At 64.9% G+C, this 48,017-nt stretch carries 38 protein-coding genes (1 of these 38 cut by a window edge); 15 read left to right on the top strand and 23 right to left on the bottom strand.

Annotated features, from left to right (window positions below):
- A partial coding sequence (locus tag U4Y90_RS28510) for a benzoate/H(+) symporter BenE family transporter (RefSeq protein WP_321799668.1) occupies positions 1 to 1,049 on the top strand: 1,049 nt, incomplete at its 5' end.
- A 55-nt stretch (positions 1,050 to 1,104) separates the two neighbouring features.
- Here the strand turns inward: U4Y90_RS28510 and U4Y90_RS28505 are convergent.
- The 3 genes from U4Y90_RS28505 to U4Y90_RS28495 all read right to left on the bottom strand — a co-directional run bounded on the left by U4Y90_RS28505 (position 1,105) and on the right by U4Y90_RS28495 (position 5,343).
- Positions 1,105 to 2,685, bottom strand: coding sequence for a class I adenylate-forming enzyme family protein (locus tag U4Y90_RS28505; protein WP_321799667.1), 1,581 nt, complete (start codon positions 2,683 to 2,685; stop codon positions 1,105 to 1,107).
- 67 nt (positions 2,686 to 2,752) lie between these two features.
- Complete coding sequence (locus tag U4Y90_RS28500; protein ID WP_321799665.1) at positions 2,753 to 3,958, bottom strand: amino acid aminotransferase; 1,206 nt, start codon at positions 3,956 to 3,958, stop codon at positions 2,753 to 2,755.
- Positions 3,959 to 3,969: 11 nt separating this feature from the next.
- Positions 3,970 to 5,343 carry an amino acid permease gene (locus tag U4Y90_RS28495; RefSeq protein ID WP_321799663.1) on the bottom strand — a complete coding sequence of 458 codons (1,374 nt, stop codon included), beginning with the start codon at positions 5,341 to 5,343 and terminating at the stop codon, positions 3,970 to 3,972.
- A 178-nt stretch (positions 5,344 to 5,521) separates the two neighbouring features.
- On the opposite strand from U4Y90_RS28495, the gene U4Y90_RS28490 reads away from it, so the two are divergent.
- Positions 5,522 to 5,995, top strand: a complete 474-nt coding sequence (locus U4Y90_RS28490; RefSeq protein WP_321799674.1) for an Lrp/AsnC family transcriptional regulator — start codon at positions 5,522 to 5,524, stop codon at positions 5,993 to 5,995.
- Between the two features lie 27 nt (positions 5,996 to 6,022).
- Here U4Y90_RS28490 and U4Y90_RS28485 read toward each other — a convergent pair whose 3' ends face one another.
- The 5 genes from U4Y90_RS28485 to U4Y90_RS28465 all read right to left on the bottom strand — a co-directional run bounded on the left by U4Y90_RS28485 (position 6,023) and on the right by U4Y90_RS28465 (position 10,737).
- Complete coding sequence (locus U4Y90_RS28485; protein ID WP_321799662.1) at positions 6,023 to 6,781, bottom strand: SDR family NAD(P)-dependent oxidoreductase; 759 nt, start codon at positions 6,779 to 6,781, stop codon at positions 6,023 to 6,025.
- A gap of 116 nt (positions 6,782 to 6,897) precedes the next feature.
- The gene (locus tag U4Y90_RS28480; protein WP_321799661.1) at positions 6,898 to 7,689 is read right to left on the bottom strand and encodes an ATP-binding cassette domain-containing protein; all 792 of its coding nucleotides are present in this window, start codon (positions 7,687 to 7,689) and stop codon (positions 6,898 to 6,900) included.
- The gene (ssuC, locus tag U4Y90_RS28475) at positions 7,686 to 8,468 is read right to left on the bottom strand and encodes an aliphatic sulfonate ABC transporter permease SsuC (protein WP_321799659.1); all 783 of its coding nucleotides are present in this window, start codon (positions 8,466 to 8,468) and stop codon (positions 7,686 to 7,688) included. The genes U4Y90_RS28480 and ssuC overlap by 4 nt, the downstream gene beginning before the upstream one ends.
- A complete protein-coding gene (gene ssuD, locus U4Y90_RS28470; protein ID WP_321799657.1) occupies positions 8,465 to 9,613 on the bottom strand; it encodes an FMNH2-dependent alkanesulfonate monooxygenase in 1,149 nt (382 codons plus the stop codon). The genes ssuC and ssuD overlap by 4 nt, the downstream gene beginning before the upstream one ends.
- A gap of 137 nt (positions 9,614 to 9,750) precedes the next feature.
- A complete protein-coding gene (locus U4Y90_RS28465) occupies positions 9,751 to 10,737 on the bottom strand; it encodes a sulfonate ABC transporter substrate-binding protein (protein WP_321799656.1) in 987 nt (328 codons plus the stop codon).
- A 348-nt stretch (positions 10,738 to 11,085) separates the two neighbouring features.
- On the opposite strand from U4Y90_RS28465, the gene U4Y90_RS28460 reads away from it, so the two are divergent.
- Positions 11,086 to 12,960 (top strand): sulfatase-like hydrolase/transferase, encoded by a 1,875-nt coding sequence (locus U4Y90_RS28460; protein WP_321799654.1) that lies wholly within the window; start codon positions 11,086 to 11,088, stop codon positions 12,958 to 12,960.
- 78 nt (positions 12,961 to 13,038) lie between these two features.
- Here U4Y90_RS28460 and U4Y90_RS28455 read toward each other — a convergent pair whose 3' ends face one another.
- The 3 genes from U4Y90_RS28455 to U4Y90_RS28445 all read right to left on the bottom strand — a co-directional run bounded on the left by U4Y90_RS28455 (position 13,039) and on the right by U4Y90_RS28445 (position 15,214).
- Entirely contained in the window at positions 13,039 to 13,233 is a 195-nt protein-coding gene (locus U4Y90_RS28455; protein WP_321799652.1) for a hypothetical protein, read from the bottom strand.
- A 288-nt stretch (positions 13,234 to 13,521) separates the two neighbouring features.
- Complete coding sequence (locus U4Y90_RS28450) at positions 13,522 to 14,217, bottom strand: CBS domain-containing protein (RefSeq protein WP_321799672.1); 696 nt, start codon at positions 14,215 to 14,217, stop codon at positions 13,522 to 13,524.
- 157 nt (positions 14,218 to 14,374) lie between these two features.
- Complete coding sequence (locus U4Y90_RS28445) at positions 14,375 to 15,214, bottom strand: alpha/beta hydrolase (protein ID WP_321799650.1); 840 nt, start codon at positions 15,212 to 15,214, stop codon at positions 14,375 to 14,377.
- A 462-nt stretch (positions 15,215 to 15,676) separates the two neighbouring features.
- On the opposite strand from U4Y90_RS28445, the gene U4Y90_RS28440 reads away from it, so the two are divergent.
- The 5 genes from U4Y90_RS28440 to U4Y90_RS28420 all read left to right on the top strand — a co-directional run bounded on the left by U4Y90_RS28440 (position 15,677) and on the right by U4Y90_RS28420 (position 25,407).
- Positions 15,677 to 16,672: a UDP-glucuronic acid decarboxylase family protein gene (locus U4Y90_RS28440; RefSeq protein WP_321799648.1), complete on the top strand. Its 996-nt coding sequence runs from the start codon at positions 15,677 to 15,679 to the stop codon at positions 16,670 to 16,672.
- 2 nt (positions 16,673 to 16,674) lie between these two features.
- Positions 16,675 to 17,670 (top strand): UDP-glucose 4-epimerase GalE, encoded by a 996-nt coding sequence (galE, locus tag U4Y90_RS28435; protein ID WP_321799646.1) that lies wholly within the window; start codon positions 16,675 to 16,677, stop codon positions 17,668 to 17,670.
- Between the two features lie 72 nt (positions 17,671 to 17,742).
- A complete protein-coding gene (locus U4Y90_RS28430; RefSeq protein ID WP_321799645.1) occupies positions 17,743 to 19,209 on the top strand; it encodes a UDP-glucose/GDP-mannose dehydrogenase family protein in 1,467 nt (488 codons plus the stop codon).
- Positions 19,206 to 21,830: a glycosyltransferase family 2 protein gene (locus U4Y90_RS28425; protein ID WP_321799644.1), complete on the top strand. Its 2,625-nt coding sequence runs from the start codon at positions 19,206 to 19,208 to the stop codon at positions 21,828 to 21,830. Before U4Y90_RS28430 ends, U4Y90_RS28425 begins: the two co-directional genes overlap by 4 nt.
- A gap of 442 nt (positions 21,831 to 22,272) precedes the next feature.
- A complete protein-coding gene (locus U4Y90_RS28420) occupies positions 22,273 to 25,407 on the top strand; it encodes an acetoacetate--CoA ligase (protein ID WP_321799642.1) in 3,135 nt (1,044 codons plus the stop codon).
- A gap of 60 nt (positions 25,408 to 25,467) precedes the next feature.
- Here the strand turns inward: U4Y90_RS28420 and murJ are convergent, their stop codons facing one another.
- Entirely contained in the window at positions 25,468 to 26,841 is a 1,374-nt protein-coding gene (murJ, locus tag U4Y90_RS28415; RefSeq protein ID WP_321799641.1) for a murein biosynthesis integral membrane protein MurJ, read from the bottom strand.
- Between the two features lie 305 nt (positions 26,842 to 27,146).
- Here murJ and U4Y90_RS28410 point away from each other — a divergent pair, with 305 nt between their 5' ends.
- The 5 genes from U4Y90_RS28410 to U4Y90_RS28390 all read left to right on the top strand — a co-directional run bounded on the left by U4Y90_RS28410 (position 27,147) and on the right by U4Y90_RS28390 (position 31,390).
- Positions 27,147 to 28,154 carry a glycosyl hydrolase family 28-related protein gene (locus U4Y90_RS28410; RefSeq protein ID WP_321799639.1) on the top strand — a complete coding sequence of 336 codons (1,008 nt, stop codon included), beginning with the start codon at positions 27,147 to 27,149 and terminating at the stop codon, positions 28,152 to 28,154.
- Positions 28,155 to 28,256: 102 nt separating this feature from the next.
- Positions 28,257 to 28,550: a hypothetical protein gene (locus U4Y90_RS28405; protein WP_321799637.1), complete on the top strand. Its 294-nt coding sequence runs from the start codon at positions 28,257 to 28,259 to the stop codon at positions 28,548 to 28,550.
- A 170-nt stretch (positions 28,551 to 28,720) separates the two neighbouring features.
- Positions 28,721 to 29,755 carry an SGNH/GDSL hydrolase family protein gene (locus U4Y90_RS28400; RefSeq protein WP_321799636.1) on the top strand — a complete coding sequence of 345 codons (1,035 nt, stop codon included), beginning with the start codon at positions 28,721 to 28,723 and terminating at the stop codon, positions 29,753 to 29,755.
- A 164-nt stretch (positions 29,756 to 29,919) separates the two neighbouring features.
- Positions 29,920 to 30,537, top strand: a complete 618-nt coding sequence (locus U4Y90_RS28395; RefSeq protein ID WP_321799634.1) for a dihydrofolate reductase family protein — start codon at positions 29,920 to 29,922, stop codon at positions 30,535 to 30,537.
- A 70-nt stretch (positions 30,538 to 30,607) separates the two neighbouring features.
- Positions 30,608 to 31,390: a DUF4239 domain-containing protein gene (locus U4Y90_RS28390; protein WP_321799633.1), complete on the top strand. Its 783-nt coding sequence runs from the start codon at positions 30,608 to 30,610 to the stop codon at positions 31,388 to 31,390.
- A 34-nt stretch (positions 31,391 to 31,424) separates the two neighbouring features.
- Here U4Y90_RS28390 and bktB read toward each other — a convergent pair whose 3' ends face one another.
- The 4 genes from bktB to U4Y90_RS28370 form a co-directional block, all read right to left on the bottom strand.
- Positions 31,425 to 32,621, bottom strand: coding sequence for a beta-ketothiolase BktB (bktB, locus tag U4Y90_RS28385; protein WP_321799631.1), 1,197 nt, complete (start codon positions 32,619 to 32,621; stop codon positions 31,425 to 31,427).
- Positions 32,622 to 32,663: 42 nt separating this feature from the next.
- Complete coding sequence (locus U4Y90_RS28380) at positions 32,664 to 34,337, bottom strand: electron transfer flavoprotein-ubiquinone oxidoreductase (RefSeq protein WP_321799629.1); 1,674 nt, start codon at positions 34,335 to 34,337, stop codon at positions 32,664 to 32,666.
- A gap of 36 nt (positions 34,338 to 34,373) precedes the next feature.
- A complete protein-coding gene (locus tag U4Y90_RS28375; protein ID WP_321799628.1) occupies positions 34,374 to 36,176 on the bottom strand; it encodes an acyl-CoA dehydrogenase in 1,803 nt (600 codons plus the stop codon).
- Between the two features lie 163 nt (positions 36,177 to 36,339).
- Positions 36,340 to 37,344 (bottom strand): AraC family transcriptional regulator, encoded by a 1,005-nt coding sequence (locus U4Y90_RS28370; protein WP_321799626.1) that lies wholly within the window; start codon positions 37,342 to 37,344, stop codon positions 36,340 to 36,342.
- A 284-nt stretch (positions 37,345 to 37,628) separates the two neighbouring features.
- Between U4Y90_RS28370 and U4Y90_RS28365 the strand changes: the two genes are divergently transcribed.
- Positions 37,629 to 38,576: a lyase gene (locus tag U4Y90_RS28365; RefSeq protein WP_321799671.1), complete on the top strand. Its 948-nt coding sequence runs from the start codon at positions 37,629 to 37,631 to the stop codon at positions 38,574 to 38,576.
- 99 nt (positions 38,577 to 38,675) lie between these two features.
- Positions 38,676 to 39,293 (top strand): HAD family phosphatase, encoded by a 618-nt coding sequence (locus tag U4Y90_RS28360; RefSeq protein ID WP_321799624.1) that lies wholly within the window; start codon positions 38,676 to 38,678, stop codon positions 39,291 to 39,293.
- A 46-nt stretch (positions 39,294 to 39,339) separates the two neighbouring features.
- Here the strand turns inward: U4Y90_RS28360 and U4Y90_RS28355 are convergent, their stop codons facing one another.
- From U4Y90_RS28355 to U4Y90_RS28325, 7 genes are all read right to left on the bottom strand, one after another.
- Positions 39,340 to 39,663 carry a hypothetical protein gene (locus tag U4Y90_RS28355; protein ID WP_321799622.1) on the bottom strand — a complete coding sequence of 108 codons (324 nt, stop codon included), beginning with the start codon at positions 39,661 to 39,663 and terminating at the stop codon, positions 39,340 to 39,342.
- A gap of 109 nt (positions 39,664 to 39,772) precedes the next feature.
- Positions 39,773 to 41,131 carry an MFS transporter gene (locus tag U4Y90_RS28350; RefSeq protein ID WP_415749422.1) on the bottom strand — a complete coding sequence of 453 codons (1,359 nt, stop codon included), beginning with the start codon at positions 41,129 to 41,131 and terminating at the stop codon, positions 39,773 to 39,775.
- 90 nt (positions 41,132 to 41,221) lie between these two features.
- Positions 41,222 to 42,745 (bottom strand): AMP-binding protein, encoded by a 1,524-nt coding sequence (locus U4Y90_RS28345; RefSeq protein ID WP_321799620.1) that lies wholly within the window; start codon positions 42,743 to 42,745, stop codon positions 41,222 to 41,224.
- Positions 42,738 to 43,295, bottom strand: coding sequence for a (2Fe-2S)-binding protein (locus U4Y90_RS28340; protein ID WP_321799619.1), 558 nt, complete (start codon positions 43,293 to 43,295; stop codon positions 42,738 to 42,740). The genes U4Y90_RS28345 and U4Y90_RS28340 overlap by 8 nt, the downstream gene beginning before the upstream one ends.
- A gap of 2 nt (positions 43,296 to 43,297) precedes the next feature.
- Positions 43,298 to 44,113: an FAD binding domain-containing protein gene (locus tag U4Y90_RS28335; RefSeq protein WP_321799617.1), complete on the bottom strand. Its 816-nt coding sequence runs from the start codon at positions 44,111 to 44,113 to the stop codon at positions 43,298 to 43,300.
- The gene (locus U4Y90_RS28330; protein ID WP_321799616.1) at positions 44,110 to 47,160 is read right to left on the bottom strand and encodes a xanthine dehydrogenase family protein molybdopterin-binding subunit; all 3,051 of its coding nucleotides are present in this window, start codon (positions 47,158 to 47,160) and stop codon (positions 44,110 to 44,112) included. The genes U4Y90_RS28335 and U4Y90_RS28330 overlap by 4 nt, the downstream gene beginning before the upstream one ends.
- Before the next feature lie 225 nt (positions 47,161 to 47,385).
- A protein-coding gene (locus U4Y90_RS28325; RefSeq protein WP_321799615.1) for an AraC family transcriptional regulator crosses the window boundary here: on the bottom strand, positions 47,386 to 48,017 show its 3' portion. The gene runs 241 nt beyond the window's last position; 632 of the gene's 873 nt are visible here — the last part of the coding sequence; the start codon falls outside the window, past its right edge — the gene reads right to left on this strand; it ends in the stop codon at positions 47,386 to 47,388.

Here is a 48,017-nt window from a genome sequence, read left to right as displayed (position 1 = left end):
ACGTGGTCGCGTCGTGGGTCTGGTCGATCTCGATGGGCGCGGCCGTCTCGGGCATCGCACTGAGCTGGTGGCTCAGGCAGCCGATCATCACCGCGTGGTCCGCGCCCGGCACGGCCTTGCTCGTCACGCTGTTTCCCGCCATGCCGGTGAGCGAGGCGCTCGGCGCCTATATCGTCGCGGGCGTGTGCATCTTCGCGCTCGGCATGTCGGGATGGTTCGACCAGATCGTCAAGCGCATACCGAAAGGCATTGCCTGTGCGATGATGGCCGGCATCCTCTTTCAGTTCGGCACCAACGTATTCAAGTCGGTCGCCGTCACGCCGTGGCTCGCGTTGGGCATGCTCGCGAGCTTTCTCGTGTTCCGCCGATGGGCGCCGCGCTACTGTCTCATTCTGGTTCTGGCGTTCGGTTGCGCGCTCGCCGTGGGACTCGGCCTGACGCACTTCGACACGGTCAGCTTTCATCTCACGCGCCCCGTGTTCACGATGCCGACCTGGTCCTGGCAATCGACCGTGAGCCTCGCGGTGCCGCTCGTGATCGTCAGTCTGACGGGCCAGTTCCTGCCGGGCTTCGCGATCCTGCGGGCCTCCGGCTATGAGACGCCGACGCGTCCCGTTCTCGTGACGACGAGCCTCGCGTCGATGCTCGTCGCGTTCTCGGGCGGCATCACCATCGTCATCGCGGCGATCACGGCGGCGCTGTGCACCGGCCCCGACGCGCATCGCGACCCGGCGCGCCGCTATGTGGCGGGCATCGCGAACGGGCTCTTCTATCTGATCGGCGGATGCTTCGCCGGAACCGTCGTGATGCTGTTCGCGGCGCTGCCCAGCGGCTTCGTTGCCGTGCTCGCCGGTCTCGCGCTGCTCGGCGCGATCGCGGCGAACGTCGTCGGGCTGGTGCAGGATGAAGCGCATCGAGAAGCGTCGTTCATCACGTTCATCGCCACTGCGTCGAATATGAGTTTTCTCGGGCTCGGGTCGGCGTTCTGGGGCATCGTGCTCGGCACGCTCGCGCATCTGGTGCTCGGGCGCGCCAGGCACAAGGGCTGAGCGCGTTCACTCGCGGCCGCCCGGCCGGAATCATTGGCGACGAAACGCGGCCGCATCATGCCGGAGCCTCCGAAGGCGCGCACAGGCGCACGTTCCTGACCGCGCCTTCGACGCCGCGCCTCGATGCATCGCGACACCAGAACGCGATCGCGGCGCGATTCACCTTGCCCTGCTCGGTGAGCGGCACGCGTTGCACGGAGGCCATGCGAACGGCCTTCGCAACCGATGCGCCGCACGCCGATTCGAGCGCGCGCATGCATCGCGCGACATCGACACGCCTGCCCGTCCACGGCACGACGACGACATCCCACACATAGCCGCGCGCGGCATCGCCCGATGCGACGGCGCGCGCATAGCGGACATCGGGCAATGCGCACAGCGGCGTTTCGATATGCGCCGGACCGATGACGACGCCATCGATCTCGGCGACATCGCTGCCGCGTCCGAGCACATGCAGATAGCCCTTTGCGTCGATGAAGCCGATATCGCCCGTGAGACACCAGCCGTCGCGAAACTTCTGCGCCGCCTCGATCGGCTGCCGGTAGTAGCCTTGCGCGACCGCTTTCGATTTCACTTCGATCGCGCCTGGCTGTCCCCGCCGCGCGAACGTGCCGTCCTTGCGGCGCAGGCGCACGTCGACACCCGGCCGGATGCGCCCCGCGCTGTCGAGCAGGCTCGCATCGACGAGATAGTCCGACGGCGTCAGCACGCTCACGAGCCCCGCCTCGCTCGCGCCGTACATGTGCGTGAGCACCGGGCCGAGCCGCGCGATCGCGCGCCGCCGCAGGATCGCGGGCGCCGATCCGCCGATATGCGCGATCGAGCGCAACGAAGACAGATTGCGCCGATGAACGTCCGGATGATCCATCGTCTCGAAGAGTTGCGGCTCGACGAGCAGCACATCCGTGATGCGGTCGGCTTCGATCGTCGCGAGTGTGTCGGCGGGATCGTAGCCGGGCTTCAGCACGACCACGCCGCCGCCCGTCAACGTGTTGTCGACGAGCACCTGCGACAGATACGCCAGCGCGCCGTTGACGAGCTGACGGCGGTCCTCGGGGCTCGGCGCGCTCACGAGCGCCGAATACGCGGCGAAGCTGCGTCGGCTCGCTTTCGGCGCGCCGGTCGAGCCGCCCGACGAAACGATCACGGCGAGATCGTCGGGTCGCGCGCAACTTTGCACCGGCAGATCGTGCTGCACGCGCGCGCGGATATCCAGACGCAAGCGCGCCGGACCCGTGCCGACATAAGCGAGGCGCGCCCCGCTGTGCGCGGGCACGAGATGCTTCGTCTCTTCGAAGGCGACGAGCAGCGTCGGCTGCATGCGGATCACGAACGCCGCGCGATGCTCCGCCGATGCGATCGCGGGCAGGAACATCGTCGCCGCGCCGAGCAGATTCGTCGCGTAACGGATGGCGAGCGCGTCGGGGCAATTCGGCGCGAACATCGCGACGAGCGCGCCGCGCGTGACGCCGAACGACGCGAGCGCCCGCGCATAGCGATACACCGATGCGGCGAACGCGCCGCCCGTCACGTCCTCATCGAGATAGCGCAGCGCCGTGCGATCGGCGTGCGCGTCGAGACGATCGAGCAGGACATCGACATAAGACCGAAAGGCCGCTTTTTCACACGTTTCCATGACTGCATCCCTCCTTCATCAGCGATGGATGCAGTGTGCTCGCGCACAATGAGGCGAAAATGAGCGGCTATGCGAGCGCTTTCGACAGCACTTCGCCGATCGCGTTTGCGGTTGCCTCGACGTTGCGTTCGTTCAACGCCGCGACGCACATGCGGCCCGAGCGGATCAGATAGACGCCGTGCTTTTCGCGCAGCACATCGACCTGTGCGGCGGAAAGCCCCGTGTAGGTGAACATGCCGCGCTGCGCCAGATAACGCGCGAGCATCGCGTCGGGCACGTTGCCGGAAAGTCGCGCGTGAATCTCGCCGCGCATGCGTGCGATGCGCGTGCACATCGACGCCAATTCGTCTTCCCACGCTTGCCGCAGCGCCGGCGTCGCGAGCACGCGCGCGACGATCTTCGCGCCGTGCGTCGGCGGATTGCTGTAGTTCGCGCGCACCGCGCCCGTCAGTTGACCGAGCACGCGCGCCGCCGTATCCGCCGATTCGCAGAGCACCGAGAGCGCGCCGCAACGCTCGCCGTACAGCGAGAAGTTCTTCGAGAACGAATTGGCGACGAACGCGGGCACGTTCTGGCGAACCAGCTCGCGAATCGCGAACGCGTCCGCATCGAGGCCCGCGCCGAACCCCTGATACGCCATATCGATGAACGGCAGCAAGTCGCGCTGCTTGATCGCGCCGATCAGCTTCACCCATTGCGCATCGTTCAGATCGACGCCCGTCGGATTGTGACAGCACGCGTGCAGCAGCACGATGCTCTTCGCGGGCAGATCGCGGATGGCCGAGAGCATCGCGTCGAATTTCAGGCCGCCGGTCGCTTCGTCGTAGTACGGATACGTGCCGACAGTGAAACCCGCGCGCTCGAAGATGAAGCGATGGTTGTCCCACGTCGGATCGCTGACCCACACTTGCGAGCCGGGGAAATAGCGCTTGATGAAATCCGCGCCGACCTTGAGCGCGCCGGAGCCGCCGAGCGTCTGCACGGTCGCGATGCGGCCTTCGGCGCGCGCGGAGCAGTCGTCGCCGAACACGAGCGACTGCACGGCATCGCGATAAGCGGCGAAGCCCGCCATCGGCAGATACGGTTTTGCGGCGGGTTCCGCGAGCAGTTGTGCTTCGGCTTCGCGCACGGCGCGCATCACGGGCAGACGGCCTTCGTCGTCGTAGTAGATGCCGATGCTGAGATTGACCTTGTTCGTGCGCGGGTCCTTCGCGAAGTCTTCGTTCAGCGAGAGGATCGGATCGCCGGGATAGGCATCGATGTGTTCGAACATGACTGTCTCCTTCAGACGCGCGAGAGCGCCGCGCTCGCGCGACGACGGTTGCGAATGGCATAACCCACGCCGAGCACCGCGAGCCACACGGGAATCAGATAGACCGAGATGCGCAGATCGGGAATCAGGCACATCACCACCAGAATGCCGGCGAGGAACGCGAGGCACAGATAGTTGGTGAGCGGATAGCCGAGGCTCCTGAACACGGTCGTCTCGCCGGCGCGCGCTTTCACGCGGCGGAACTGCAGATGGATGAGGCTGATCATCGCCCAGTTGATGATGAGCGCCGACACGACGAGGCCCATCAGCAACTCGAACGCCTTGCCCGGCATCAGATAGTTGATGAGCACGCACGCGGCCGTCGCGAGCGCGGAGACGCCGAGCGCCATGAGCGGAATGCCGCGCTTGTTCACCTTGAGCAGCGCGCGCGGCGCGTTGCCCTGTTGCGCGAGACCGTAGAGCATGCGGCTGTTGCAGTACACGCCGCTGTTATAGACCGAGAGCGCCGCCGTGAGCACCACCGCGTTGAGGACATGCGCGACGAAGTTGCTGTTCATCGCGTGAAAGATCAGCACGAACGGGCTGCCGCCGGTGACGACCTTCTGCCACGGATACAGCGACAGCAGCACGCCGAGCGCGCCCACGTAGAAAATCAGAATGCGATAGATCACCTGATTGGTCGCGCGCGGAATCGTGTGCGAAGGATCGTCCGCTTCGGCGGCCGTGATGCCGACGAGCTCCAGCCCGCCGAACGAGAACATGATGACCGCCATCGCCATCACGAGACCGGAGATGCCGTTCGGAAAGAAGCCGCCGTGACGCCAGAGATTCGTCACGCTCGCTTCCGGCCCGGCGCTGCCCGAGAAGAGCAGCCAGCCGCCGAAGCCGATCATGCCGACGATCGCGACCACCTTCACGATCGCGAACCAGAACTCCAGCTCGCCGTACGACTTCACGCTGGTGAGGTTGATCGCGTTGATCACGCAGAAGCAGACGAGCGCGGAAATCCACGTCGGAACGTCCGGCCACCAGTACTGCACGTAGATGCCCACGGCCGACAGCTCGGCCATCGACACGAGAATGTAGAGCACCCAGTAGTTCCAGCCCGACAGGAAGCCCGCGTACTGCCCGCAGTACTTGTCTGCGAAGTGGCTGAACGAACCCGCGACCGGCTCGTCGACGACCATCTCGCCCAGTTGCCGCATGATGAAGAATGCGACGATGCCCGCGATCGCATAGCCGAGCAGCACCGACGGTCCCGCCGATTTGATCGTCTGTGCGATGCCGAGAAACAGCCCTGTGCCGATTGCGCCGCCGAGCGCGATCAGTTGAATGTGACGGTTCTTCAGGCCGCGCTTGAGCGTGCCCTGTCCCTCATGTGCCACGTGTCTCTCTCCTTGTGTAATGCGCTGGATTCCGGACGCTTCGGACCTCGGGCGTCCCCGCTCGATTTAGGGGAATCAGTGTAAATTTGTTACGGCACAATATGATTTCCTAACGCGCGCTGACAAACCCTAGTTTGCGCGTTCGGATTTCATCGATTGGCTCATGGGAGAAATAAAATTGCAGACTATCGAGATCGATCGTATCGACCTGCGTTTGCTCGGGATTCTGCAGTCCCGCGGACGCATCAGCAACCTCGAACTGGCGGAGGCCATCAATCTGTCGCCCGCGCAGACATTGCGGCGGCATCGGCGGCTGGAGGAGATGAGCGTGATCAGGGGCTACGAGACGCGGCTCGATGCGCAGATGCTCGGCTTCGGCGTGGTGGCTTTCATCCAGGTGACGATGGAGCGCGGCCACGTGCGCGACCTGGCGAAGTTCAAGGGCGTCGTCGGCAAGCTGGCGGAGATTCAGGAATGCTTCGCCGTGACCGGCGATATCGATTACATGCTGAAGGTGATCGCGCGGGATCTCAAAGGCCTGTCGGAGTTTTTGCTCGATACGCTGATGCGCATTCCCGGCGTGAGCGGCGTGAAATCGAGCGTGTGTCTCGACGAATTGAAGTGTGTGAGCGCGGTGCCGCTCGAATCGTAGCGTCGGCGGCGCTCGGGCGAAACGCCCTCAAATCGCCATTCCGCCCGACACCTCGATGCGCTGCGCATTGACCCAGCGATTGTCCTCGGACAGCAGCGACGCGATCATCGGTCCGATGTCATCGGGCAGTCCCGCGCGGCCGAGCGCGGTCATGTCGGCGATGCGTTTGTTCAGCTCCGGATTGTCGCGCACGATGCCGCCGCTGAAATCGGTCTGTATCGCGCCCGGCGCGACCACGTTGACGGCGATCCTGCGCGGCGCGAGTTCCTTCGCCAGATATTTCGTCAGCACTTCGACCGCGCCCTTCATCGAACCGTAAGGCGCGCTCTCCGGCACGATGATGCGTGTCAGCCCCGACGAAACATTCACGATCCGGCCGCCGTCGCGAATCAGCGGCAGCAGCTTTTGCGTGAGGAAGAACACGCCCTTGAAGTGGACGTTGTAGAGCGCGTCGAGCTCCGCTTCCGTCGTCTTCTCGATGCTGTTGTGATGCGACGTCCCCGCGTTGTTGACGAGAAAGTCGAAGCGCTCAACGCCCCAGTCGGCGAGCGTCGCGCGCACATCGCTTACGAAGGCATCGAACGCGCGCGTGTCGCCGGTATCGAGTTTCAGCGCCTTCGCTTGCTGGCCGCTCTCGACGACGAGCGCCGCGACCTTCTCCGCTTCCACCTGGTTGCTGTGATATGTGAAGATGCTGTCGACACCGCGCCGCGCCAGACTGAGCATCGTGTTTCGACCGAGTCCGCGGCTGCCGCCGGTGACGATCGCGATCTTTCTCGTGGACATGGTTCAACGCTCCTTCGTTCGCCTGTATGCATCCGTAGTCAGACGACAGGATAACGAGCGCAGCGTTGGTCGATAATCCGCTTCAATCCGCACGGGTCGTGCGAAAAGCAGAACAGTCAGGCACGCTGAAGCACACGCGAGAGCACCTGTTCTTCCAGTTCGGCGAAGCCTGCCGCCGTGCGCGCACGCGGCCTTTGCAGCGGCACCGCGGTATCGAGCGTGATGCGCCCCGCATCGATCAGCACGATGCGGTCGCCGAGCGACACCGCTTCCTGCACGTCATGCGTGACGAGCAAGGCCGTGAAGCGGTGCTCGCGCCACAGGCGCTCGATCAAACCCTGCATTTCGATGCGCGTGAGCGCATCGAGCGCGCCGAGCGGCTCATCGAGCAGAAGCAGATCCGGCCGATGCACGAGCGCGCGCGCCAGCGAAACACGCTGACGCTGCCCGCCCGACAAGCGCGATGGCCAGTCCTTCTCGCGTTCGGCGAGGCCCACTTCGGCGAGCGTCGCGCGGGCTTCGTCGCGTCTCTCGCGCGGCAGGCCGATCATCACGTTGTCGAGCACGCTCTTCCACGGCAACAGGCGCGCGTCCTGAAACATAATGCGCACCTGCAGCTCGCCCGACCGAGCGGCGGCATTGCGCTGCACGACGCCGCCCGACGGCTCGTCGAGACCGGCGACGAGTCGCAGCAAGGTCGACTTGCCGCAGCCGCTGCGTCCGACGATCGACACGAAACTGCCGCGCTCGATCGAGAAGTCCAGCCGGTCCAGCACCGTGCGCTCGCCGAAGCGCTTCTCCACGCCGCGCAGCGACACAGCGAAATCCCGCCCGGCGAGCGGCGCGCGCGCCTGCGTTTCGACGCGCCTGAATGCGGGCGTCAACGTGTCGATATCGATCAGATTCATGATTGCGTCTTCGTTTGATAGGCCGGATGCCAGCGCAAGGTCACGCGTTCGATCGCGCGCGCGGCCATATCGGCGAGCTTGCCGAGCAGCGCATACAGCAGGATGCCGACCACCACGACATCGGTTTGCAGGAACTCGCGCGCGTTCATCGTCATGTAGCCGATGCCCGATTGCGCGGAGATCGTCTCGGCGACGATCAGCATCACCCACATCAGCCCGAACGCGAACCGCACGCCGACGAGGATCGACGGCAGCGCGCCCGGCAGGATCACATGCCGATACAGCGCGAAGCCGGACAGGCCGTAGCTTTTCGCCATCTCGATCAGATCGCGGTCCACCGCGCGGATGCCGTGATACGTGTTGACATACACCGGAAAGAACACGCCCAGCGCCACGAGCACGAGCTTCGCTTCCTCGCCGATGCCGAACCACAGGATCAAGAGCGGAATCATCGCGAGCGCTGGAATGTTGCGGATCATCTGCACGGTCGAGTCGAGCGCGACTTCGGCGGGCTTGAAAAGACCCGTCGCGAGACCGAGCACGAAGCCGACGCCGCCGCCCATCGCAAAGCCCGCGAGCGCGCGTCCCGCGCTGACCTTGACGTTGGCCCAAAGATCACCGGACTCGATCAGCGACCACGCCGCCTTCACGACCGCGAGCGGTTCGGGCAACACGCGCGATGAAAGCCCGCCGGTTCGCGTTGCGCTTTCCCATGCGATCAGGATCAGGACCGGCACCAGCCACGGCAGCGCGCGGCGAGCAATGATATGTACCTTCATGATGCCGATGCGCGCGGCAGTTCCGACGTGCCGATGACTTCCCCGAACGGCCCCGAAAGCGGCCCGCTCGCCTGCTCGCGCTGCTGACGCGGCAAGAGCGGAAACACCAGTTCGGCAAAGCGATACGACTCTTCCAGATGCGGATAACCCGACAGGATGAACGTCTCGATGCCGAGTTCCGCATACTGCTTCATCAATCCGGCCACCTGCTCCGGATTGCCGACGAGCGCCGTGCCCGCGCCGCCGCGCACGAGCCCGACGCCCGCCCACAGATGCGGATACACCTCCAGCTTGTCGCGCCTGCCGCCGTGCAGTGCCGCCATGCGTCGCTGGCCTTCCGAATCCATCTTCGCGAACGAGGCCTGCGCGCGGCGAATGGTTTCATCGTCGAGCTTGCCGATGAGCTTCTCCGCGTCCGCCCATGCTTCCTGCTCGGTCTCGCGCACGATCACATGCAGGCGAATGCCGAATTTGATCTTGCGCCCTTCCGCTTGCGCGCGACGGCGGATGTCGGCGATTTTCTTCTCGACGTCTTCGGGCGGCTCGCCCCACGTGAGATACGTGTCGATATGCCTGGCCGCGATATCGTGCGCCGCCGCCGACGAGCCGCCGAACCACAACGGAGGATGCTTCTTCTGCACCGGCGGATACAGCACCCTGCCGCCCTGCGATTGCAGATGCCTGCCATCGAAATCGAAGCTGCCGTTTTCGTGCGACTGTTCGAGCAGGCCGCGCCAGATGGTGAGGAACTCGTCGGTGATTTCGTAACGCGTGTCGTGATCGTGGAAGACGCCATCGCCGGCGAGCTCGTTCGGATCGCCGCCCGTCACGACGTTGATGAGTAGACGCCCGTTCGAGAGCCGGTCGAATGTCGATGCCATGCGCGCCGACAATCCGGGCGAGCTCAGACCGGGCCGGATCGCGACGAGAAACTTGAGGCGCCTCGTCGCGGGAATGAGGCTCGACGCGACCACCCACGCGTCCTCGCAGGAACGGCCGGTGGGCAGCAGCACGCCTTCATAGCCGAGCGTGTCGGCGGCTACCGCGATCTGGCGGAAGTAATCGTAATTCGCGGCGCGTGCGCCTTGCGATGTGCCGAGGTAACGGCTGTCGCCGTGCGTGGGAATGAACCAGAAGACATTCATGTTCGTCGTGTATTGAATGAGTGCTTGCCGCGCGCAAATGCAGCAGCGCCCGGACGAGTCTAACGACGCGTCGCGCGCAACCGAACCATCGATTCGCGCTAAGGATCTGCGTGATCGTGCTAACGCGGAACGCGGCGTCAGGCGACGTTCCAGCGCGCCTCGGTCACGTCGAGTTTCTTCGGAATCAGCTTGAGGCCGGTGAAGGTGTCGGCGATCTGTTGCTGATACGCGAGCGTGGCCGGATCGATCGATTGCACGCCGTAAGACGAGCGCCTCAACGCGGTTTCGAGGATGCCGGTATCGAGCCCGACGAGCGGCGACAATTGCGCGGCCACCGCGGGCACGTTGTCGCGCGCCCATCGGTCGACCTGATCGAGTTCTTCCAGCACCGTACGCACGAGTTGCGGCTGCGCCGTCGCGAGCTTGCGTGTCGCGAGGTAGTACTGCACGTTGCGCACGATGCCGCTCGCGTCGGTGAGCTGACGCGCGTTCGCCTGCTTTTCCGCGGCGGCGAGATACGGGTCCCAGATCGCCCATGCATCGATGCTGCCTTGCACGAAGGCGGCGCGCGCATCGGCGGGGGCGAGGTACACGGGCTGAATGTCGGACCAGGCGAGGTTCGCCTTCTTGAGCGCCTCGACAAGCAGATAGTGGACGTTCGACCCTCTGTTCAGCGCCACTTTCTTGCCGCGCAATTCCGCGACCGAATGGATGCCCGAATCCTTCGGCACGACAATCGCCTCGGCGTGCGGCGCGGGCGGCTCATGGCCGATATAGACGAAGTCGACGCCCGCGGCCTGCGCGAAGATCGGCGGCGTCTCGCCGACCGTGCCGATATCGACCGCGCCGGCGTTGAGTCCTTCGAGCAGTTGCGGCCCGGCGGGGAATTCGAGCCATTGCACGGTGACGCCTTGCGCGGCGAGGCGCTTGTCGAGCGATCCGCGCGCCTTGAGCACCACGAAATTGCCGTACTTCTGATAGCCGATGCGCAAGGTCTTCGGCGCATCGGCGGCGCGCGCGATCTGCGCGGCGAGCCCGCCCGACAGCCCCGCTCCCAGCGCGGCGAGTGTGGCGAGCGCGCGGCGGCGCGCCGGCATGAAGGGCGGGTTCTTGCGGTCGGACATGCGTGTTTCCTCGGTGAGCGAAGGCATCCATATGCCATTGCCGACGATCCTAACAACGCGCGCCGCGCGGGCTAAACGAGAAATGGTGATATCGATAGTGCGCCGACTGAACCTTCCTCATTCCGCATATCGATAACGCAGCGTCACGCTTCCTGGATCAGCATGCGTGACACGGCATGACATGAATCCTCGCCTTTCGCCCTTCCGGTTTCGCCTATTCTTCGTTTGTCGTTTGACACGGCCCCTTCGCGAACGATCGTGAAGGGGGAGACTGATCCAATCAATACAGACCGGCCCGAACCGGTGAATCAATTTAGATCCCCAAAACTTTATTTAGGATGTCTGATCATGGACAGGCGAGATTTCATCAAGAAGACTTCGGCCGTCGGCGCGGCCATCGCAACGACGAATGTGGCTGCCCAAAGCGCCGCCGGCAAGCAAGGCGGCAATGCGTCGGGCAACAAGCCCAATATCTTGTTCATCCTGCTCGACGAAATGCGCTTTCCACGCGTATTCCCCGACGGCATCACCGATGCACGCGGCTTCCTCAAAACCTATATGCCCAAGACATTCGATCTCTGGCGCAAGGGCGTGAAGTTCTCCTCGCATTACACCGCGGCATCGGCATGCAGTCCGGCACGCGCGGCGCTGGTCACAGGCCTCTATACCCAGCAAAACTGGCTGCTCACGACCATTCTCGATTCGCCGGACACTCGACTATCGATACAACCCGTTCTGAACCGTCATTTCCCGACCTACGGCAAGGTCCTGCAGTCGCTCGGCTATTCCACGCCCTACGTCGGCAAATGGCATTTGTCGATCGTGCATCAAGGGCAGCGGCCGTTGTCGCTCTATGGTTTCGACGGCATGACCTATCCCGACCCAACGGGCAGCAATCTGCAAGGCACGGTGGGCGATCCGGGAGACGGCTATCTGAGCGACGCGAATATCGCCGATCAGGCCACGCAATGGCTTCAGCGCCGCAAGCCGAGCGATGCGCCGTGGTGCCTCACCGTCGGCTTCGTCAATCCGCATGACAAGGAGTTCTTTCCGGCGGGCACGGAATTCAAGCGCTTCACCGCGCTGTTCAAATCGAATCGCTATAACCCGAACGGTTATACGCAATGGATCGACTACACCGCGGGACCGCCCGCTTACGACTGGGAAACGAATCCGCTGCGCGATCCGCCTCCGCTCGGCTACCCGTCGACCGCGCCGAACTGGGAATCCGCGGACCAGCTTTCGGCGAACAAGCCGCCGATGCAAACCTTCAACCGCACCATTCAGGAAGCGGTCTGGGGCGGCGTGCAGGATAGCCGCGACGCGGGCTTCGAAATCACCGCGTATCCGACGAACCCGAACACGCCGCCGCCCGCCGAAATCAAGGGCATCGCCAAGGCGCCCTTTCATTACTGGAGACGCGGCCTCGACTCCTACACGCAGATCATGTCGATCGTGGATGCGAAGATCGGTGCGGTGGTCGATTCTCTGCCGGACGCCGTCGCGAAGAACACGATCATCATCCTGACATCGGATCATGGCGACTATGCGGGCGCGCATGGCCTGATCTCCGGCAAGACCGGCACGTGCTATGAAGAGGCGTTCAACGTCCCGCTCATCGTGGTCGATCCGACCGGACAGTACAACGGCGATATAGACACCGTGCGCGCCGGCCTGACCTCGTCCGTCGACATTCTTCCGATGCTCGCGACCATCGCCGACGGCGGTCGGCGAAGCTGGCTGACCGGAGACTACGCGCAGTTATACGGCAAGCGCCACGACCTCATGCCGATGCTGAAGAGCGCGACCGCGCCCGGACGCCCGTATGTGGTCTTCTCCTCCGATGAAACCGTGCCGGAAACCTTCAACTTCAATCAGTCCGCGACGCATATCATCGGCGTGCGAACCGATGAGGGCAAGCTCGGCACGTATTCGAACTGGGCGCCGTCGACCACGACGATCACCGGTTCGATCGATCTTGAGTACTACGACTATTCGACCGAATCGGGCAGGCTGGAGCTGGATAACCGTTATCGATCTCCGGCGGCGCATGCGCTTTATCGGCAACTGATGTCGGACATTCTGCCGAACGAGTTGCAGGCGCCCTTGCCAGGCAATCTCGTCGCGGCGCAAAACACTGCGCAGGCGCGATATCTCGAGTACAAGGCGTTGATCAATAGCGGAGGCAACGTCGAACTGCCGTTCAAGATCGGCGATATTTAAGGACGCGTGTGACGGGCGTGCCGACGCACGCTCTTCGCCTTACTCGCTCGTCAGGGCGCGACCGTCCCGCGCGACGATTCAATGAACGCGTCGCACCGCGCGCAGCAGCAAATCGCCGTCTTCCGTGATGCGAGGCAGCCGGGCGCCGCTCACGAGCTGCTCCATCGCGACGAGTTGGCGCTCGAGAAGCGTATCGAGTTCGTGCCGGTCGACGATCTGGTCGGCCGCATCTTTGACCAGCATGAGTGTCGCGAATTCGTGGGCGCTGAGCATACCTGTCTCCCGATCGTTTGAGTAACTGATGTAGGTGTGCTTCGGCTGCGGTCGAAGCGGCGCCATGTATTCAGCGCACGCTTCAGGAAGCACGACCCCGGGGTACCTCTGGCCGCGATGGCAGCGGGACTTGATAGTAGGACGCCGCACTCGTTCAGGGCAATCCGGGTCGTCCCGTATATTGGGAGCTCGACTGTGATCACGGATCGCGGCTTTCGAGAACGTAGCGATCTCCGGCGGTTCGCCATTGCGGTGAACTGCCATGACACGCGAAGACGCCTGCTTCGTTCAGAGACCCGGCATGATCGGATAGGGAATCGTGTGATCCTCCACCCGCTTCACGCCCGGAATGCTCTCCGACGCAATGCGCATCGCATCGAGCTGATCGCTCGACCACACCGTGCCCCACAGATGCACGACGCCGTCGCGCACGACGATATTGCGTCCGGGGAACGCCCAGCCGCGCCCCGTGAGGTCGCCCATCAGCATCGCGCGGATCTCCGCATCGCTTGCCAGCGCCTCCGGTGCGGCTTCCAATGCGAGCGTCGAAGCCAGCGCCTGCACCAGATTCGAGCGGCTGACGATGCCCACGAGAAGGCGATCGCGCAGCACGGGCACGCGCTTGATGTGATGGCTTTCGAGCACCGCGGCGATATCGGCGAGCGAGGTGTCCTCCTGCACGCAGACGACCTCGCGGGTCATGATCTCGCCGACCGTCGGCGCATGCGACTTGATGTAGTCGGCCGCGCCGCGATCGGAGCCGAGCATGTCGAGCCACCATGAGCGGCCGTTGCGCTTCTCGGTGCCGATCTCCTCACGATGGAGCAAGTCGCCTTCGCTGATCATGCCGATGACACGCCCTTCCTGATCGACGACGGGCGCGGCGCTGATACGGTTCTGCACCAGCAGACGCGCCAGTTCATGCACCTTCGTTTCGGGCGTGACGGAAACGACAGGGGAAGTCATTACATCGCGTGCTTGCATCATGTACTCCGGAAGTCGATTGATGGCCGTGTGAGCGTGTGAACTCTGGCTTGCCTGCGCAAGCTCTGAGTCACTTTAAAGACCGCTGCGCTCAGTACCGTTGACCTGCATCAATCGTTTCGCTGGTGTACACGTGCGGCGTCCGGCCGCGCCCTGCTCAATGCACGTCGATGAACGCGACGACGTCGGCGAGAACCGGCGAGTTCTTGCGCCGCGCCGCCGAAAACGACTTGATTATCGTATCGTGGCCGTATCCCTGATATTTCTTCAGTTCGACGGTGTCGTGATGTGCGCGCAATGCGTCCGCGAAACGATCGCTGTTGCGCGGATCGACATCGGTGTCCGCGGTGCCGGCGGCGAGCAGCATCGGCGGCTCGCGCCCGGAAACGGACGCGATCGGCAGCGCTCTGTCGCGCAGCGCCGCCGGAAAAATCTCGTCCATGTGCGGGTCGCTCGTCGGGACGGCGGCGTACGGGCCCGCGAGCCCGATCATCCCGGCAAGCGACGTGTTCGCGATACCCTGTGCGGCCAGATAGCGTGGATCGGTCGCGAGCATCGCGGCCATGTGCGCGCCGGACGAATGCCCCATCACGAAGATGCGCCCGGGATCGCCGCCGAATTCGCGGGCGTGATCGCGGGTCCAGCGCACGGCGAGCGCGGCGTCATCGAGAAAGCCCGGAAAGACCGCCTCCGGATAGATTCGGTAATCCGGCGCGACCGTCACGATGCCGTGCTCGGCAAGCGCTTCTGCGATGTCGCGCGAATCCGTGCGATGGCCGCTTTGCCAGCCGCCGCCGTAGAAATACACGACGACGGGCCGGTTCGCGCCCACGCCAGATCGGGGCGCATAGACATCGAGCCGTTCGCGCGGCGCCTTGCCGTAGGCGATCCCGTCGGCGCGCTCATTGCCGCGCTCGAGCGCGCGAGTCGCCAGCAGGCCGCCCGCGCATGCGGCCAGGGCCAGCGAAATAAATCTTCTTCTTGCCGGTAGATGCATGTTGCGATCGGACTCCTTCATTGCAGCAGGCATTACATGATGCACGGTCCCGATTGTCCGTGCGGAAGATATCGTTGCGAGCAGTCGATTCGGCGTCGTCAAAGAGCTGTCTTTCATGCTGCACGCTTACTTCGACCTGACAGGTGCCATCAAGAAAGCTTGCATTAACATTTTTTGCGTAGGACTGCAGATCATCAATGAAGCACGACATCTCCGGCGAGACGCTTGCCGGATGAGCGAGAGCGCGCGATCCGAACACGTATCGGGGCATCGCGACAACGTTTGCGCGGTAATCTTTCCTCGAATCCCGTCTCACGCCGTAATCGAAGGAAATTTGTTCGTCGTACAACAGAGCACATTCTTTTGGCTGATGAATATCGGTTCGCGGGGTGAGTGATCCGCAAAGACGGGGAAAGGAACCAGCCGGATCACTCGGACAAAAACCAATAACCGAAGACCACAATGACTAAAACATTGATCAGCAATACGAACAAACGTCCGGTTGTCATGGTAACGGGCGGTTCGGGATTTCTCGGCAGTCACGTCTGCGACCGGCTCGTGCGGGAAGGCAAGCATGTCGTATGCGTCGACAATTTCATGACGGGCCGTCGCGCCAACGTCGCGCATCTGCGCTCATCGCCCCATTTCACGCTGATCGAAGCGGATATCTCCGTGTCGCTGCCGCAGATCGACGTGACGGAGATCTGGAATCTCGCCTGCCCCGCGTCGCCGCCGACCTATCAGGTCGATCCCGTGCATACGATGCTCACCAACGTGATCGGCATGAAGCACTGCCTCGATCTCGCTTATGACACCGGCGCGCGTGTTTTTCAGGCATCGACGAGCGAAGTCTACGGCGACCCCGAAGTGCATCCGCAAACGGAATCGTATCGCGGCAAGGTGAATCCTATCGGCCCGCGCGCGTGTTACGACGAAGGCAAGCGCGCCGCCGAAACACTGTGCTTCGACTATCGCCGCATGTACGGCACCGATGTGCGCGTCGCGCGCATCTTCAATACCTACGGTCCGCGGATGGATCCGCAGGACGGGCGCGTCGTGTCGAACTTCATCGTGCAGGCGTTGCGCGGCGATCCGCTCGAAATCTATGGCGACGGCTCGCAGACGCGCTCGTTCTGCTATGTCGACGACCTCGTCGAAGGCTTCTTTCGCATCATGCGTGCGAGCGCCGCGCCGGAAGGCCCGGTCAATCTCGGCAATCCGGGCGAATTCACGATGCGCGAGCTCGCGGAACTGGTGATCGGCATCACGGGCACGTCGTCGTCGCTCACGAACAAGCCGCTGCCCGTCGACGATCCGAAGCAGCGCCGCCCCGATATCAGCAACGCGCAAGCGCTGCTCGGCTGGAAGCCGCAGATTCCTCTGCGCGAGGGGCTATCGTCGACCATCGCATACTTCAGCGCTGAGCTCTGGCTCACGCCGCTCGCGGAGGAGTGCTGATCATGAAAGCGCTCGTTACCGGAGGCGCCGGTTATATCGGCAGCCATGCATGCAAGCTGCTGGCGCGTGCGGGGCACACGCCGATCGTGTTCGACAACCTCTCGACGGGACATGCGGATGCGGTCAAATGGGGCCCGCTCTGCATCGGCGATCTCCTCGACGCCGCTGCGCTCGACGACGCCTTCGCTACGCATCGTCCCGACATCGTGATTCACTTCGCCGCGCTCGCCTACGTGGGCGTGTCGATGCAGGACCCGGCCAGCTATTACCGCGTGAATGTCGGCGGAACGCAATCGCTGCTGGACGCGATGCGCCGTCACGATGTGCCGCGCATCGTGCTGTCGTCGAGCTGCGCGACCTACGGTATTCCCGCCGCGTTGCCCATCAGCGAGGACACGCCGCAGCAGCCTGTGAATCCCTATGGCTTCACGAAGCTCGTCACCGAACGCATGGCCGCCGACTATGAGCGCGCGTACGGGCTGCGCTGGATCGCGCTGCGCTACTTCAACGCGGCGGGCGCCGATCCGGAAGGCGAGCTCGGCGAACGTCACGAGCCGGAAACGCATGCAATTCCGCTCGCCATCGGCGCTGCGCTCGGCACGGGTCCGGCCTTCAGCGTGATGGGCACGGACTACCCGACGCCGGACGGCTCCGCGGTGCGCGACTACGTGCATGTGAACGATCTCGCCGATGCGCATCTGCGCGCGATGGATCATCTCCTGCGAGGCGGCGAAAGCGGCGCGTTCAATCTCGCGACCGGACGCGGCACCTCGGTGCTCGAACTGCTCGATGCCGTGCAGGCCGCAACGGGCAGGCAGGTGAATGCGAAGCATGCACCGCGCCGTCCCGGCGACCCGCCCGCGCTTTACGCGCAGGCGGAGAAAGCGGCGCGCGTGCTCGGATGGAAGCCGCGATACACCGACATCGGACCGATGGTCGAAACGGCGGCGAAATGGTTCATCGACATCGACAGCCCGGTCGACGCCGAATCGCTGTAACGGGCGGCAAGCACAAAAAAATATCGACAAGACCAGACTGAATCAAATCAATCAAACTCGGGGAGCAACAAAATGACCGTACGTATCGCAATCGTGGGGACCGGTTATGTCGGTCTCGTGAGTGGCGCGTGCCTGGCCGATCTCGGACATGACGTCGTCTGCATCGACAACGATCCCGCCAAGATCGATGCATTGAATCACGGGCGCATGCCGATCTATGAACCGGGCCTCGACGAGCTCGTCAGCCGCAACGTGCAACGCGGTACGCTGCGCTTCAGCCTCGATCTGCCGGCGAGCGTGAAGGGACGCGAAGCGGTGTTCATCGCGGTCGGCACGCCGTCGCATCCGGGCACGGACCGCGCGGACCTGCGCTATGTGATGGCAGTCGCGGAACAGGTCGCGCCGAATCTCGATCAGTTCGCGGTGATCGTCACGAAGTCCACGGTGCCGGTCGGCACGAATCGCGAGGTCCAGCGCGTGGCGCAGCGTTGCCTTGCGCCGGGCCAGTCGTTCGCGGTCGCATCGAACCCCGAGTTCCTGCGCGAAGGCTCAGCGATTCAGGACTTCATGCATCCGGACCGCGTCGTGTTCGGCACCGACAGCGAAGCCGCCGCCGCGATCATGCGCCGCATCTACGCGCCGCTCGCGCAAAACGGCTATGAAGTGCTCGCGACCGAAATCGAAACGGCCGAAGTCATCAAGTACGCCGCCAATGCGTTTCTCGCCGTCAAGATCAGCTACATCAACGAGATCGCGGATCTGTGCGAAGTCGTCGGCGCGGACGTGGATCGCGTGGCGGCGGGCATCGGTCTCGATCGCCGTATCGGCGCGGCCTTCCTGAAGGCCGGTCCCGGCTGGGGCGGCTCGTGCTTCCCGAAAGACACGCGCGCGCTGAAGGCGACGGCCTCCGAGCATGTCGTGCCGATGCGCATCGTCGAAGCGGCAATCGAAGCGAACACGCGCCGCAAGACGGTGATGTTCGAGAAGATCGAAGCGGCGTGCGGCGGTTCGGTCGCGGGCAAGCGCCTCGCCGTGTTCGGCCTCACGTTCAAGGGACAAACCGACGACATGCGCGAAAGCCCGAGCGTCGGGCTCATCCAGATGCTCGAGGAACACGGCGCGAAGATTCGCGCGTACGATCCGTCGCGCCCGGCCGAGGCCGCGCGCATGCTGCCGAACGTCGGCGTCGCGGCCACGCCGGTCGGCGCGGCGCGCAGCGCGGATGCGCTCGTGATCCTCACCGACTGGAAGGACTTCACCGAATGCGATCTCGGCGAGCTGGCCGCCTATATGGCCGATACGGTGATGATCGACCTGCGCAATCTGTTCGACGAGGATACGGTGCGCGACAGCGGCTTCCGCCAATATGTGCGGATCGGGCGCCAGACGTCGGCGGAGCATCGCGCGCCGGCTGTCGAACGCCGTGAACGCCGTCCGCGCGCCGGTTTGCGCAGCCCGCGCGCCGTCCATCCGGACACGGCGCGGCAGGAAACCGTCGCGGATCTCGCCGCGACGATCGAAGCGAGCGAGGCCGTATGAGCTCGCCGGCCGCTCGTCCCGAAGAACTGGAGCGAGCCGGCCGCGACGCGGAGCATGCGCGCGCGGCCGGCGAAGCGGACTCGTCCGCGCCGTTCCTCGTTCCGTTGCTGTCCGCACGGCAACGGGTCTCCTTCACGCTGCTCGCATCGTGCTGGCTCTTGAGCCTCGTCGCATTCTGGACGTGGTGGCTGCGGCCGGAACACGATGTCGATGCATTCCGTTACGCGGTGAACTGCGCAGTGCTCTTCTGGACCACGGTCATTCCCGGCTACTTCGTGCTGGTGTTCTCTCGCGCGCGCGTGCCGAATCGCGCGCGCGCGATTCCCGCCGGGCTGCGCGTGGCGATGGTGGTCACGAAAGCGCCGTCGGAACCGTTCTCCATCGTGCGCAAGACGCTGCTCGCGATGCTCGCGCAGTCCTATCCGCACGACACCTGGCTCGCCGACGAAGATCCTTCCGACGAGACTGTCGAATGGTGCGTGCGTCACGGCGTGCATCTCTCGACGCGCAAGGGCGTGGCCGACTATCACAACGCGTCGTGGCCGCGACGGACGCGTTGCAAGGAGGGCAACCTCGCGTACTTCTACGATCAGTTCGGCTACGCGAACTACGACTTCGTCGCGCAACTCGACGCGGACCACGTCCCGCAGCCGGGATATCTCGAAGCGATGCTGCGGCCCTTCGCCGATCCGGACGTGGGCTACGTGTCGGCGCCGAGCATCTGCAACAGCAACGCGGCCGAAAGCTGGGCCGCGCGCGGACGGCTGCATGCGGAAGCGGCGTTGCACGGCGCGCTGCAGGCGGGACATAACGGCGGCATGGCGCCGCTTTGCATCGGCTCTCACTACGCGGTGCGCACGAAAGCCTTGCGTGACATCGGCGGTCTCGGGCCGGAACTCGCCGAAGACCACTCGACCACGCTCATGATGAACGCGCATGGATGGCGCGGCATTCATGCGCTCGATGCGATCGCGAGCGGCGAAGGCCCGCGCACGTTCGCGGACATGGTCACGCAGGAATTTCAGTGGTCGAAGAGCCTCGCGGTAATTCTGCTCCGCTATACGTCGTCTTATTTCGGCCGTCTGCCGTTACGTCTGAAGGCGCAGTTTCTGTTCGCGCAACTATGGTATCCGCTCTTCTCGCTGACCATGGCGGCAAGCGTCGCGATGCCGGCGATCGCGCTCCTCACGCACCGGGTCTGGGCCGACGTGCCCTATACGGCTTATCTGCTGCATGCGGCTCCGGTGACGGCGAGTATCCTGCTGCTGATGGCCTGGGTGAAAACCACGGGCTGTCTGCGGCCGCACGACGCGAACGTCGTGTCGTGGGAAGGGCTCGCGTTCCTGTTCGCGCGCTGGCCGTGGTCGCTTCTGGGCGTCGCATCGGCTGCGCTCGACTGCGTGCGCGGACGCGAGTTTGCGTTTCGCGTGACGCCGAAGACGGCCGGCGCGGACCCGGTCGCACCGATGCGCGTCGTCGCGCCGTACTTGTGGCTCGCGCTCCTGTGCGGCCTGCCCGTTCTGCTCGTCGGCGACGCGGACAATGCCCGCGGCTTCTACGTGATTTCGATGTTCAATGCCGTCGTGTACCTGGCCATCGCAATGCTGATCGTCGTCGCGCATGCGCGCGAGAACGGGCATCGCCAGTCGATGTTCGCGCCTCTCTTCGCGCAAGGGCCGCTCGCGAGGCGCGCCCTCATCGTCGCCACGGTACTCGTGTTGCTGGCGGGCGGCTATCTCCGGCTCGGCCAGGGCATCGAGGCGCTAATGTGGCGCGGCGGCGCGATCACGCCCGCCGTGGCCGCCGAGCCGCCGAAGCTCGGCGCCTATGATCCGGACCACGCGTACGCGCTCGCCGACACGCTCGACTACGAGCACATCTTCGTGTCGTGGGCGGACCCCGCCGCCGCCAGCGCGATCCACGATGCAGGCAACTATGCGAGCCTGCGCAAACGAAGCCTCATGGTCACCGTGGAACCGTGGACGGCGACATCGCGCAATCCGCATACGCTGCTGCGCGACGTGAAGCTCGGCGCGTACGATGCCGAGATCGACGGTGTGTGCATTGCGCTGCGCGGGCTCGGCACGCATGTGAAAGTGCGTTGGGCGCAGGAGATGGAAACGGCGACCGGCCGCTATCCGTGGGCCGCGAACGATCCCTCGGGCTATATCGACGCTTACCGGCATTTCGTCGATCGATGCCGCGCGGGTTCGAAGCTGCTGAGCTTCGTCTGGTCGCCGCGCGGCGACACGCCGCTCGCCGCGTATTTTCCCGGGCGCGGTTACGTCGACGAGATCGGCCTGTCCGTCTTCGATTGCCCGACGTGCGCCATGGGTTCGAAGGAAGGCGCGCCATCGGCGACTAAGCTGCTGCGCGACAAGTACGCGCGGGTTCAGCAATACGGTCTGCCGGTGATGGTCGCGGAGCTGGGCGTGGAAGGCTCGCCGGAACGCCAGCGCAATGCATTGTCGGCATTGCGCGACGTGCTGCCGGGCATGCCCTTGCTCACGGCGGTCGTCTACTTCAATTCGCCGGATTCGCCGGGCGCATGGCCGCTCATGCACACGCCCGACTGGCGACTCGATCCGACCTTGCTGGGCTTGCTCGAACCTGCGCGATAGCAGTGCGCGGCGTGCGGCTTGTGTCGCACGCCGCGCCGCTTGGCGCACTCGCAACACGCCCGGAACCGCGCGTGCATTCCACCGGATTGCATCGCTCTGAAAGCGGTGCTTACTTCACGCAACTGGATACGTTGTCTGCAACACAAGGGCCAGTCCGCGACGAAACAGCAATGCGACCGATCGGTCATCTTCGATGGCCGACGTCATTCGTACCGAATCCCTTCAAGCCTCTCCAATCAGCAGACGACTTTTGTTCCTCTCCGCACATTGCGGAGCGATCTGGCTGGATACGCTTCATCGTCGAAGACAAACGGTCCGCCCGGAATCGGACCTCGACAGACAGAGAGCGTCCCCAAGACGCCACGCACAACTCAAAGATTCAAAAATAAAAAGGCAAACCAACGGGACCAGGTATTGCCATCACAGCTGAGGGAGCATCTTCATGGATCGTTCGAAATCGCCTGGCGAGGCGAAGTCGCGCCTGCCGATCTTCAACCAGAACCCCGAGCGCGCTGCGCAGTCGCAGATGGCCGCGTTCACCAGGGCCTTGCAGGCAGACACGGGGCAGCCGTTCACGCGCTACAGCGAGTTGCACGACTTCTCGATCCGGGAATACCGGCTCTTCTGGAAACATTTCTTGCAATGGACGCCGGGACTGCAATGGTCCGGCCAAGCCGAGCCCGTGTGCGCCGGCGAGGTGTGCGAACACGCGCGCTTCTTTCCCGAGGTCACGCTGAACTATGCGGACAACCTGCTCGGGTTTTCCATCGCCCCCGCCGATGCGCCCGCGCTCACCGCATGTCACGCCGATGGACGCCGCGTGCGTCTCACGCGCGGCGAGTTGCGCACGCGCGTCGCGCGCCTCGCCGACGCGCTCACGCAACTGGGCTTGCGCGAAGGCGACCGGGTCGCGGGCGTGATGCGCAACGATGCCGATGCGATCGTCACCGCGCTCGCCGTGACCGCGATCGGCGCGACGCTATCCACCGCCGCGCCCGAGATGGGCATCGAGACGCTGCTCGACCGCTTCACGCAACTCGAGCCGCGCTTCCTGTTCGCGCACACCGCCGCACAGCCGTTCGACACAGGCACGCCGCTCGCGCGGAAGATTGCCTTGCTCGCCGACGCGCTGCCTTCGCTCACGAGCGTCGTGAGCCTCGACGGCGATCCATCGGCCGTGCGCGCCGCGCCGCCCGTCAATTCGCTCGACGCGTTGCTGGCGGCCGGCGATCCGGCGCGCGTCGAATGGAAGCGCTTCGGCTTCAATCATCCGCTGTTCGTGATGTTCTCCTCGGGCACCACCGGCAAGCCCAAATGCATCGTGCATGGCACGGGCGGGAGCCTCGTCGAGCATCTGAAAGAGCATCGGCTGCATTGCGAACTGCGCCCCGGCGATCGCATGTACTTCCACACGAGTTGCGCATGGATGATGTGGAACTGGCAGTTGTCGGCGCTCGCGTCGGGCGTCGAAGTCGTGACCTACGACGGACCGATCGGCTCGGTCGATACGCTGTGGCGGCTCGTCGCCGAAGAGCGCGTCAACGTGTTCGGCACGAGCCCGGCCTATCTGAAGATGTGCGAAGACGCCGGGCTCGTGCCATCGCGTGAGTTCGATCTGCGCGCCCTTCGCTCGATGATGTCGACCGGCGCGATCCTCTTCGACGCGCAGTTCGAATGGGTCCGCGACAACGTGAAGCCGTTGCAGTTGCAGTCGATTTCCGGCGGCACCGACATTCTCGGCTGTTTCGTGCTCGGCCATCCCGGCCTTCCCGTGTACGCGGGCGAAGCCCAGTGCAAGAGTCTCGGGCTCGATGTCCAGGCGTGGCGCGACGGCGCGCGTGCGCAAGGCGTCGGCGAGCTGGTGTGCGTGAATCCGTTTCCGTCACGCCCGCTCGGATTCCTGAACGATCCGGACGGCGAGCGCTTTCATAAAGCCTATTTCAGCGCCAACCCCGGCGTTTGGACGCATGGCGACCAGATCGAGTTTCCGCCGGAAGGCACCGCGCGCCTGCACGGACGCAGCGATGGCGTGCTCGTCGTGCGGGGCATCAATGTAGGGCCCGGTGAAATCTACCGCGTGCTCAACGATATTCCCGAGATTCGCGAGGGCATCGTCGTGCAGCAGCGCATGCGCGACACGACCGCCGATGCGCCCGGCAAGCTCATCGGCGAGCGGCTCGTGCTGCTCGTCACGCTGAAACCGGGTGCGCGGCTCTGCGGCGCGCTGATCGCGCGGATACGCCGCGATCTCGTGCGCCGCACGTCCGCCGCCCATGTCCCCGATGTGATCGCGGCCGTCGACGATCTGCCGGTCACGCATAGCGGCAAGCTCACCGAAGCCGCGGTGCGCAACGCGGTCAACGGACTCGACGTGACCAACGCCGCCGCGTTGCGCAATCCCGCATCGCTCGATGCGATCCGCCGGCATCCGGCCTTGCAGCACCGGTCCGAAGACTTGCCGCAGACCTACGCCACGCGCGAGGAACTGGAACGGCTGCTGCAAACTAAATGGGAGCAGTTGTTCGCGTTCGCGCCGATCGGGCGCGACGACAATTTCTTCGAGCTCGGCGGGCACTCGCTGCTCGCGGCGCGTCTGCTCGCGGAACTGCAACCGGTCACCGGACGGACGATCCCGCTCGCGACCATGTTGCGCGCGCCGACCATCGCGAAGCTCGCCGACGTGATCGACAACGGCGCGCTGCCGCAGACCTCCGAAGTGCTCGTGCCGATGCGCGAAGGCGAAGGCGCGCCGCTCTTCCTCGTGCACAGCGTGACCGGGTCCGTGCTCGAATGCACGCGTCTCATCGGCAGCATGCGCAAACAGCGCCCGGTCTACGGCCTGCAGGCGCTCGGCCTCGATGGCGAGACGCCGCCGCAACGCCGCGTCGAGGACATGGCGAAGACTTACGTCGAGCAGATACGCAAGGTTCAGCCGAACGGACCGTACGCGCTCGCGGGCTTCTCGTTCGGCGGGCTGGTCGCGCTCGAAATCGCCCAGCAGTTGTTCGGCGCGGGCGAGCAGACGGAATTCGTGTGTCTGCTCGACACCTACGTGCAGGAACGCTGGCTGCCGTGGTTCGCGTTACTCCAGTTCCGGCGCGACTACGCGAGCCGGCTGTGGAAGACGCTCGCGAGCATGTCGCCGCGGGAACGCACGGGTTTCGCGCTCGCCAAGTTCTTCGCCGCGACGAACAAGGTGGCGATGCGCCTCGGCCGCGTGCCGCGAGCGCCGTCGAAACCGGCCGCCGCCGGCGATCCGATGCCGCCCGTGCTGAGGCGCATGCGCGACACGTTCCGCACCGCGATGAACAACTACCGGCCGAGGCCGTACGAAGGCGGCCGCATCGTCTACGTGCGCGCCGCTTCGCGCGAGGAAGACCGGGGCGACCCGCTGCCGCTATGGCGCAAGATCGCGCGCAGCGGTCTTACGGTCGCGGAAGTGCCGGGCAATCATGCGGGCGTCATCGAAGAGCCGGGCGTCTACGCCGCCGCGGCGGCGCTCGACCGGGACTACGGTGTCGAGAACGAGTCGGAAGTGAAGCGGCGCGCTCACCGCGTGATGGTGCGGGGCGCGTAGCGCGTTGCAGGATCGTCGGCCGTTGCCCGAAAGGGAGCGGCTGACGATCGAATGGCGCGATTAGTGACTATCCTTCCCTTGCTCGCCGGCATAGAGCGGCGCGAAACGCGTCCAGAAGAAATAGCAGAGGAACACGCTCGCCGCACCGACCCCGGTGCCGAGCGGCACGCCCAGCGGGCCATAGAAGCGAATCAGCACGGCATTGGCCGCCAGCTTGGTCGCGAAGCCCAGAACCGATATGACCGTGATGGCCTTGTAGCGCGCTTCGCTCGCGAACAACTGGATGAGCACGCACATCCCGAAAGAGAACGGAATCTGCGAAAGCCCGAAGCGGAACAGGCTCGTCACCGCGACGGTGTCCTCGCTCGTGAACGCGCCCTTCTGGAAAAACAGCTTGATCGCGTACGGCGCGAGCGCATAGGCGACGACCGAGCCCGCCAGTCCCACGGCGAGCATCACGAACGACCATTTGCGCGCCGTGCTGCGCGCCCGCGCGTGATCGCCGCGATGCAGGATTTCCGAGAGGATCGGCAAGGTCGCGCGGCTGATCGCGATCGCGCCCATGCTCACGAGCAACGAGAGCAGCCGGTTCGCGTAGCCGAGCGTCGCGATCGCGCCATCGCCCATGCGCGCCATGAAATACTGATCGACGGGAAGCCACAGGTTCGCCACCACCGAGCCGATCAAGAGCATGCCCATCGACCGCGTCATGCCCGGCCACTGCGGCGCGCGCAGCGAGAGGCGCGGACGCGCGGGCACGCCGTCGGCGCGTCGTGCGAGTATCCGCAGCCAGACCGCCTGAATCACGATGCCGATCGTCGTGCCCACGATGAGCGGCATGATCGACGTGTTCTCGCGCGCGCTCAGCACGAACACCAGCAGCGCAATGGCCGGCACGCATTCCAGCAGCGTGTTGATATGCCTTTCCGACGCCTGCAGCCGCGCCGCCGAGATGCAGATCGTGAACGCCAGCACGCCGACCGGCGTCATCCCGACGACCATTTGCCGGCACATCTCGCGCGTCGATTCGGCGAGGCTGCCCGAGAAGAAGCCCACCATGTGAGGCCAGAAGAAATAGAGCAGCAGGGAAAACACGACGCCGATGGCAAGCCCCGCGCCTTCGACTTCGCTCAAAAGCTGGTTCTGCTGGGCCTTGTCGTTTCTGAGCGCGACGAGCGCGGGAACGAGCAGCACGCTCAACTGATTCGTGATCGTCGCGGGCAGCCAGGTGACCATCGTGAGCGCGAGCTGATACGCGTCGACGGTGCCGCTGATCCCGTATCGATACGCGATCGCCATTTCCTTCGACGCGCCGATGAATTTCCCGGCGAGAACGAACAACAACAGGACGAACGCGCTCCTCGCGATGCGCTTGTGATCCTGATGAACGCCAAGCAGACGCTCTCTTAACGATTGCACCGTTGCGGTCAGCACTCTCCCTCCGGCAATTTGACCTCGATTGGCGCCGGACCGGCTGGCCGCTCGCGCACCGGGGGAGAGTGCATCAAACGCGACGGGCGGACTGTTCGCCACGCCACCGGCGCGCGATGATGCAAATTTGCACCAGTCGTCCGCGTTCCCGGCTGGTGCGCTACCGTGCAGAAGTTCGCGGCCGTACCGTGCGACAGTTGCGGCTGCCCGCCTGATGACCGGGGCTTCGTCGTCGTGAAAACCGCAGCGCGCCTGGAAGGTAAATGAAGAAATCCATTGTGGTTTTCGTAATAGTGATCGTCGTTTCCGTGCTCGCGATCAACACGCCCGGCGTGACACGGCATGCCCAGATGGTTTCCGCCGCATGGGACGACGGCCGCCTTCTGAACCGGCTGACCTGGCACAACCTCAAGCACTGGTGGCACCGCCTGAGAGGCGAAAGCGATGACGACGGCGGCCATCGCGCCGGCCTCACGAGTTCGCCCGTCCCTGCGACGGCGAATTGTCCCGAGACATCCTTCACGCCGCCGAAGCTGGTCGATCCGCGCAGCCCGAAGGCGTTCGGCGCCGCCGGCAACGGCAAGACCGACGACACCAAGGCGTTTCAGGCCGCCGTCGATGCCGGCGACGTGCTGGTGCCTGCCGGAACGTATCTGCTCAATCACACGGTCGTCATCACGGCCAGCAACCGGCATATCCAGTGCGAGCCGGGCGTGACGCTCAGGAAGACCGTCCGCGGGAACAGCAACATGTTCAACTTCGAGGGTCCGTCGACGGGGAACAGCGTGGTCGGCTGCAATTTCGTGGGCGCCAATCCGACGCGCATCCGCGAATGGGACCGCCCCGGCGAATACGATATTCCGGTCCAGACCAACGGCGCGGTGGACAACTTCGTCCTCGCGGGCAACAGCTTCCGCGATTTCTTCGGCCAGTCGATGTTCCAGACCGAAGGCCAGGGCGGTGGCACCGGGGCCGTTCTGGTGTTCAACTCGTTCGCCAACTGCCCGCTCTACGGCATCGCGCTGGTGGGATCGGTCAACGGACGCGTTGCCTACAATCTCGCCGACAACTGCCGCATGGGCCCCGAAAACAACGACGCCACGCAGGACACCGGCGGCAATGTCCTCGAATGCAACCGCATGGTCAACGGCGGCAACATCACCGGCGGGGCGAATGGCGAGGGCGGCGTCGACTATAGCGGCAACGTCGTCCGTCATAACATCCTCGACGGCGGCTATATGCAGATCAGCCCGCCGGAACATGGCAAGCCGGCCCGGTACATCGACAATACCTGCAACGACTGCGGAACCGAATAAGGGCATCGCGCCGCCATCCTCATTCTTCGCTCACTATCGATGTCCAGAATCCTTCTCAACCGATGCGTGCCCACGCCGCACCGCGTTTCCAGGAGAAGGATCATGAACAAGATCGGATCTGTCGCCGTCGCTACGGTGTTCGGAATCGGACTGGTGAGCAGCGCCCAGGCGCATGTGTTCGTCGGCATGGGCGTCGGGATGCCGGTGGTGCCCGTCTATGCACCGCCTGTCGTGGCGGTTGCGCCCTTCGCGCCCGCGGTTCCGCTCGCACCGGTTGCGCCGGTGCCCGTCTATGCACCGCCCGTCGCCTATTACGCGCCGTCCGTCGCCGTCGGCTACTGGGGCGGACATCCGGGCTGGGGTTATCGCCACTACGCGGCCGGCTACTGGCGCTAGAGGGCGCTGACTTTCGTTGGTGCGCGCCGCGCGCCGCTTCGCTTTCACGCGCGGCGCATCTTTCTTGCTTGCGATCCCGTGGATAGACAAGTTCGCGGCTCCATCCTCGCCTGACGACGCGCCGTCGCCAGGCGCCAAGCCGCACGGCCGACCACGGGACGGGAGGAACGATGCGCCACGAAGGAATCACAGCCGGCATACGCCGCGCAATTTCTGCCTTGCTGATTGCACTCCTTACCTCATGCGGCGGCGGCAGCGGTGGCGGAGGCGACTCGGGCAGCAACACGGTATCGGTGCCGGCGGGCGGCGTGAAGCTGCAGGTGGTGGCGTTCGGAGACAGCCTGTCGGACGTCGGGACCTATGCGCCGCTCGCGAGCACGGTCGGCGGCGGGCGCTTCACGACGAACCCGGGACAGGTGTGGACGCAGGACGTCGCGCAATATTACGGCGACACGCTCACGACGGCGTTCACGATCGACCTCGGGCACGAGCTGAAGCCGCAAAGCGGGCTGGGCTACGCGCAAGGCGGCTCCACGGTCGCGACGCCGGCCGATCAGAACCAGTTCCTCACCGACGTGATCGGCGATATCGAGATGCCGGTCAACCAGCAGATTTCGAGCTATCTTTCCGCGCACGGCAGTTTCAATTCGGGCCAGCTCGTGCTCGTCTGGGCCGGCGCGAACGACGTGCTCCGCGCGGGCACGCCGCCCGCCGCCAACACGACCGTACAGACCGCGGCCAACACGCTCGGGCAACTCGTTGCGAAGATCGTGCAAAGCGGGGCCACGCATGTCGTGGTGGTGAACGTGCCGAACATCGGTCTGTCGCCCGATGGCATCAAGTCATCCGATGGCGGCGGGAACCTCACGCAACTGTCGCAGCTTTTCAATGCGACCCTGACCTCGGCATTGCAGGCCAACGGTCTGCAGGGCAAGGTCATCGTGGTCGACTCCTACGCGTGGACGACGCAGACCATCGGGAACTATCGGGCCAACGGATTCACCGTGTCCAACACGGCCCAGGCGTGCGACCCGTCGAAGACGCCCCACGACACGTCGCTGCTCTGCTCGCCCGCCACTTACGTTTCGTCGAACGCGGACCAGACCTACATGTTCGCCGACGACCTGCACCCGACGACACGCATGCACGCGCTCTTCGCGCAATTCGTCGAGCAGCGGATCGCGGCGAGCGGACTGGGGCACTGAGCGGATCGGAGGCCCGCGCGGTTCGAGTGGTTCCGGCGGCGGGCTGACGCGATCCGCGACGCCTGCCGCAACGCCTCGACGTGCCTGCGCGCCGCTGTCGATTTTCCGCCGGATCGTTCGTCGTATGTACGGACCGATCGGGTCCACAGACCTGGAGAACGTACATGCGCAAGCTCATCGTTTCGACTTTCATCAGTCTGGATGGCGTGATTCAGGCGCCGGGCGGCCCCAATGAAGATACCAGCGGCGAATTCCGCTTCGGCGGCTGGATCGTTCCCTATGCCGACGAAGCCATCGGCCAGCACGTGCAGAGCCTGCTTGCGCAGCCGTTCGAACTGCTGCTCGGGCGTCGCACGTACGACATCTTCGCGTCGCACTGGCCGCACGTTTCGGCGGATTCGAAGAGCCGCGCCATCGCCGACGTGTTCAACCGCGTGCCCAAGCATGTGGCCACGCATCGATCCGGCGATCTCGGCTGGCAGAACAGCCATGCGCTCGCGGGCGGCCTCGCCGACGCGGTGCGCGCGCTCAAGGCTCAGGACGGCGCGAATCTGCTGACCTTCGGAAGCGGCGAGATGGTGCGCCAACTGCTCGCGGCCGGTCTCGTGGATGAACTCTGCCTTCTGGTTTACCCCGTCATGCTGGGACGCGGCAAACGCATGTTCGGCGACGACGCGCTGCCGTCCGCTTTCACGCTCGCGCACTCGGCGCAGACGCCCGGCGGCGCGCTCGTCACGCGCTACCTGCGCGGCGGCGACGTGCGCACCGGCGCGTTCGAATGACGATCGACGATTCGATCGACGGCGGCGCCTGTGATTAAATGGGCTCTCCGTTCCGCCGGTGCACCTCCCGATGACGAGTACCTGGCTGCACAACCTCCCGTTATGGCAGATGACGCTCGTGGTATTCGGCGCAACCGGTATCGTGGGGGCGGGGATTTACTTCGTGGCGGGCCGGCTTGCGGCCAGTGCACACCGGCGGTCGTTCACGGCGCTTTCGCCCGGCCTGCTCTCGCCGATCGGCGTGATCTTCGGATTGCTCATCGCCTTCACGGCCGCGCAGGTCTGGAACGATACGGAGCGCGCCAACGCCGCGGTCGACGCGGAAGCCGGCGCGCTGCGATCCATCGTCGTGCTGTCCGCGGTGTTCCCGCCAGATGCGCAGATGCAATTGCGAAAGCTGGTGCGGGAATACATCGGATACACCGTCGACACCGAGTGGCCGATGATGGCGCAAGGCGCCGTCACGCTGAAAATCAGCCCGCCCAAGCTGAACGAGGCGCTGCGCTTCGCGCTCGCGTTGCCGGCGAACACGCCCGGACAACAGACCGCGCAGCGCCAGATGGCGGTGTCGCTGGAGCAGGCCCTCGAAGCTCGCCGGCAGCGCATTCTGGTGAGCCGGTCTGAAGTCAGCGGCATCAAATGGCTATGCCTGAGCTTTCTCGCGGCCTGTCTGCTGTTTGCGATCGCGCTGGTTCATGGCGAAAACCGGCTGGCGTCCGCCGTCGCGACCGGGCTGTTCTGCGCGAGTCTCGCAACGACCATGTTGCTGATTCTGTCGCACGATCGCCCGTTCTCGGGAGAAATCGCCGTGAAGCCCGAACCGCTATTGCAAGTGGTCCCCGCGGACCCATGATTTCCGCGGGGCGCTCAGCGTCGAATCGATTCGATCACTGGAGGTTTTCGAAGATCGCCGCGATCCCCTGCCCGCCGCCGATGCACATCGTGACGAGCGCGTACCGGCCGCCGATGCGCTTCAGCTCATAAAGCGCCTTGACGGTGATCAGCGCGCCCGTCGCGCCGACCGGGTGGCCGAGCGAAATGCCCGAACCGTTCGGATTGACCCTGGCCGGATCCAGCCCGAGTTCGTTCGTCACCGCGCACGCCTGCGCAGCGAAGGCTTCGTTGGCTTCGATCACGTCGAGCTGACCGATGTCGAGACCCGCGCGTTCGAGCGCCTTGCGCGTCGCGGGCACCGGACCGATGCCCATATACGCCGGATCGACGCCCGCGTGAGCGTAGGACACGAGCCGCGCGAGCGGTTTGGCGCCGCGTCGTTCGGCTGCGCCGCGCTCCATCAGGAGCACGGCTGCCGCCGCGTCGTTGATGCCCGATGCGTTGCCGGCCGTCACCGTGCCGTTCTCCTTGACGAACACCGCCTTCAGCTTGTCGAAGTCGGCGGCGCTCGCGTCGTGGCGCACGTGCTCGTCGGTGTCGAAGACGGCTTCGCCCTTTTTCGCGCGCACGGTGATCGGCAGAATCTGGTCGTTGAAGCGCCCTTCCGCGATCGCGTGCGCCGCCCGGCGATGCGATTCGAGCGCGAGCGCGTCCTGCGCCTCGCGGGAAATGCCGTATTTGCGCGCGACGTTCTCCGCCGTCACGCCCATGTGGATCGTCTGAAAGGGATCGTGCAGCGCGCCGAGCATCATGTCGACGAGCTTGCCGTCGCCCATGCGCTGTCCGAAGCGCGCGCCCGGCAACGCGTACAGCGCGCGGCTCATGGACTCCGCGCCGCCGCCGATCGCGATGTCCGCATCGCCCAGCATGATCGTCTGCGCGGCCGAGACGATCGCCTGCAGCCCCGAGCCGCACAGACGATTCACCGTCAGCGCCGGCGTGTGCTGCGCAACGCCGCCGTTGATCGCCGCGACACGCGCGAGGTACATGTCCTTCGGCTCGGTATGCACGACATTGCCGAACACCACGTGACCAACCTCGTCGCCCGCGACGTTCGCGCGCCGCAGCGTCTCGCGCACGATCATCGCGCCCAGTTCGGTCGGAGGGAAATCCTTCAGACTGCCGCCGAAGTCGCCGATCGCTGTCCGCACCCCGCTCACCACCACTACGTCACGCATTGCTTCGCCCATCGATTCGCTCCTGTTCGTTTGCGCATCTGCGCATTTCGACGATTACATGTTCGGATAGTTGGGTCCGCCGCCCCCTTCCGGGCTCACCCATACGATGTTCTGCGTCGGGTCCTTGATGTCGCATGTCTTGCAGTGCACGCAGTTCTGCGCGTTGATCTGCAGGCGGTCCTGCCCTGCGTCGTCCTTCACGAACTCGTACACGCCCGCCGGGCAGAAGCGCGCTTCCGGACCTGCGTACGTGCGCAGATTGACGTCGACCGGCACGCTCGCATCCCTGAGCGTCAGATGCGCGGGCTGGTCTTCCGCATGATTGGTGTTGGAAATGAACACGGACGAGAGCCGGTCGAAGCTCAGCTTGCCGTCCGGTTTCGGATACTCGATCGGCCTGCACTGCGCAGCGGGCTTGAGCGTCTCGTGATCCGCATGCCGGTGACGCAGCGTCCACGGCACCTTGCCGCCCAGCATCTTCTGCTCGATGCCCACCATCAGCGTGCCGAGATAAAGGCCTTTGCCCATCCATTGCTTGAAGTTGCGCGCCTTGTGCAACTCCTCGTGCAGCCATGAACGCCTGAACGATTCCGGATAGGCCGCGAGTTCGTCCGACCGGCGGCCGGCCTGCACGGCGTCGAAAGCGGCATCGGCGGCGAGCATGCCGGTCTTGATCGCCGCGTGCGAGCCCTTGATGCGCGATGCGTTGAGAAAGCCCGCGTCGTCGCCGACGAGCGCGCCGCCCGGAAACACCAGCTTCGGCAAGGACATCAGCCCGCCCGCCGTGATCGCGCGCGCGCCGTACGACACGCGCTTGCCGCCTTCGAGATATTTGCGGATCGCCGGATGCGTCTTGTAGCGCTGAAATTCCTCGAACGGCGACAGATACGGATTCGAATAGCCGAGACCGACGACGAAGCCGACCATCACCTGATGGTTGTCGAGGTGATAGAGGAACGAGCCGCCATACGTGTCGCTGTCGAGCGGCCAGCCCGCCGTGTGGATGACGAGACCGGGCTCGTGCTGCGCCGGATCGATCTCCCACAGCTCCTTGATGCCGATGCCGTACACCTGCGGATCGACGCCGTCGCGCAGACCGAAGCGCTCCGACAACTGCCGCGCGAGATGACCGCGCGCGCCTTCGCAGAACAGCGTGTACTTCGCGTGAAGCTCCATGCCGAGCTGGAAGGCTTCGGTCGGCTGACCGTCGCGGCCGACGCCCATGTTGCCCGTCGCGACGCCCTTCACGGAGCCGTCGTCGTGATAGAGCACTTCGGCGGCGGGAAAACCCGCGAAAATCTCGACGCCCAGCGCTTCGGCCTGCTGGCCCAGCCAGCGCGTGAGATTCGCGAGGCTGATCACGTAGTTGCCGTGGTTCTTGAAGTTGTCCGGCAGCGCCCAGTTCGGCACCGCTCGCGCGCCGGACTCCGACAGGAACAGGAAGCGGTCCTCGGTCACTGCGACATCGAGCGGCGCGCCTTGCGCTTTCCAGTCGGGGATGAGTTCGTCGAGCGCGCGCGGGTCCATCACCGCGCCCGACACGATATGCGCGCCGATCTCCGAGCCCTTCTCCAGCACGCACACGCCGATGTCGGCGCCCTGCTCCGCCGCGCGCTGCTTCAGGCGAATCGCGGCGGACAGTCCGGCGGGCCCGCCGCCGACGATCACCACGTCGTAGTCCATCGATTCTCGCGGGCCATACTGCTCGATCCAGCTTGCCGACGTCATGCGCTCCTCCATGTCTCTTCCGGGTCCGCGTATGCGTCAGAACTGCGCGTCGCTCAAGGCGAGCAACGGGTCGTCGCCCTGCGCCGAAACGATCGCCGTCTCGAGCCCGCGCGCCTGCGTCAGCACGTATTCGGAGAAGCAATGCGCGGTCGCGATCTTCGCGCCGTAGAACGCCGGATCGTCGGCGCGCTTGCGTTGCGCCACCAGCAGCGCACGCGCCGTCTGCCAGCCCGACAGCACGATGCCCGCGAGCTTCAGATAGAGCACGCTGCCGGCGAACACCGCGTTCGGGTCGCGCCTGGCCGTTTCGAGCACGTATGCGACGACGTTCGCGAGCGCCTCGCGTCCATCGGCAAGGCGCCGATGCATCGCGTCGAACACGCGCGCGGCATCGCCTGCATCGACCGACTTCAACGCGTCGAGCGTTTCATCGATCTGCGCGAGGAGCGCATGCGCCGCCGCGCCGCCGTCGCGCAGCGTCTTGCGGCCGACGAGATCGTTGGCCTGAATCGCCGTGGTGCCTTCGTAGATCGACAGGATGCGCGCGTCGCGATAGAACTGCGCGGCGCCCGTCTCTTCGATGAAACCCATGCCGCCGTGAACCTGAACGCCGAGGCTCGTGACTTCGTTTGCCATTTCGGTGCTCCAGCCCTTCACGACCGGGACGAGATATTCGTTGATCGCCCGATGGCGTGCGCGGCTCGCGGCATCGTCGTCATGATGGGCGAAATCCGCGTGCGCGGCCGCGACATAGGCGAGCGCACGCGCGCCTTCGGTCATCGCGCGCATCGTGCCGAGCATGCGGCGCACGTCCGGATGCCGGAGAATCGCGACCGAGCCCGCGCTCGAACCGTCGACGGGGCGGCTCTGAACGCGGTCCTTCGCATACGCGGCAGCCTTCTGATAAGCCGCGTCGGACAGCGCGATGCCCTGCAGGCCGACGCCGAAGCGCGCCGCGTTCATCATGATGAACATGTACTCGAGACCGCGATTCTCTTCGCCCACGAGATAGCCGGTCGCGCCGCCCTTGTCGCCGTACTGGAGCACGGCGGTCGGGCTCGCCTTGATGCCGAGCTTGTGTTCGATGGAAACGCACTGGACGTCGTTGCGCGCGCCGAGGGTGCCGTCGTCGTTGACGAGAAACTTCGGCACGACGAAGAGCGAAATGCCCTTCACGCCTTCCGGGGCGTCCGGCGTGCGAGCCAGCACGAGGTGGACGATGTTCTCGGCCATGTCGTGCTCGCCCCAGGTGATGAAGATCTTGGTGCCGAACACCTTGTAGGTGCCGTCGCCCTGACGTTCGGCGCGCGAACGCACGAGCGCGAGATCGGAGCCCGCTTGCGGCTCGGTCAGATTCATCGTGCCGGTCCACGCGCCTTCGATCAGCTTCGGCAAATAGCGCGCCTTCAATTCATCCGAGCCGGCGATCAGCAATGCCTCGATGGCGCCGTCGGTGAGCAGCGGGCACAGCGCGAACGAAAGATTGGCCGCGTTCAGCATCTCGATGCACGGCGACGCGATCAGCTTCGCGAGTCCCTGTCCGCCGAATGCCTCCGGATGGCTGATGCCTTGCCAGCCGCCTTCCGTGTATTGGCGGAAGGCGTCGGCGAAACCGGCGGTCGCCGTGACCGCGCCGTCGCGCCATGTGCTCGGCTCCTGGTCGCCCCGCGCGTTCAGCGGCGCGATGACTTCGGCGGCGAGCTTCGCGCCTTCGTCGAGAATGGCTTGCGCCGTGTCCGCGTTCGAATCGGCGAGGCCCGGAAGCTGACTGACGCTTGCAATGTCTGCCAGTTCCTCCATGACAAACATCATTTCCTTGACGGGCGGCATGTAATTCATCGATGTCTCCTGAGCCAACAGCATTTCGATGAAATACGCGCTGCGGCAGCAAATGTTGATGTGTTGCGGTGCATGGTATCAACGCTGCCGGTTTCCTTTGCTACCGGAACCTGCCCTTTCACTGACAAAACGTGCCAAACGAGACTCGGCCGATCGCAGCGCGTCACGCGCCCGTTCGCTGTCGGTACGCGGCCGGCGTGCTGCCGGTCCAGTGGCGGAAGGCGCGATGAAACGCGGTCGGATTGTCGAACCCGACATCGTAGGCAATCGCCGCGATGGCATCGTCCGAACGGGTGAGACGCTGAATCGCGATATCGCGGCGCACTTCGTCCTTGATCGCCTGGAAGGTCGTGCCTTCCGCTTCGAGACGCCTGCACAGCGTGCGCACCGAATAGTGCAACTGCTGCGCGACGTCATCGACGGTCGGCGTCGTCGGCAGGCCGGCGGCGATGCAGTGCCGCACCCGATGGCACACCATTTCCTCCGTGAACGACACGAAAATCCAGTCTTCGGGCGCGCGCTGAAGGAAAGCGTCGAGGTCGGATTTGCGCTGCCGGATGGGACGGTCGAGATAGAGCGCATCGAACGCGATGTGCGTGCGCTCGCGCCCGAAGCGCACCGGTCCCGGAAAGAGATACAGCAGATCGCCGGACTGCGCGGGGCGCAGAAATTCGAACGCCGCTTCGACGAGCGGAATCCGCTCGCGTATGAGCCACGAAGCGACGCCGTGCACGAGCTTCAGCATCAGCTCGCGCGCGAGCGCGCTTGCCGGCGGCCCGTTCGGATTCGCGACGAATTCGACGGTCGCATGGCCTTCTTCCCGGCGCGACACGAGCTGAAATTCGTCGAGAACCAGATGAAAGAACTGCCCGAAGCGATGCAGCGCCACTTCGAGACGCGGCGCGTCCAGCAGACTCAGGCACAGGAACTTGAGCGTGCCGTTGCGCAGCGGACGCGCGAAGATACCCGGCATCTCGTCATCGAGTTCCATGGCGAGCAGCCGGTAGAGCGTCGAAAACTGCTCTTGCGTGACGCGCGCGGCCGGCATGCCGAGCAGATCGTGCGGAATGCCGGAGTGCTCCGCCAGCCGGGCGACCGCGGCGCGGTCGGCGCCAGCGAGGAAGCCGTTGACGACCGAAATGGGAACAGTGGCGGAAGGAGGCCGCATGACGAAGTCGTAGAGGGTGGAAACGCGAGGCTGATTTTGTCATAGCACGAAGGCGTTCAGTTCGCGGTGTCTTGATCGGTGTCACGCGGCAGGGCCGCCGTCCGGATGCCATCGACGACCGATTTCCCCATCGGTGACACAATAGCCTGCGGTCGTGATAACAGGTCCATGTCCGGCGCGGAGGCAAAATGATTCACATCGCGAGTTCGGCAGTTTTTGCTAAAACGAGCGGAAGTCGCGCATCCCGATTCTTCCGGCATCTCGCGCCGCTTCTCGCCGGCGTGATGTTCGCCATGAGTCCGGCGCAGGCTCAGTCGCCGGCGTTCTCGACATTCCCCGTTCCCGCCGGCAGCGCTCCGCACGATGTCGCGCCGTCGCCCGATGGCACCGTCTGGTACACCGCGCAGGCGCAAGGCGCGGTCGGACGGCTCGACCCGCGTAGCGGCAAGATCGAGCGCATCGCGCTCGGCGACGGTTCCGCGCCGCACGGCGTGATCGTCGGGCCGGATCGGGCGGCATGGATCACCGACGGCGGTCTGAACGCGATCGTGCGTGTCGATCCCGGGACGCTCGCCGTCTCGCGCTTCCCATTGCCCAAGGACCGGCAGAACGCCAATCTCAACACGGCCGTTTTCGACAAGCGCGGTCATCTGTGGTTTACCGGGCAAAGCGGAATCTACGGCGAGTTCGATCCGGCAAGCACCCGCATGCGTGTGTTCGACGCGCCGCGCGGGCCCGGCGCTTACGGAATCTGCGTGACGCCGGACGGCAGCCTGTACTTCGCGTCGCTGGCAGGCAGCTACCTCGGGCGCATCGATACGGTGAGCGGCGAGACGCAAGTCATCGAGCCGCCGACGCGGAACCAGGGCGCGCGCCGCGCGTGGGCCGATTCGAAAGGTCGCGTCTGGATCAGCGAGTGGAACGCGGGACAGGTCGGCATGTTCGATCCGGCAACGAAGCAATGGCGGGAATGGCGGCTGCCGGGCTCCGATCCGCACGCATACGCGATCTTCGTCGACGATCGGGACATCGTGTGGCTCAGTGAATGGAGCGCCAATGCGCTGGTGCGCTTCGATCCGCGATCCGAGACATTCGAGACGTTCGGCCTGCCGCGTGCTCACGCGAACGTACGTCAGATGATGGGCCGCCCAGGCGAAGTCTGGCTGTCCGAATCCGGCACCGATCATCTGCTGGTGTATCGGTCGGGCGCATCGCCGCCGGGGGCGAAGTGAGTCGACCGGGATGCCCCGGCGGCGCTTTGCTTCCCGCGCGGAACTGCATGTTTTTGTCTTGGTAGCATCATCGCGCGCCCCACTTTTCCGGCTCCGACCATGACTTCCGTCACCGTATCACTGGTTCTTTTCGACATGGAAGGCGTGCTGACGCATTACGATCGCGACGTGCGCGTCGCGCATCTGGCGGCGAGCACGAACTGCTCGCCGGAGAGCGTGCGTCATGCGATCTGGGGCTCGGGGCTGGAAGCGCGCGCGGATGCGGGCATCATCGATGAAAACGAATATCTCGCGACGCTCGGCGCGATGCTGAATCATCCGGTCAGCAAGGACGAATGGCTCGCTGCGAGGCGTGCGTCGATCACGCCGAACGAGCAGACACTGGCGCTCGCCGGGCAGCTTCGGAGTTCATGCAGGATGGCCATCCTCACCAACAACTGCCATCTCGTCACGGATCATCTCGACTATCTGAACCCTGCCGTCGATCGCATGTTCGGCAACGCGGTCTATTCGTCCGCCTCGTTCGGCGCGACGAAACCCGCGGCACAGGCGTACCTTCGCTGCGTGGAGGAAATCGGTGCGCGCCCGGGCGAAACGCTCTTTATCGATGACACGGGCGCCAATGTTCAAGGCGCAATCGACGCCGGATTGATCGGTTACAAGTTCGAAAACGCCGCGACGCTCAAACGTGAATTCGAGCGCCTCGGCCTTTTATGACATATCGATCATGCGGCGCCTCAGTTCGAGACGCCGCCCTGCTTACTTACTTGTGGGCAGCCGGTGACACCACGCTCGGCGTCGCCAGCGTGTTATTGCTGGTTGCGGGCGCGCTGGTCTCGGCCTTCGTGCCGCTGTTCGCACTCGGCAGACCCGAGTTCGGGGATTTGGCGGACATGCCGCTCTCCGAATTGGTGGCGCCCGGCGTGCCATAGCCGCCCGTTGCGCCGTTCACCTGATTCGATGGGCTAGCCGTGCTGCCCGCCGAACCGCCGCCGTTCGCGCCGCCTGCCGTCTGTGCATAGGCGCCGCCCGCCGACAGCGTGAGTGCGGCGACGGCCGCGATGAATGCGCTGCTTGCCTTGCTCATGATCCGACCCTCCGTGATCAGTCAGGAATGTAAGCGCAGACGATTGACGCCTGCTCGACCATGAGTGCGCAATGACCGTGCCGCGTCGTGCGAGTGCGCCGCGCAGCGCTCAGTCCTCCTCGTCGAGCCGCCCCTTCGTTTCCGGGACGATGAACGCGCCGACGAGAAACAGCACGCTGATCGCGACGAGGGCGACCGCGAGCACGACCGGCAAATCGGCGGGCGATCCCGCGACCACGGACACGACGGTCGGCATGATGCCGCCCACCGCGAAGCCCAGATTCCACGACAATCCGGTTCCCGATGCGCGTATCGCCGTGGGGAAGCGTTCGTTGAGGAAGATGAGGATCGGCGCATAGCCCGCGCTGCCGAGCGCGCTCAACACGATCGCATAGAAGCCGATGAGCCACACGCCGTCCGCATGCGGCATCGCGAGATAGAGCAGCGGAAAGCAGATCAGACGCGCCAGGCCGAGCCAGATGAAACTGCGCTTGCGTCCGATCATCGTGCTCAGATGACCCGCCGCCGTCGATGCGATCACCACCGCGACGCTCGACCACATCAGAATCCATCCCGCGCTCGATGCCGACGTATGCGTCACGACCTTGAGGAAGGTCGGCAAGTACCCCGACGTCAGGTAATAACCGCTGCCGCCGCCGATGGTCAGCAACAGGTTCACGAACAGGATCGAGCGATACTTCTTCGAGAACAGCACATGCAACGGCGAAGCGGCCGGCGCTTCCTGCGCGGCGCCCTTCGCGCGCGCGGCCGCTTTCTTGCGCGCGGCGAGCTCGGCCCAAAGCGGCGATTCCTCTAGCCGGTTGAAGACGAACACGCCGAGCACCGAACTCAGGATGCCCGCGAAGAACATGCAGCGCCAGCCCCACTCATCGAATGCCGCGCCCGGAAAGATCGCCGTCGTCGCGAGATAGACGAGCGATGCGAGCAACGCGCCGAGTCCCGCGCCACCGCCGCCGACGAATCCGGAGACCGCGCCGCGCCACTTGAGACTGACGGTCTCGGTGCCGATCGTATGCGTCGACGCAACCACGCCCCCGACGAACACACCCTGCACGAGACGCAGCAACAAAAAGAGCGCGGGCGCGATCACGCCCACCTGCGCGACGGTCGGCAACATGCCGAACGCGGCCGTCGAAACGCCTACGCCGACGACCGACACCACCATCGCGCGCTTGCGTCCGTGTTGATCGGCAAAGGAACCGAAGATCGCGGAGCCGAGCGGTCTCATCAACAACGTGACGGCGAACGATGCATAGACGGCTGCCAGCGAAAGCATCGGATTGGACGACGGAAAAAACAGATGCCCCACCACCGGCGCCACGAACAACACGACGAACAGGTCGAACAGGTCGAGCGCCCATCCGAGACACGACGCCATGACGGCGACCGCGACCTGACTTCCCCTCACGCCTTGCGCGACTTCATCGCGCCGCAATACTTCGTCCATTTTCGATCTCCATGTTCAGTTATTAATACGGATACCTATCTATCCGGTTTGCATGTCTCGTCCGATTGAACGCCTCGTGGCGGGCGTTTCCTAGTGCTCGGGTTCGTATTCGCCGCTCGAAAGCTTGCGCCGCAGTATCTTTCCGACCGGCGATTTCGGTATCTGATCGACGAACACGTATTCGCGCGGACGCTTGAAGTTGACGAGGTCCGAACTGCGGCAGAATTCGTCGAGCGCGCTTCCGTCGACATGCTGTGACCGCTTGACGAATGCGACCACTTTCTGGCCCCAGCGCTCATCCTTCACGCCCGCGACCGCGACTTCATCGACGGCGGGATGCAGTGACAGGACCGACTCGATATCGACCGGCGATATGTTCTCGCCACCGCTGATGATCATGTCGTCGACGCGGCCCGTGACATAGAGATCGCCGTCCGCATCGAGATAGCCGGTATCGCCGGTGAAGTACCAACCGTCGCGCAGAGATTTCGCGTTCGCATCCGGCCGGTTCCAGTAGCCTTCGAACGCTTCGTCGCCGAGCAGCTCGACGATGATCTGACCTTCCTCGCCGCTCGCCGCGAGCTGACCGGGCGACGCGGCGTCGAGCTTGACGACGCGCAGCCGCGTGTTGAGGCCCGCGCGTCCGGCGCTTCCGGGCTTCCTCGTCGCGTCCTGGTCGATGCTGAACGTGTACACCTCGGACGAGCCGTAATGGTTCACGAAGAGCTCCGGCTCGAATGCGGCCGAGCAGCGCTTGAGCAGGCCGTCGTTCATCGGCGCACCCGCGAAACCCAGCTTCGTGACCGAACGCGTGCGCGCGCCCGAAAAGCCCGGCGCGGCGAGCAGATCGTGATAGAGCGTCGGCACGAGATACAGGCAGCTCACCGCGTGCGCTTCGATCGAGTCGAGTGCGAGCTGCGCATTCCATCGCCGCACGCAGACGAAGAGTCCGTCGACGAGCGCCATCGCGAGCAGCGAGCGCACGCCCATCGTGTGATAGAGCGGCATCACGCCGAGCGTGCGCTCGCCGTGCCGATAGAGATTCTGCGCGACATGCGCGAGCGCGGCGGCCCGCTCATGCCGATGCCTGCGCGGCACGCCCTTGCCCATGCCCGTCGTGCCGGAGGTGTAGAGCATGACCGAGTAGTCGTCGGCCGCTGCTTCGGTGGCGAGCGGCGTCGACCTGCAGGCTCGAAGGACATCGAAAGCGTGCGTCGCACCCGCGACGCCGTCGAGGCCGATACGCGCGATCTCCTGCGCGGCCGCGCTTTGCGTCACGGCCTGCCCGGAAACGCCTTCGTAGACGATTGCGCGCGCGCCCGCATCGGTCACGCTGTAGTTGAGCTCATCGGGCTTGATGCGCCAGTTCAACGGCACGATGACGATGCCCGTGAACTGACACGCCCAATGCAGCGTCGCCATCTCCCAGCGATTCTGCAGCGCGACGAGCAGGCGATCGCCGCGTGCGAGGCCGAGCGCCTTGAGACCCGTCCCGACCCGGCTGATTTCGTCGAACCATTGCGCATACGTGAACGCGATGTCGCCGTCGACGAGTGCTAACGCCTGCGGGCTGCGCTCCACCGATTGCATGAACGTGCGGCCGAGATCAAACATGGCTCGCCTCCTGCTCACGCGATTGCGCCTGCCGCAGTTTCGCCACGTCGAGCACCGCCGCGACGATCGGCGTATAGCCCGTACAGCGGCACAGGTGACCGGACAGCATTTCGCGCACCTGGTCTTCATCGGGGTTCGGCACCCGCCGCAGAAAGTCCGTGCACGACATCAGGATGCCCGCCGTGCAAAAGCCGCACTGCAATGCATGATGACGCGCGAACGCTTCCTGAAGATCGCCGAGCGTCTGCGCGGATGAAGACAGTCCTTCCACGGTATCGATGCGCCGTCCGTGCGCCTGCACCGCGAGCATCAGGCACGAACGCGCAGCGACGCCGTCGACGAGCACCGTGCACGCGCCGCACACGCCATGCTCGCAGCCGACATGCGTGCCGGTCGCGCCCAGTTCATGACGCAGGAAATCGGACAGCAGCTCGCGCGTCTCGCACTCGCCGCGACGCGTGACGCCATTGAGGTCGAGCGTCACGCCGCACGATGTGTCTTCTGCAAGCGCGACGCGCAATGCATCGCCGGGACTTGCGTGTCTGTTCATTCTCACTTCGCCTCCTGTATGACTTGCCATCCGAGCTGGCGCACGAGATGGCGTCGATATGATGCGCTGACATTCGCGTCGTCACGCGCGCCGAGCTTCCAACTCAAATCGTTCAATGCGCCGCGCAGATCATCGCCTTCGAGGCGCGGCAGGCATTCGAGCACGGGCCTGTCGGCGACGCCGCCCACGCCGATGCGAATCGCGTCGTCCGTGACGACCGCGGCGCACGATACCAATGCGAAATCGCCATGACGCGCCGAGAATTCCGTGAAGGCGAAGCGTTGTCCCGGCGCTTTCAGCGGAAAGCGCACGCACTCGACGAGTTCGTCCGGCTCGCGCGCGGTCATCAGCATGCCCTGGAAGAAATCCGCCGCGCTCAACGTGCGCTTGCGCTTCGCGGAGCGCAGCGTGACAGCGCCGCCCAACGTGAGCAGCGCGAGCGGCAGCTCCGCGCTCGGGTCCGCATGCGCGACGGAACCGCATACCGTGCCGCGATTTCTGATCTGAAAATGCGAAATGTGGGGGAACGTCATGCGTAAAAGCGGCACTTCATCGTCGAGCGTCGTGCGCCATTCGACGCTGCCTTGCGTCGCCGCCGCGCCCACTACCAGATGTCCCGACTCCACGCGCACCGTGTTCAGCTCCTCGGTGCGCGAGATATCGACGAGCCAGCGCGGCTGCGCGAGCCGCATGTTGAGCACGGCCATCAGCGACTGGCCGCCCGCGAGCACACGCGCGTCGGCGCCGCCCTGCGCGAGCGCGTCGAGCGCGTGGCGCGTGTCCCGCGCACGCAGATAGGCAAACGGCGCGGGCTTCATGACGACCTCCGCAGTTTCGCGAGCATGCGTCCGAGCCACGAGGCATGCGTGCGCACGGCCTTGCCCGACGCCTGTCTACCGAGCGATTCGAAGAGCTGCCGCAACACGACCTGCGCCGCGCCTTCGAGCATGCGCGCGCCGACCGCCGCGACCTTGCCCGACACCTGCGCTTCATAGTCGTAGGTAAGCAACGTGCCTTTCGCGGTCGGCTCCAGCTGGACGAGGCCTTCGCCCTGCGCGCTGCCGAGCGGCGATATGCCCGCGCCCGCGAGACGGAGACGCCGTGGCGCATCGATATCGGAGAGACCGATCTTCGCCTCGAAGCGCGCCTTGATCATGCCGACGCCGACCGTCACATCGGCGCGATACCGGTTCGGTCCGATGGTCTCCAGCGCATGACAGCCCGGCACGACCTTCGCGAGCGCCTCGGGATTCATCAACACCGCGAAGATGGCTTCGGGCGTCGCTTCGAGCTCGACGGTGCCTTGCGCGGTGAGCGCCTTGCCGCCGCCGCTCGCCGGCTTCTTCGCCGGCGCTGCTTCGCGATACTCGGGCCGCGACGGCGGCGGATCGTCGATGCCGATCATCGCCATCACCTTCGCCGGCGTGAGCGGCAAGCGAATGTCCGTCAGGCCGGTCGCATCGGCCACCGCATTCGCGATGCAAGGCGGCGTGCTCATGTTGTTGCCTTCGCCGAGCCCCTTTGCGCCGAGCGGCGTGAAAGGCGACGGCGTTTCCAGATGCACGATGACCGGATCGGGCACCTCGCAGGTCGTCGGCATCAGATAGTCGGCAAGCGTGCCCGACTGAAAGCTGCCGTCCGCGCCATAGCGAAACTCCTCCATCAGCGCCGCGCCGAGGCCCTGCGCGAACGCACCGCGAATCTGACCGTCCGCGAGCGCGGGATTGAGCAGCGTGCCCGCATCGTGCGCGGTCACATAGCGGTCGATACGCACGCGTCCCGTCCCACGATCGATCTCGATGCCGCACATGTCGAACGCGAAGCCATAGCACGCGGACGTGTTGATGCGGTCCTCGTCATCGGGCGCGGTCATGTTCGGCGGATTCCAGAACACGGTTTCGCGCAGCCCCGGCTCCTCGCCTTCGGGCAGGAGCGCGGGCGACCAGTGCGGCGCATTGCTCGCGGCGCGCGCGAACGGCAATGCCTTGTCCGGTGCCTGCCGCATGTACACGCGCCCGCCTTCGAAGCACACGTCCTGCTCCGCGCATGCGAACTGCTTCGCGAGAATGCGCGCGAGCTTTTCCCTTACGCGCGTCGCGGCGAGATGAACCGTGCCCGCGACCGCGCCCGCGAAGCGGCTCGAATAGTTGCCGGCAGCGACGGACCACGCGTCCTTCTGCGTATCGAATTCGACATTCACGACGATATCCGCCGGATCGAGACCGAGCACATCCGCGACGACCTGCGCGCACACGGTCATATGCCCTTGCCCCGCCGGCGTCGATGCAATGGTGACGACCACGCCGCCCATCAGATCGACGCTCACGGTCGCGCTCGCGATCGCACCGCTCTTCGGACCGGCCTTGCGGCGCGCTTCGACGGGCATCACCGTCGTGATGTAGCCCATGTTCGACACGGACGGCTCGACGATCGCCGCGAAGCCGATGCCATACAGACGTCCTTCCTTGCGCGCGCTCTCGCGGCGCTCTTTCAGCGCCTCATATCCGCCTTCCGACAATGCACGCCGCAACGCTTCCTGATAGTTGCCCGAATCGAGCAATGCGCCCGCCGCCGCCCGATACGGAAACGCATCGGCCTTGATGAAGTTGCGGCGATAGACATCGAGCACGTCGAGCTTCAGTTCGTCCGCGATGCGCTGGATCAGACGTTCCAGCGAGAAATACATTTGCGGTCCGCCGAAGCCGCGCACGAGTCCGGTCGGCGTCTTGGTCGTCAGCGCGACGCGATTGCGCACGCGCAAATTCGCAATGTCGTAGGCGCCCGTCAGACATCCATGCATGCGATAAAACGTGGCGGGTTCCGGCGCGCGCAGATAGCCGCCGCAATCCTCGATCTGATCGTAGGACAGTGCGGTGATGCGCCCGTCGCGTTCGACGGCGGCTTCGAGCGTCGCGAGACGGGCGGTCGCCGAAGTCGCCGCGCTCAGATGTTCGAGGCGGTCTTCGACCCACTTCACGGGCGCGCCGCATTTTCTCGACGCGAGGCACATCAGCACGACATACGGAAACACTGCCTGCTTCACGCCGAAGCTGCCGCCCGAATCGCGTGGCGCTCTATGACGCAGACGATTGGCGGGCACCTTCAGCGCCATCGACATGACCGCGTGCAACGAGAACGGCCCCATGAAATTCGAGGTCACGTCATAGCCTTCGTTGCCCGCCAGACATTCCGCGATCACGACGCCGCATTCGATCGGCGCACACGTATTGCGCGGATAGTGCGTGGTGATCGACACGCGATGCGGCGCCTGCTCGAACGCCGCTTCCGGATCGCCATAGCGAAAGCTGCGGTCGCTCACCACGTTGCTGCCGACCGCTTCGTGAAGCACCGGCGCATCGTCGGCGATGGCCGCTTCGATCGATACCACCGGCTGCAGCGGCGCATAGTCCACCTTCACGAGTTCGAGCCCGTCCTCGGCGATGGCGCGCGTCTCGCCGACCACCACCGCCACCGGCTCGCCGCTATAACGCGCGCGGTCCATCGCGAGCGCCCAGTGCTCCATCGGCGACTTCACGCCGACGACGAACGGCTGCGACCAGGCGCGCACATCGTCGCGCGTGAGCACGGCGCGAATGCCCTTGTGCGCGAGCGCGGCGCTCACGTCGATGCTCCTGATCTCAGCGTGCGCGTACGGCGAGCGCAGCACGGCGGCGTGCAGCGTGCCCGTCTTGATGGCGATATCGTCGCCATAGCGGCCGCGTCCCGTGAGAATCGCGGGGTCTTCGAGGCGTTGCATCGGGCGGCCCACATGCGGGCGATTCGACGCTTGCGCCTCGTTGCGACCGGAAGCGCTCGCGGGCGCCTGGCGTTCCTTCAGCGCGGTTTCGGTATCGGTGTCGCTCATGCGTGTCTCCTGCACAGGCTGTGCGCGATGTTCAGTGACTGCGTGCCTCGCAAGCACAGCGAGACACATCGCGTCGTCGATTCAATGTACTGCGCGAATGCGCCAGTTCGCTTACCAGGCGGTCGGGCGAATTACCCTGCAGTCTGATGCTTTTCGCAAGCCAAGCCAGGCGACGGACGTGACGATTCCGCATGCGATAAAACGTGCGCATGCATCCGCCCTCGCTCAGATCTGTACTTGCTTCGAATCCGCTTCGTACAACTGCACCACCCGCCGATACTCGCTCGGCGTGATGCCCAGGTTCTGCCTGAAGAATCGCGTGAAATGCGCGGGCGCCGAAAACCCCAGATCGTATGAAATATCCGTGAGCGATTGCGCGCTGGCGGACAACTCGTTGATCGCCGTTTCCATGCGCAGCACGTTCAGATACACATTGGGCGTCACGCCCGTGCAGCGATGAAACAGCGCGAAGAAATGCGCGCGCGACAAGCCGCAATGTTCCGCGAGACGATTCATGTCCGGCTCCGCGCCCGTGTTCTCGCGCAGATACGCGATCGCCTTGCGGATGCGCGGATCGCTCGGACGCCGGCCCGACAGCTCCATCTGCCGCGACAGCTCGTGCCAGCTTCGGCTCGGATCGATCACCGAGAGCATCAGTTCGCACAGGAGCCCTTCCAGACGCCCGGCGGCGACGCTGTCGGCCCACCACATTTCCATCGCCAGTTCTTCGGCGCGCTTCTTCGCGTGACTCAACAGGCGCACGCACGGCTGCGGAAAGAAGCGCGGATGACCGCCGCTCACGAGCGGATGCTGAATGGCGGTCAGCCAGTCCGGCTCGATGTACATCGCGAGAATCA

This window comes from Caballeronia sp. J97, assembly GCF_905220305.1.
GTDB lineage: Bacteria > Pseudomonadota > Gammaproteobacteria > Burkholderiales > Burkholderiaceae > Caballeronia.
The sequence above is the reverse complement of the archived record's forward strand: the minus strand, read 5'-3'. Positions and strand labels throughout refer to the sequence as shown.

Bases quoted from the DNA above. Each gene is read 5' to 3' on its own strand.
- U4Y90_RS28505 (WP_321799667.1), bottom strand. From the start codon at position 2,685: ATGGAAACGTGTGAAAAAGCGGCCTTTCGGTCTTATGTCGATGTCCTG.
- U4Y90_RS28500 (WP_321799665.1), bottom strand. From the start codon at position 3,958: ATGTTCGAACACATCGATGCCTATCCCGGCGATCCGATCCTCTCGCTG.
- U4Y90_RS28485 (WP_321799662.1), bottom strand. From the start codon at position 6,781: ATGTCCACGAGAAAGATCGCGATCGTCACCGGCGGCAGCCGCGGACTC.
- U4Y90_RS28480 (WP_321799661.1), bottom strand. From the start codon at position 7,689: ATGAATCTGATCGATATCGACACGTTGACGCCCGCATTCAGGCGCGTC.
- ssuC (WP_321799659.1), bottom strand. From the start codon at position 8,468: ATGAAGGTACATATCATTGCTCGCCGCGCGCTGCCGTGGCTGGTGCCG.
- ssuD (WP_321799657.1), bottom strand. From the start codon at position 9,613: ATGAATGTCTTCTGGTTCATTCCCACGCACGGCGACAGCCGTTACCTC.
- U4Y90_RS28465 (WP_321799656.1), bottom strand. From the start codon at position 10,737: ATGTCCGACCGCAAGAACCCGCCCTTCATGCCGGCGCGCCGCCGCGCG.
- U4Y90_RS28460 (WP_321799654.1), top strand. From the start codon at position 11,086: ATGGACAGGCGAGATTTCATCAAGAAGACTTCGGCCGTCGGCGCGGCC.
- U4Y90_RS28455 (WP_321799652.1), bottom strand. From the start codon at position 13,233: ATGCTCAGCGCCCACGAATTCGCGACACTCATGCTGGTCAAAGATGCG.
- U4Y90_RS28450 (WP_321799672.1), bottom strand. From the start codon at position 14,217: ATGCAAGCACGCGATGTAATGACTTCCCCTGTCGTTTCCGTCACGCCC.
- U4Y90_RS28445 (WP_321799650.1), bottom strand. From the start codon at position 15,214: ATGCATCTACCGGCAAGAAGAAGATTTATTTCGCTGGCCCTGGCCGCA.
- U4Y90_RS28440 (WP_321799648.1), top strand. From the start codon at position 15,677: ATGACTAAAACATTGATCAGCAATACGAACAAACGTCCGGTTGTCATG.
- galE (WP_321799646.1), top strand. From the start codon at position 16,675: ATGAAAGCGCTCGTTACCGGAGGCGCCGGTTATATCGGCAGCCATGCA.
- U4Y90_RS28430 (WP_321799645.1), top strand. From the start codon at position 17,743: ATGACCGTACGTATCGCAATCGTGGGGACCGGTTATGTCGGTCTCGTG.
- U4Y90_RS28425 (WP_321799644.1), top strand. From the start codon at position 19,206: ATGAGCTCGCCGGCCGCTCGTCCCGAAGAACTGGAGCGAGCCGGCCGC.
- U4Y90_RS28420 (WP_321799642.1), top strand. From the start codon at position 22,273: ATGGATCGTTCGAAATCGCCTGGCGAGGCGAAGTCGCGCCTGCCGATC.
- U4Y90_RS28405 (WP_321799637.1), top strand. From the start codon at position 28,257: ATGAACAAGATCGGATCTGTCGCCGTCGCTACGGTGTTCGGAATCGGA.
- U4Y90_RS28400 (WP_321799636.1), top strand. From the start codon at position 28,721: ATGCGCCACGAAGGAATCACAGCCGGCATACGCCGCGCAATTTCTGCC.
- U4Y90_RS28395 (WP_321799634.1), top strand. From the start codon at position 29,920: ATGCGCAAGCTCATCGTTTCGACTTTCATCAGTCTGGATGGCGTGATT.
- U4Y90_RS28390 (WP_321799633.1), top strand. From the start codon at position 30,608: ATGACGAGTACCTGGCTGCACAACCTCCCGTTATGGCAGATGACGCTC.
- bktB (WP_321799631.1), bottom strand. From the start codon at position 32,621: ATGGGCGAAGCAATGCGTGACGTAGTGGTGGTGAGCGGGGTGCGGACA.
- U4Y90_RS28380 (WP_321799629.1), bottom strand. From the start codon at position 34,337: ATGACGTCGGCAAGCTGGATCGAGCAGTATGGCCCGCGAGAATCGATG.
- U4Y90_RS28375 (WP_321799628.1), bottom strand. From the start codon at position 36,176: ATGAATTACATGCCGCCCGTCAAGGAAATGATGTTTGTCATGGAGGAA.
- U4Y90_RS28370 (WP_321799626.1), bottom strand. From the start codon at position 37,344: ATGCGGCCTCCTTCCGCCACTGTTCCCATTTCGGTCGTCAACGGCTTC.
- U4Y90_RS28365 (WP_321799671.1), top strand. From the start codon at position 37,629: ATGTTCGCCATGAGTCCGGCGCAGGCTCAGTCGCCGGCGTTCTCGACA.
- U4Y90_RS28360 (WP_321799624.1), top strand. From the start codon at position 38,676: ATGACTTCCGTCACCGTATCACTGGTTCTTTTCGACATGGAAGGCGTG.
- U4Y90_RS28355 (WP_321799622.1), bottom strand. From the start codon at position 39,663: ATGAGCAAGGCAAGCAGCGCATTCATCGCGGCCGTCGCCGCACTCACG.
- U4Y90_RS28350 (WP_415749422.1), bottom strand. From the start codon at position 41,131: ATGGACGAAGTATTGCGGCGCGATGAAGTCGCGCAAGGCGTGAGGGGA.
- U4Y90_RS28345 (WP_321799620.1), bottom strand. From the start codon at position 42,745: ATGTTTGATCTCGGCCGCACGTTCATGCAATCGGTGGAGCGCAGCCCG.
- U4Y90_RS28340 (WP_321799619.1), bottom strand. From the start codon at position 43,295: ATGAACAGACACGCAAGTCCCGGCGATGCATTGCGCGTCGCGCTTGCA.
- U4Y90_RS28335 (WP_321799617.1), bottom strand. From the start codon at position 44,113: ATGAAGCCCGCGCCGTTTGCCTATCTGCGTGCGCGGGACACGCGCCAC.
- U4Y90_RS28330 (WP_321799616.1), bottom strand. From the start codon at position 47,160: ATGAGCGACACCGATACCGAAACCGCGCTGAAGGAACGCCAGGCGCCC.